Origin of the sequence: Bacillus sp. 37MA (genome assembly GCF_000372765.1) — a bacterium.
Taxonomy (GTDB): Bacteria; Bacillota; Bacilli; order Bacillales; family Domibacillaceae; genus Domibacillus; species Domibacillus aminovorans.
In genome coordinates this window covers 182956-240626 of the sequence record NZ_KB889752.1, presented here as the reverse complement: position 1 = coordinate 240626, position 57671 = coordinate 182956, and the positions used below count along the sequence as shown (strand labels likewise).

At 38.9% G+C, this 57671-nt stretch carries 53 protein-coding genes, 1 pseudogene and 1 riboswitch (2 of these 55 only partly in view); of the genes and pseudogenes, 17 read left to right on the top strand and 37 right to left on the bottom strand.

Annotated features, from left to right (window positions below; translation table 11 throughout):
- From A3M5_RS0101340 to A3M5_RS0101335, 3 genes are all read right to left on the bottom strand, one after another.
- Positions 1-127, bottom strand: partial view of a hypothetical protein gene (locus A3M5_RS0101340; protein ID WP_018391952.1) — the 5' portion only. The gene continues 107 nt to the left of window position 1, outside the view; only the first 127 of its 234 coding nucleotides appear in the window; its start codon is at positions 125-127; the stop codon falls past the left edge of the window.
- Complete coding sequence (locus A3M5_RS25925) at positions 93-176, bottom strand: S-layer homology domain-containing protein (RefSeq protein ID WP_231373256.1); 84 nt, start codon at positions 174-176, stop codon at positions 93-95. The genes A3M5_RS0101340 and A3M5_RS25925 overlap by 35 nt, the downstream gene beginning before the upstream one ends.
- A 127-nt stretch (positions 177-303) precedes the next feature.
- Positions 304-2493: an ATP-dependent helicase gene (locus A3M5_RS0101335; protein WP_018391951.1), complete on the bottom strand. Its 2190-nt coding sequence runs from the start codon at positions 2491-2493 to the stop codon at positions 304-306.
- 359 nt (positions 2494-2852) lie between these two features.
- Here A3M5_RS0101335 and A3M5_RS25920 point away from each other — a divergent pair, with 359 nt between their 5' ends.
- Positions 2853-3035, top strand: a complete 183-nt coding sequence (locus tag A3M5_RS25920; protein WP_231373211.1) for a hypothetical protein — start codon at positions 2853-2855, stop codon at positions 3033-3035.
- A 382-nt stretch (positions 3036-3417) separates the two neighbouring features.
- Here the strand turns inward: A3M5_RS25920 and A3M5_RS0101325 are convergent, their stop codons facing one another.
- Positions 3418-3789, bottom strand: coding sequence for a hypothetical protein (locus A3M5_RS0101325; protein ID WP_018391950.1), 372 nt, complete (start codon positions 3787-3789; stop codon positions 3418-3420).
- 313 nt (positions 3790-4102) lie between these two features.
- On the opposite strand from A3M5_RS0101325, the gene A3M5_RS0101320 reads away from it, so the two are divergent.
- Entirely contained in the window at positions 4103-4312 is a 210-nt protein-coding gene (locus tag A3M5_RS0101320) for a hypothetical protein (protein WP_018391949.1), read from the top strand.
- A gap of 491 nt (positions 4313-4803) precedes the next feature.
- On the opposite strand, the gene A3M5_RS0101315 is transcribed toward A3M5_RS0101320, so the two are convergent.
- Positions 4804-5067: a DUF1292 domain-containing protein gene (locus tag A3M5_RS0101315; protein WP_018391948.1), complete on the bottom strand. Its 264-nt coding sequence runs from the start codon at positions 5065-5067 to the stop codon at positions 4804-4806.
- A 576-nt stretch (positions 5068-5643) separates the two neighbouring features.
- On the opposite strand from A3M5_RS0101315, the gene A3M5_RS0101310 reads away from it, so the two are divergent.
- Positions 5644-6561, top strand: a complete 918-nt coding sequence (locus tag A3M5_RS0101310; RefSeq protein ID WP_018391947.1) for a proline dehydrogenase family protein — start codon at positions 5644-5646, stop codon at positions 6559-6561.
- Between the two features lie 47 nt (positions 6562-6608).
- Here A3M5_RS0101310 and A3M5_RS0101305 read toward each other — a convergent pair whose 3' ends face one another.
- The 4 genes from A3M5_RS0101305 to A3M5_RS0101285 all read right to left on the bottom strand — a co-directional run bounded on the left by A3M5_RS0101305 (position 6609) and on the right by A3M5_RS0101285 (position 11721).
- Positions 6609-7802, bottom strand: a complete 1194-nt coding sequence (locus A3M5_RS0101305; RefSeq protein ID WP_018391946.1) for an ornithine--oxo-acid transaminase — start codon at positions 7800-7802, stop codon at positions 6609-6611.
- A gap of 28 nt (positions 7803-7830) precedes the next feature.
- Positions 7831-9378, bottom strand: coding sequence for an L-glutamate gamma-semialdehyde dehydrogenase (gene pruA / locus A3M5_RS0101300; protein WP_018391945.1), 1548 nt, complete (start codon positions 9376-9378; stop codon positions 7831-7833).
- Between the two features lie 438 nt (positions 9379-9816).
- Positions 9817-10617, bottom strand: a complete 801-nt coding sequence (locus A3M5_RS0101295) for a hypothetical protein (protein ID WP_018391944.1) — start codon at positions 10615-10617, stop codon at positions 9817-9819.
- A 414-nt stretch (positions 10618-11031) separates the two neighbouring features.
- Positions 11032-11721, bottom strand: a complete 690-nt coding sequence (locus A3M5_RS0101285) for a TrkA C-terminal domain-containing protein (protein WP_231373255.1) — start codon at positions 11719-11721, stop codon at positions 11032-11034.
- Between the two features lie 220 nt (positions 11722-11941).
- On the opposite strand from A3M5_RS0101285, the gene A3M5_RS21960 reads away from it, so the two are divergent.
- On the top strand, positions 11942-12745 hold the full coding sequence (locus A3M5_RS21960) for an alpha/beta fold hydrolase (RefSeq protein ID WP_018391941.1): 804 nt from the start codon (positions 11942-11944) through the stop codon (positions 12743-12745).
- A 196-nt stretch (positions 12746-12941) separates the two neighbouring features.
- Here the strand turns inward: A3M5_RS21960 and A3M5_RS0101275 are convergent, their stop codons facing one another.
- The 3 genes from A3M5_RS0101275 to A3M5_RS25050 all read right to left on the bottom strand — a co-directional run bounded on the left by A3M5_RS0101275 (position 12942) and on the right by A3M5_RS25050 (position 16827).
- The gene (locus A3M5_RS0101275) at positions 12942-15305 is read right to left on the bottom strand and encodes a phosphodiester glycosidase family protein (protein ID WP_018391940.1); all 2364 of its coding nucleotides are present in this window, start codon (positions 15303-15305) and stop codon (positions 12942-12944) included.
- A 231-nt stretch (positions 15306-15536) separates the two neighbouring features.
- Positions 15537-15758, bottom strand: coding sequence for a hypothetical protein (locus A3M5_RS24185; protein ID WP_196803547.1), 222 nt, complete (start codon positions 15756-15758; stop codon positions 15537-15539).
- A 367-nt stretch (positions 15759-16125) separates the two neighbouring features.
- Complete coding sequence (locus A3M5_RS25050) at positions 16126-16827, bottom strand: hypothetical protein (RefSeq protein WP_155894648.1); 702 nt, start codon at positions 16825-16827, stop codon at positions 16126-16128.
- A gap of 224 nt (positions 16828-17051) precedes the next feature.
- Between A3M5_RS25050 and A3M5_RS0101250 the strand changes: the two genes are divergently transcribed.
- On the top strand, positions 17052-18137 hold the full coding sequence (locus A3M5_RS0101250; protein WP_018391935.1) for a CotH kinase family protein: 1086 nt from the start codon (positions 17052-17054) through the stop codon (positions 18135-18137).
- Between the two features lie 368 nt (positions 18138-18505).
- Here A3M5_RS0101250 and A3M5_RS0101245 read toward each other — a convergent pair whose 3' ends face one another.
- The 5 genes from A3M5_RS0101245 to A3M5_RS0101225 all read right to left on the bottom strand — a co-directional run bounded on the left by A3M5_RS0101245 (position 18506) and on the right by A3M5_RS0101225 (position 22555).
- Positions 18506-19237 carry an anti-sigma factor gene (locus A3M5_RS0101245; protein WP_018391934.1) on the bottom strand — a complete coding sequence of 244 codons (732 nt, stop codon included), beginning with the start codon at positions 19235-19237 and terminating at the stop codon, positions 18506-18508.
- Entirely contained in the window at positions 19238-19792 is a 555-nt protein-coding gene (locus tag A3M5_RS0101240; RefSeq protein ID WP_018391933.1) for an RNA polymerase sigma factor, read from the bottom strand. It abuts the gene before it with no gap.
- 110 nt (positions 19793-19902) lie between these two features.
- Positions 19903-20388, bottom strand: a complete 486-nt coding sequence (locus A3M5_RS0101235) for a COG4315 family predicted lipoprotein (protein ID WP_018391932.1) — start codon at positions 20386-20388, stop codon at positions 19903-19905.
- A gap of 24 nt (positions 20389-20412) precedes the next feature.
- A complete protein-coding gene (locus A3M5_RS0101230; protein WP_082193952.1) occupies positions 20413-21198 on the bottom strand; it encodes an extracellular solute-binding protein in 786 nt (261 codons plus the stop codon).
- A gap of 370 nt (positions 21199-21568) precedes the next feature.
- The gene (locus A3M5_RS0101225) at positions 21569-22555 is read right to left on the bottom strand and encodes an S-layer homology domain-containing protein (RefSeq protein WP_018391930.1); all 987 of its coding nucleotides are present in this window, start codon (positions 22553-22555) and stop codon (positions 21569-21571) included.
- A gap of 410 nt (positions 22556-22965) precedes the next feature.
- On the opposite strand from A3M5_RS0101225, the gene A3M5_RS0101220 reads away from it, so the two are divergent.
- Positions 22966-23361 (top strand): hypothetical protein, encoded by a 396-nt coding sequence (locus A3M5_RS0101220; RefSeq protein WP_018391929.1) that lies wholly within the window; start codon positions 22966-22968, stop codon positions 23359-23361.
- A 139-nt stretch (positions 23362-23500) separates the two neighbouring features.
- On the opposite strand, the gene hmpA is transcribed toward A3M5_RS0101220, so the two are convergent.
- The 6 genes from hmpA to A3M5_RS23550 form a co-directional block, all read right to left on the bottom strand.
- On the bottom strand, positions 23501-24724 hold the full coding sequence (hmpA, locus tag A3M5_RS0101215; protein ID WP_018391928.1) for an NO-inducible flavohemoprotein: 1224 nt from the start codon (positions 24722-24724) through the stop codon (positions 23501-23503).
- Between the two features lie 294 nt (positions 24725-25018).
- Positions 25019-25174 carry a DUF1540 domain-containing protein gene (locus tag A3M5_RS23970; RefSeq protein WP_018391927.1) on the bottom strand — a complete coding sequence of 52 codons (156 nt, stop codon included), beginning with the start codon at positions 25172-25174 and terminating at the stop codon, positions 25019-25021.
- 134 nt (positions 25175-25308) lie between these two features.
- Positions 25309-25803, bottom strand: coding sequence for a ferritin-like domain-containing protein (locus tag A3M5_RS0101205; protein ID WP_018391926.1), 495 nt, complete (start codon positions 25801-25803; stop codon positions 25309-25311).
- Between the two features lie 233 nt (positions 25804-26036).
- Positions 26037-28163, bottom strand: a complete 2127-nt coding sequence (locus A3M5_RS0101200) for a bifunctional diguanylate cyclase/phosphodiesterase (RefSeq protein ID WP_018391925.1) — start codon at positions 28161-28163, stop codon at positions 26037-26039.
- A 78-nt stretch (positions 28164-28241) separates the two neighbouring features.
- Positions 28242-28326, bottom strand: a riboswitch (cyclic di-GMP riboswitch).
- Positions 28327-28885: 559 nt separating this feature from the next.
- Positions 28886-29500, bottom strand: coding sequence for a DeoR family transcriptional regulator (locus tag A3M5_RS0101195; protein ID WP_018391924.1), 615 nt, complete (start codon positions 29498-29500; stop codon positions 28886-28888).
- A gap of 26 nt (positions 29501-29526) precedes the next feature.
- Complete coding sequence (locus A3M5_RS23550) at positions 29527-29844, bottom strand: ATP-binding cassette domain-containing protein (protein WP_018391923.1); 318 nt, start codon at positions 29842-29844, stop codon at positions 29527-29529.
- Positions 29845-30757: 913 nt separating this feature from the next.
- Here A3M5_RS23550 and A3M5_RS24180 point away from each other — a divergent pair.
- Positions 30758-31000: pseudogene (locus A3M5_RS24180) on the top strand (MATE family efflux transporter); the annotation flags it as partial.
- On the opposite strand, the gene A3M5_RS0101185 reads toward A3M5_RS24180, so the two are convergent.
- The 6 genes from A3M5_RS0101185 to A3M5_RS0101160 all read right to left on the bottom strand — a co-directional run bounded on the left by A3M5_RS0101185 (position 30991) and on the right by A3M5_RS0101160 (position 34980).
- Positions 30991-31767: a sulfite exporter TauE/SafE family protein gene (locus A3M5_RS0101185; RefSeq protein ID WP_018391922.1), complete on the bottom strand. Its 777-nt coding sequence runs from the start codon at positions 31765-31767 to the stop codon at positions 30991-30993. The pseudogene A3M5_RS24180 and the gene A3M5_RS0101185 overlap by 10 nt on opposite strands.
- A gap of 93 nt (positions 31768-31860) precedes the next feature.
- A complete protein-coding gene (locus A3M5_RS0101180; RefSeq protein ID WP_018391921.1) occupies positions 31861-32988 on the bottom strand; it encodes an MBL fold metallo-hydrolase in 1128 nt (375 codons plus the stop codon).
- A gap of 146 nt (positions 32989-33134) precedes the next feature.
- Positions 33135-33692: a sulfurtransferase TusA family protein gene (locus A3M5_RS0101175; protein WP_018391920.1), complete on the bottom strand. Its 558-nt coding sequence runs from the start codon at positions 33690-33692 to the stop codon at positions 33135-33137.
- Positions 33693-33859: 167 nt separating this feature from the next.
- Complete coding sequence (locus A3M5_RS0101170) at positions 33860-34342, bottom strand: DsrE/DsrF/DrsH-like family protein (protein WP_018391919.1); 483 nt, start codon at positions 34340-34342, stop codon at positions 33860-33862.
- Positions 34343-34403: 61 nt separating this feature from the next.
- Complete coding sequence (locus tag A3M5_RS0101165) at positions 34404-34631, bottom strand: sulfurtransferase TusA family protein (protein ID WP_018391918.1); 228 nt, start codon at positions 34629-34631, stop codon at positions 34404-34406.
- Positions 34632-34719: 88 nt separating this feature from the next.
- Complete coding sequence (locus A3M5_RS0101160) at positions 34720-34980, bottom strand: metal-sensitive transcriptional regulator (protein ID WP_018391917.1); 261 nt, start codon at positions 34978-34980, stop codon at positions 34720-34722.
- A 678-nt stretch (positions 34981-35658) separates the two neighbouring features.
- Between A3M5_RS0101160 and A3M5_RS0101155 the strand changes: the two genes are divergently transcribed.
- The 4 genes from A3M5_RS0101155 to speD all read left to right on the top strand — a co-directional run bounded on the left by A3M5_RS0101155 (position 35659) and on the right by speD (position 40447).
- On the top strand, positions 35659-37182 hold the full coding sequence (locus A3M5_RS0101155; protein WP_018391916.1) for a CehA/McbA family metallohydrolase domain-containing protein: 1524 nt from the start codon (positions 35659-35661) through the stop codon (positions 37180-37182).
- 82 nt (positions 37183-37264) lie between these two features.
- Positions 37265-38329, top strand: a complete 1065-nt coding sequence (locus tag A3M5_RS0101150; protein ID WP_018391915.1) for a HupE/UreJ family protein — start codon at positions 37265-37267, stop codon at positions 38327-38329.
- A 326-nt stretch (positions 38330-38655) separates the two neighbouring features.
- Positions 38656-39270, top strand: coding sequence for a spore protease YyaC (gene yyaC, locus A3M5_RS0101145; RefSeq protein ID WP_152333468.1), 615 nt, complete (start codon positions 38656-38658; stop codon positions 39268-39270).
- Between the two features lie 349 nt (positions 39271-39619).
- The gene (gene speD / locus A3M5_RS0101140; protein WP_018391913.1) at positions 39620-40447 is read left to right on the top strand and encodes an adenosylmethionine decarboxylase; all 828 of its coding nucleotides are present in this window, start codon (positions 39620-39622) and stop codon (positions 40445-40447) included.
- Between the two features lie 151 nt (positions 40448-40598).
- Here the strand turns inward: speD and A3M5_RS0101135 are convergent, their stop codons facing one another.
- Positions 40599-41582: a polysaccharide deacetylase family protein gene (locus tag A3M5_RS0101135; protein WP_018391912.1), complete on the bottom strand. Its 984-nt coding sequence runs from the start codon at positions 41580-41582 to the stop codon at positions 40599-40601.
- A gap of 220 nt (positions 41583-41802) precedes the next feature.
- Between A3M5_RS0101135 and A3M5_RS0101130 the strand changes: the two genes are divergently transcribed.
- The 4 genes from A3M5_RS0101130 to A3M5_RS24170 all read left to right on the top strand — a co-directional run bounded on the left by A3M5_RS0101130 (position 41803) and on the right by A3M5_RS24170 (position 45181).
- The gene (locus A3M5_RS0101130) at positions 41803-43161 is read left to right on the top strand and encodes an amino acid permease (RefSeq protein WP_018391911.1); all 1359 of its coding nucleotides are present in this window, start codon (positions 41803-41805) and stop codon (positions 43159-43161) included.
- 195 nt (positions 43162-43356) lie between these two features.
- A complete protein-coding gene (locus tag A3M5_RS25660; protein WP_018391910.1) occupies positions 43357-43506 on the top strand; it encodes a hypothetical protein in 150 nt (49 codons plus the stop codon).
- A gap of 408 nt (positions 43507-43914) precedes the next feature.
- On the top strand, positions 43915-44076 hold the full coding sequence (locus A3M5_RS24175; RefSeq protein WP_018391909.1) for an aspartyl-phosphate phosphatase Spo0E family protein: 162 nt from the start codon (positions 43915-43917) through the stop codon (positions 44074-44076).
- Positions 44077-45025: 949 nt separating this feature from the next.
- Positions 45026-45181 carry a DUF2639 domain-containing protein gene (locus tag A3M5_RS24170; protein WP_018391907.1) on the top strand — a complete coding sequence of 52 codons (156 nt, stop codon included), beginning with the start codon at positions 45026-45028 and terminating at the stop codon, positions 45179-45181.
- Between the two features lie 101 nt (positions 45182-45282).
- Here A3M5_RS24170 and A3M5_RS0101105 read toward each other — a convergent pair whose 3' ends face one another.
- The 4 genes from A3M5_RS0101105 to A3M5_RS0101085 all read right to left on the bottom strand — a co-directional run bounded on the left by A3M5_RS0101105 (position 45283) and on the right by A3M5_RS0101085 (position 51938).
- Positions 45283-45801: a divergent PAP2 family protein gene (locus A3M5_RS0101105; RefSeq protein ID WP_018391906.1), complete on the bottom strand. Its 519-nt coding sequence runs from the start codon at positions 45799-45801 to the stop codon at positions 45283-45285.
- Between the two features lie 392 nt (positions 45802-46193).
- Positions 46194-48290, bottom strand: a complete 2097-nt coding sequence (locus A3M5_RS0101095; RefSeq protein WP_018391904.1) for a PAS domain S-box protein — start codon at positions 48288-48290, stop codon at positions 46194-46196.
- On the bottom strand, positions 48262-49104 hold the full coding sequence (locus A3M5_RS0101090) for a CheR family methyltransferase (protein ID WP_018391903.1): 843 nt from the start codon (positions 49102-49104) through the stop codon (positions 48262-48264). Before A3M5_RS0101090 ends, A3M5_RS0101095 begins: the two co-directional genes overlap by 29 nt.
- A 38-nt stretch (positions 49105-49142) precedes the next feature.
- Positions 49143-51938 (bottom strand): response regulator, encoded by a 2796-nt coding sequence (locus tag A3M5_RS0101085; protein ID WP_026221538.1) that lies wholly within the window; start codon positions 51936-51938, stop codon positions 49143-49145.
- Between the two features lie 726 nt (positions 51939-52664).
- On the opposite strand from A3M5_RS0101085, the gene A3M5_RS24165 reads away from it, so the two are divergent.
- Both A3M5_RS24165 and A3M5_RS23545 read left to right on the top strand, forming a co-directional pair.
- The gene (locus tag A3M5_RS24165) at positions 52665-52832 is read left to right on the top strand and encodes an aspartyl-phosphate phosphatase Spo0E family protein (protein WP_081898104.1); all 168 of its coding nucleotides are present in this window, start codon (positions 52665-52667) and stop codon (positions 52830-52832) included.
- A 757-nt stretch (positions 52833-53589) separates the two neighbouring features.
- Complete coding sequence (locus tag A3M5_RS23545; RefSeq protein ID WP_018391901.1) at positions 53590-55743, top strand: ATP-binding protein; 2154 nt, start codon at positions 53590-53592, stop codon at positions 55741-55743.
- Between the two features lie 346 nt (positions 55744-56089).
- Here A3M5_RS23545 and A3M5_RS0101075 read toward each other — a convergent pair whose 3' ends face one another.
- From A3M5_RS0101075 to A3M5_RS0101065, 3 genes are all read right to left on the bottom strand, one after another.
- A complete protein-coding gene (locus A3M5_RS0101075; RefSeq protein WP_018391900.1) occupies positions 56090-56932 on the bottom strand; it encodes an STAS domain-containing protein in 843 nt (280 codons plus the stop codon).
- A 344-nt stretch (positions 56933-57276) separates the two neighbouring features.
- Positions 57277-57519 (bottom strand): hypothetical protein, encoded by a 243-nt coding sequence (locus A3M5_RS25045; RefSeq protein ID WP_155894647.1) that lies wholly within the window; start codon positions 57517-57519, stop codon positions 57277-57279.
- Positions 57520-57539: 20 nt separating this feature from the next.
- Positions 57540-57671: the 3' portion of a hypothetical protein gene (locus A3M5_RS0101065; RefSeq protein WP_155894646.1), read on the bottom strand. It continues 219 nt past the right edge of the window; only the last 132 of its 351 coding nucleotides appear in the window; its start codon lies beyond the right edge, outside the window — the gene reads right to left on this strand; its stop codon occupies positions 57540-57542.

Here is a 57671-nt window from a genome sequence, read left to right as displayed (position 1 = left end):
AAGCCATCGTCACGATGCCCTCATATGCCCGATGACTTGAACTGATATCTGTGTAGGCGATGTTTGCTGATGCTGTTTGAGAAATCGTCAATTTAATACGCACGCTGGATAATGGATGCCATTTCATTGCGTGTCATTTCTTCAGTTGGACGGAATGTTTTATCTTCAAATCCTATGAAGAAAAGAAGAATGTATTAAGTAAAGAGCAACAGAAGTTGTTTAGTGCATACAATCTAACACAAAAAGGATCGATAATCGGTATTATGCCAATTATTCCGATCCCTTACATATATCATTCCTATTTTACACTGACTCTAACAGCCCCATCTCCAAACAAGTCGCAATCAGCAGCGCTTTTTCTCTTGCCTCAAATCGAATATGGATCTTTTCTTCTTTCACGTTAATAATGGTTCCCGCCCCGAAAACCCTGTGCTTCACCATTTTCCCTACGACTAACTCCGAGCTGTTACGGATAGCATTAAGATTGTACGGAATATCAACGACTGTCCCTCGATGTTCCTCTACTTGTCCTGTATGATCCTGCTTTGGTGGGTTCATAATGTTCCTGATCGCCGCTACGAATGAAGACTCTGTCATCTTTTCCCCATCCCGCTCCCTATACACGATGAGTTCCAAGTGTTTTTTCGCTCTTGTCGTGCCAACGTAGAACAAGCGGGTCGCTTCTTCCATTAACGCAGCACTACCTTGATCATCTGAAGATGGGATCATACCATCAATCAGGTCAATCATATAGACCCGTTCAAACTCCAATCCCTTCGCACTATGAAACGTGGAGAACGTCACGGCATTCTGACCCTTCCTGGATTTTGCCGTCTTTAAAACCGATTCCAGATGCTTTAACCGACTCGCAAATTCCTCCATCGTCTCCAGTGTATCTGCGATCTCTTCCAGCGTGTTTAGGATGCCTATCAAATAGTCCTTTCGAAAACCGAAACGCTCACACATCTTTTCAAGTGCCTTCTCATAGCCTAACCGCTCTCGAATGACACGGATGGCATGCAGTGGCGGCATCCCTCGCATTTGCTCGAATGTTTCTTTGCTTGTCTTCAACGGTTTGACTTGATAATCCTGAACTTGAACATAATTAAGCAAGTTATCAAATACCGATTCATTGTTGTTGAATTCTTTCAATGCCGCCATCTGCTGTTTACTTATGTACCCATTAAACTTAAAATGGATTTTCTCCAATATCTCAGGACGTTTATCGGTAAACGTCATCCGCATGAAGTTCAGAATATCTTCAATTACCCAATGCGAGAAGAAACGATTGTCCGCATCCTTCATATAAAAGGGAATCCCCGCTCGATCAAACTCATTCATTAAAGCGATGGAAGACGAGTTATTCCGATATAATATCACCACTTCAGCAAGGTTTTTAACTTTCTGGATGTCCTGAACCAAATATTTTGCCTGTTCTACGTAATCTGCAAAACTTCTGATCTTAATCGGTTTACTCGGAGGATTCTTCGTAAACATATTCTTATCGTATCGATTCTTATTTCTTTTGATGAATGAATTGGCAACATTCACGATATCGCTGGATGACCGATAATTTTGCTCCATAAACAAGATGGCTGCATTCGGGTAAATTTCCTTAAAATTAAGCAAGTAGGATGGCTCCGCACCTCGCCAACTATAGATGGCCTGATCATCGTCGGCGACAACGCACAAATTTCCATGCTCTCGTACCAGTTTTTCGATGATGGCATGCTGCACCAATGAAGTGTCCTGACTTTCATCCGTCAACATATAATCGAACCTTTGTTGATATTTGCGAAGAAGCTCCTGATCCCGCTCCAATACCTCGTTCCCTATCGTCAGCATATCGTCAAAATCAAGCAGCAATTGACGATGGTCCGACTTCTTAAATGTCTCATACTCACGCAGTATCCGCTCGGCTTCTGGAACATCACATTGAACCCGTGACCACTTATCTTTTGGGATCATCTTATTTTTAATGAAGCTAATATAGGTAGTCAGCTCGTCCAGTTGGTCATCAGGGATGTTCTCACCTACGATCGATTTGAACAGCTTCCGCAAGATGATCTTTTTATGCAGCGGCATATGATCCGAATGGACGTCTTCTTGCTCCTCCACATCTAAGTGGCCCTCGATAATCTGAAAAGGTGTCCCTATTTTACGAAAATGGTTCCGCACCACTTCGAAGGCAAAACTATGTATTGTTGAGAAATCAACGGGCGGAAGATCGGGAAAGAAGCGCTTGAATCGCTCTTTCATGTCATTTGCCGATGCACGGCTGAACGTAACAGCCTTGACTCTTGTTGGATCTACACCCTTTTCTTCTATTAAATAGCCAATCCGCATGATAATGGTTGTGGTTTTCCCCGATCCAGGTGATGCTAATAAAAGAAGCGGCCCTTCCGTTTGACGAACAGCCTTCAACTGGACTTCATTTAATAAAACGCCTACTTCCTTCTTCTTACGGACAAAGAAATCTTCTTTTACTTTCATACCGAAATCTCCTTTCATTCGACCGATGCATTCCAAGACTACTATTATAACATCCTGTCAATCGGGGCGTTCTACAACTGCGTAAGTAGGAATGGATTATGCATACATCCCTTCAATACAATGACATTTCACGTTACAGGCATAACTGAAAAAATGAAAACGACTGTAAAAGCAAAACAACATGAAATTATCATTGATGAACCACCTATTTTGGGCAGGAATGATGAGAGGCCAGATCCGCTTTCTTATGTTTTGGCTTCTTTAGCAGAGTGCGAAAACATAGTCGCTGCTATGCATAGGAAATGAACTTTGATGTGAAGGGTCGTTTTGATGTGAAGGGTCGTTTTGATCCGTAGGGGATGCGAGAAGAAGCAGGAGCACAAGTCTTTTTTAAAAAAGTATGGCTAAAAGTAAGCGTCGCAACAAATGAATCGGCCGAGCGGCTCGCTGAACTGAAAGAAAAAACAGATGCCCGCTGCCTCATTATGACGATGATGAAAGCAGCAGGCATTGAATTAGAAACAGAATGGGTTAAAGGATAACAAGCTGATACGGAAGAGAACCTTCTAAAATATGCTTCACATTTGGATTATGTTCTAGCAAGCGTATTTGATTTTGATGGACTACTTATTTCACTCATCCTCATGCCCTCCGCTCATTTTGTTACGTTCCTTTACAAAAAAAAACCGTGTGGAAAATCTAAACGGTTTTTCATATATGGTAATGTCTAACTTTCCATGTAAGAAATAAGAATAAACCAAAGACCCAGGAGCTATAAAAGAATAAGTAGACTACATTAAGGGTTATACTAGATTCTTCTGTTAGATAAACCATTTTAATCGGTTTATCTCGTTTACCTAAATCCCAAAGGATCATTTATTACAGAAGAACTCATCTGACAAAATGAGTTATATACTGGACAACTTAATTTTCTAAGTTTTCACTGTAAAAGCCATCAGACTTGAAAGGAGAAGGATTTGATCGTGTTTTTATTTTTTCTTGTTCATCAAGCAACATTCTTTCAACCAGTTGATCAAACCATCTCTCGTCACCCGTCTGAATAGCCAAATCAATCAAACAATCCCAATCCTCTTTTTCAAGTGTTAAAGGGAGTTTTTCAACGCGATCGACGGTAAATAGTTTCGGTGTTGGTTTCAGCGAGTGCGTCACACCTTCCACATAGTTTGCCACTTTTGTGATGAACACCTCATTATGTGCCTCAGAAATGTTCTCAATAAAACCGACTACGTGATAATTATCAATCTGAGCAGTAACCCAATCCCCATTTTTCAACATGCTCGTTGCCCCTTCCTGTATTCAGTCTCAGTCAACTGACATTTCTTTATTTAGCTGTACCGATTAAAATAAGGACTGATCTACATCTATAAGTAGTCTCCTATTATTATTATCCCATTAAGTCTTTTTAAAACAATGATCAATAAGCTCCATAATTGGTAACGCTTTCATTTATAAAAATCTTTTATATTTATACTTAAAAAGCTTCATCATTATTTGGAAACTCCTTACAATAAATCCAATAAGATAAATGGGTTAATCTGTTTTTTCTTTTGTTCATTTTGGGTATACAGTAGAAAAAGGAGTGATTCATATGAATAAAACGACTTATTTTAAACTTCATAAAGACTATCTACTCGGACTCGACGAACAAACAAGACAGTACGAATTAGAACCATTTGAGACCGTCCAACTTCACATGTATAACTGGCTACAGAAGGAACGAGGACTCTCACATGATCAGGCACAAGCTATCATTGACCATTCTACCGTGAGTCGCATCTTAGAAGAAAAACGGCGGTGAGAATGGCAAAATAACGCATAATCCACCAGGAAATATTATATCATGCTAGGGATCATCATCCGGCTATGCAGCTTGGTTTATATTCTTTTTTGGCTGGGTGAATATAAATCTTCATCTGTCGATATATTTTGACTCGTCTACACGTATTTGGACAGATAAATTTAGGGTGAGGAGCCCTCATTATGACCAAACGAGAACGTCGCGCCTTCACCCTATATTTAAAACAGATCTGATACAGCCTTACCGAGACGGAAGAGCAAAAGGACACTCTTTGATCAGTATAATCTGACCCCATCCTCCCCGGACCAGATTCACCTTTATCTAAAAAAGAGTCTAACGCGTTGGCTAGACTCTTGACATTATTTTTTACGGAATCAGAAAATGAATTATTGAATAGTGATTGTTTCAAGTTTTTTATCAAAATCTTGCTTTTCTCTTTTGAACAGCTAGGCAAAAGCAGCCAAGCTTTTTAACCAGGTCCTCCTTTATATTTACTCTTCTATAGCTTCATCAAACGCAGCAAATACCTTATCAAATTCCTCGTCGTCCTCGATAACGGATAATTGCTCGTCAGCTTCAACTTTGAAAAAGAAGACTTCGATCTCTTCTTCTGACGCTTCTTGATCTTCTTCTACAGATCCGACCGCAACGTATTCGTATCCATCAAGACTTAACATGTCCAATACTTCAAATTCTTGCTCCTGATCGTTTTCATCAATCAATGTTAAGATGTCGCCAGCTTCAATTTTTTCCATATTACCTTTCCCTCCTATGTTCTTCTAAAAATAATTGGACCAAAATAGTATCCCCAGTAACTTATCTTTTAAAAGAAAAACAAAGAGTTTATCACAAAAATTGTTAGATCCAGTAACTGACGTCTGGATCGTCTACACTTATCTGGATAGAAAAAACATGAGTTTTAAACATCAAATTTTAGCATAGGAGTAGAAGCTAAACGAAAACCTTAACAAAGAGTCTCAAGCAGTCTTATAAATGATTCAACTTAAGCGTGTCTATGAATTTTGTGAGGCAGGGCTCTCCTATTCATCCACGAAACAGCTTCACCATCTAACGACAAGATAATGGATGGTGTTTTTTATTTTTTCCGAAAGAAGATAAAACAGGATCGATTAGAATGTCACCTTTTACAGCCCACTCATCGGTACCTTCCCCTGTTCGCACACTAGCCTCTGTTGAGCAAAAAAGGCCCTAAATTGTCTCATTCATGCATATACATATACAATGAGGACACGTAAGGTAATGCCGGACAACTTTTCAAAGTTGCCTGGTCTTCACTCTAAATAAAACCAACTATCATTAGGGGGATAGCGATGTTAGCAGAAGTTTCGAAAAACATATTTCTTTACGCTTCGCAAAACAAAGCCTTAAATACGGCCGCAAAGAAATGGGGCCTTAAATTTGGAGCGTCCCAAGTAGTAGCCGGAATGAACATAGAGAGTGCAATCAATCAAGTTCAAATATTAAACGAAAAAGGACTTCTCTGTACCCTCGATCATTTAGGAGAATTTGTTTCAAGCCGAGAAGATGCAATAGAGGCGACCGAATATAATGTAAAAACATTGGAAGCCATTACAAAGGCCGGCGTCAATAGTAACTTGTCGGTTAAAATGACCCAGCTTGGTTTAGATATCGATCGGGATTTCTGTGTCCAAAATATGTATCAAATTCTGGAAACAGCTAAAAAATACAATATCTTTGTCCGAATCGATATGGAAGATTACTCGCATTGCCAGATTACCTTAGACATTTTAAACGAACTACGTGAAACGTATGATAATGTCGGGACGGTCATTCAAGCTTATTTGTTTCGAGCAGAACAGGACGTGAAAAAGTTGAAGGGTATTCCTCTTCGTTTAGTGAAAGGAGCGTATAAAGAATCTTCTGAAGTCGCTTATCAGGAGAAAGAAAAAGTAGATGAAAATTATATAAGAATCATTGAAGAACATTTATTGAGCGGAAGTTACACAGCGATTGCTACTCATGATCATCATATCATTTCTAAGGTGAAAGAATTTGTGCAAAAAAATGAGATTAAGCGTGATCAATTTGAGTTTCAAATGCTGTATGGTTTTAGAACAGAGATGCAGATCAGTTTAGTTCAAGAAGGATATAAAACGCGAGTCTATATTCCTTTCGGCGATGACTGGTTTGGCTATTTCATGCGCCGGCTCGCTGAAAGACCGCAAAATATCTCATTTGCTCTTAAAGGTTTTTTTCTAAGGAAATGAAAACAAAAAAGCCTGCGGGTCTGATCGCCGGCTTTTTGTGAAGTTTTTTATGCAAATATTTTTTTGATTTTCTCAATTGCCCAATCCAGCTCTTCTTTAGAAATGATAAGCGGCGGCGTAAAGCGAATGACGGTTTCATGCGTTTCTTTGCATAAAAGACCTCCCTGTTTCAGCTTTTCACAGTATGGACGAGCAGCTTCTGTCAGCTCAACACCAATAAAAAGACCGCGTCCACGTACTTCTTTAATAACAGGATGGCTGATTTCAGACAGTTTTTCTTTGAAATAGGTGCCAAGTTCGAGTGAACGGCTGACCAGATTTTCGTCTTCAATGACTTCCATGGATGCGATTGACACCGCACATGCAAGCGGATTTCCGCCAAATGTGGAACCGTGCGATCCCGGATTAAAGACACCTAAAATGCCCTTATTGGCTACAACGCATGAGATCGGGAGTATGCCTCCGCCAAGTGCTTTGCCGAGAATAAGCATATCCGGGTTCACATCTTCCCACTCGCATGCAAACATTTTACCAGTGCGGGCAAGCCCAGACTGAATTTCATCTGCAATAAATAGCACATTATTTTCTTTGCAGAGCGTATCCGCTGCTTTCAAAAAGCCTTCGGGAGGAATGACAATACCGGCTTCGCCTTGAATCGGTTCAATCAGGAACGCCGCAGTATTCGGTGTAATAGCCGCTTTTAATGCCTCCATATCACCGTATGGAATTAATGTAATGCCCGGCAGCATCGGACCGAAGCCACGTTTGTATTCCGCTTCTGATGAAAGCGACACAGCCGTCATCGTCCGGCCGTGGAAATTGCCGACGCAGGCGATGATTTCCGCCTGATTTTCCGAAACTCCTTTTACTTCATATGCCCAGCGCCGCGCCGCTTTCACTGCTGTTTCCACTGCTTCTGCGCCTGTATTCATCGGCAATGCCATTTCTTTTTTCGTCAATGTGCAAATTTTTTCATACCATGGCCCGAGCTGATCATTGTGGAAGGCACGCGACGTTAGCGTCACGCGGTCCGCCTGATCTTTTAACGCCTGAATAATTTTTGGATGACGGTGACCTTGACTAACCGCTGAATAGGCGCTTAACATATCCATGTAGCGCTTTCCCTCCAGGTCTTTCACCCAGACACCTTCTGCTTCTGAAATCACGACTGGCAGCGGATTGTAGTTATTTGCGCCAAATTCTTCTGTCTGCTGCATCACTTTCTTTACTTTATTCCTCATTTCTTTATCGATGTTCTATCCATTCCCCTCAAAATGCCTCTGATGTTGTTTGTCCCTGCATATGAAGAAGCAAGTAATCCGGGCTTCCCGCTTTTGAATCTGTTCCCGACATATTAAATCCGCCAAATGGTTGGTATCCGACGATCGCGCCCGTACAGCCGCGGTTAATGTACAGATTGCCAACGTGGAATTCTTTGCGCGCGCGGTCGATATAATCGCGGTTATTAGAAATCAATGCACCCGTTAAGCCATAATCTGTATTGTTCGCAATGGCCATCATATGGTCAAAATCGGTCGCTTTGCATATGGCGACAACAGGCCCAAAGATTTCTTCCTGCATAAGACGATCATTTTCTTTTACATCCGCAAAAATCGTAGGCTGTATGAAATAGCCATTTTCATCATTGCCTGATCCGCCTGTCATCAAGCGGCCTTCTTCTTTGCCGATTTCAATATAGTCCATAATTTTTTTGTATGCTTTTTCATCAATGACCGGCCCCATATACGTATCGTCCCGTTCAGGGCTGCCCACAAATAATGTTTCAGTCAGTTCAACGACTTTTTCAAGCACTACATCGTACACATCCTGATGAATGACCGCACGTGAGCCCGCTGAACATTTTTGACCGGAGAAGCCAAATGCGGAATAAACAATGGATGAAGCAGCCAGATCAAGGTTGGTGTCGCGATCAACAAGAACCGTATCTTTTCCGCCCATTTCCGCGATGACCCGCTTCAGCCAAATTTGGCCTTCCTGTACTTTTGCAGCACGCTCATAAATGCGGCAACCGACAGCACGCGAGCCAGTAAACGATACAAACCGCGTTTTCGGGTGTTCCACAAGATAGTCCCCGATTTCAGCGCCCCTGCCCGGAATATAATTCAAGACGCCAGCTGGGAGACCCGCTTCTTCCATCACTTCCACAAATTTTGCGGCAACAACCGGTGCTGTCTCGGCCGGCTTTAAAAGAACAGTATTGCCGGTAACCAGCGCAGCGACAACCGTTCCCGCCATAATCGCCAGTGGAAAATTAAACGGCGAAATGACAATGCCAACGCCGAGAGGAATGTAGTTGAACACATTTTGCTCACCCGAACGGCTGTTAACCGGCGCGCCATTTTTCAGTTCAAGCATTTGCCGTGCGTAATATTCAAGAAAATCAATCGCTTCTGCCGTATCCGCATCTGCTTCTCTCCATGGCTTTCCTGCTTCTTTTACAAGCCAGCTTGAAAATTCATGCTTCCGGCGGCGGATGATCGCGGCAGAACGAAACAAAATGTTAGCGCGATACGCCGCGTCTGTTGTTTTCCATGTTTCAAATGCCGTAAGCGCCGCCTGCATTGCTTGTTCCGCCAATTGTTTGTCGGCCATGGATACAGTGCCAATTATTTCGGCTTTTTTTGCTGGATTAATAGACTGTACTTTTACGCTTGAAATGATTTTTTCACCATTAATGACAAGTGGGTATTCTTGTCCAAGTTCAGTATTCACATGAGCAAGTGCTTCTTGAAAAGCCCTTTTATTTTCTTCTTTTGTAAAATCGGTAAATGGTTCGTGAGTATAAGCTGTTACCATGCAAATCCCTCCAAATTGATTTGATCCATGTAACGACTGATAAAAATAAATAGCTGTATATAATAAGCATATTCCTACTTATCAAAGAATAGTATCTGAACTTCATAAATACAGAGCCAAAACATGATTTACTTTATGTATGATTCATTTCAGATGATGAACGAATTTTAAAGAACGACGCCAAGCACACTTGGACATTTTGCACACTAAGCGAATGACAACAACATAAAAAAAGTCGATTTCCTGTACGTTTATGAGACCTCTAATTCTTGCTCATCATAAAAACAGGCACAATCTTTGTGAAACAAAAGATTGTGCCTGTTTGGTCGTATATTCCCAATAAATTAACCGATACAATTACAACATAATTGCCATTACGTTGCATTTAGAATACTGTCCATGTAAACCCTGTTTTTTATTTGACACGAGATAGCAAGATTATTTTTTAACAAGTTTTGATGGATTGTTTATTTTGAACGATGCCGGTTCATTTAAGACAAACTCTTCTTCTACCTCTTTCCCTTTTGGCAATTTCTTTTTCACTATTTTTCCGTCAAATTCAATTCTTTCTCCCGGTTGCAGCTCCATTTTTTTCAATGTTTTACTGTGACTGCACCAAGCAAGACCAACGTCAATTGGATTTTCTTGCTCAATTTGAACTTGATCCAATACTACGACTTCATCATTTTCCTCATTGAAATGATTCCAACTGAGGGCAAACTGTTTTACTGTTGCTGTAAAGTGAACCTTCTCTACCGGCAATTCGATTTTTGTTTGTTCAGCTTTCTTTGATTTTGGATCTGAAGGCTGTGGCGCTGTATCGGACATTCCTTTCTTTGTACTTTCTGCTTTCGGCTTTTCAGTTGGCGGTGTTGAAGAAGAGGGAAGTTCTTCAGCATCTGCCTTATTTACTTTGTCTTCTTTCCCGAAATTGGATGATTGCATATCTTTTAAGTAGTCTGGGAAAATGCAGCTTAAATGGCCATCTTGAAATTCAATAACAAGCGTATTAAATGTGTTTGAAACACCAAACTCCTCATATCCTTTAATCGTGACAAGGCGTTGATAAGTTTTATCTTTGTACCAAAACTTTTTTTTCACTTCTTTTGTGGAGGAAAGCCCCCACTCCCTTACTTTTTCTGCATAATGGTTATCATTTTGAAACAGTTGGTATTCTCCTTTTGGAGAAATATAATGTGTCAAATTGGACTCTTCGATGTGAGGATATATAATCGCCATATTTATACTTCCTTTCTTTTTCGTTTATATTAAAAACTTTAACCGTCATTTATGTTTTATTCAATACAATCTATTCACCCAAAACATTGCATCAACTCCCCGCTTCCCCATATACAAAAAAAAGCCTGCAGACATCGCCTTAAAAATGAAGACTTTGTCTACAAGCTGCTGTTTACAAAAGGGACTTTTGCGAACGGAAAGATGATATATATTGATGTCTGGATTTATTTTTAATTGCGTAAAACGTATCATGAGTTTTAAACACCGAGCTTTTAGCATAGGAGTAGAAGCTAATCGAAAACCTTAGCAAAAAGTCTCACGCAACTTTATATCCATCTTCAAACAGCTGCGCGCGTCAAGATGAAAAAACCTTTGTGAAGCTTTGAAAGCTAGGAAGAACGTTTTTTTTACAGCTTAAGAGCGCTCAATTTCTTGAGGTTCCTCTTTTCCGTTTTTATTTAAAAACTTCTTTTCAATCTCTTCCTTATTCCCGTAAAGAAAAAGATCATCCCCAGCCTGAATGCTTTCATTATACATCGTGTTTCGAATGTTTATTTCACCTCGCTTAATAAAGAGCAGCTTAATATCTTCTTCTTTTTCAAACAGGTCCAATATCTCTGTTCCTACAAGATCAGAGTCTTCCTCTATAGCGACTTCTGTCACGACATCATTTTCATCCAAGTATAAGGCGTCTTTGATCGGAAGTTCAGATATGTCGAGATTTTTATGCATTTCATAATCAAATTTCCTCTGGAATTTATTTTGTAGAAAAGGGATTTTGCCAATAAGCAGGATAATAAGCAGAACAGTATTAATCACAAGTAACTCGGTTAAGCGTAAATCATTTGATAACATATTCGTAATAGCGGAGATAATCACCGCAAGGGAAAAAGCACCAAATAAAATTAAAAAGGCACTAATTTTTCTTCGAATAGGGTGATCAATAATTAATTGGGACTCATCCGTTGTAAATCCGGTTCCTGTCAGCATGGAAATGACTTGATAACGGGAAACCGGCTTCTCAAGACCCGTGAACTTAAACATAATGACCGAAGTCTCAATAACAAGTAAAATAATCAGCAGGTATAGAAGGATAAAAAGCATTTCCACTACCGTTTCCCCTTCTTTCTTCAATATATTCATCTACAAAAGAATACCCTTTTAGCTTTTAATAAAACAAAGTATGTATTGGAGATAATAGAATAAATTGTCTCCCTAAAAAAGTTTAATTTGAAGAATGCTTCGAAAAATGAAACAGGGGTATCTAAATAAAGAATGGATGAAAAAATTTTAAACTTATATAGAAATGAATGGAGATGCTCGTATGCTGCATGTGAAAATAGATGATTCTGTCTCGCTTTATTACCACGTCAAAGGAAAAGGAAAACCCATTGTCTTTATCCATCCGCCGGTTATCGGACATAAAGTTTTTAAACATCAGGAAGAGCTGGCAGATCGCTATCAAACGATTTTTTACGATCTTCGAGGTCATGGACAGAGCACAGCTGGAAATGCACGTTTATCGATTCCCCTTTTAACGGAAGATTTAAAAAAGCTGCTTGATGAAATCGGGATTAGCAAAGCTGTTGTTTGCGCTTTCTCAAATGGCGGCACGGTTGCACAAGATTTTGCTTTACAGTATCCGGAGCGGACAGAAGCATTAATTTTGTCCGGAGGGTACTCCGAAGTGAATAGTTTCTCCCTAAAAAGCACCATTAAACTTGGCATGACTTTTGCTAAACTAAATCAAATTCCGCTTATCGCTAAAGTGCTGGCAAAAACGCACAAAGTCACAAAAGAAGATGAAGAAGAATTTTTCCAGTATGCCTGCAAAGCCAATCCTCAGCGTGTCTATGAATTTTGTAAGGCAGGGCTTTCCTATTCATCCACGGAACGGCTTCACCAATTAAAAATACCCGTTCTCCTCGTCTATGGTTCAAATGAAAAAACGATGCATCATTACCGCAAGCCTTTTCAAGAGGCGTCTGCCTATGTAAAAGTGAATTACATAAAGGGTGCTTTTCATGAAGTTCCACCGCGGCATTTTAGGGAGTTTAATGAGGCGATCCACCGATTTTTGCAGCAAGCAGGCACCTCTGATCCAACGGAGGAACTGATCTTAACTTAAGCTGAACATTAACAAAAAAAAGCCGACAACCCATATGCCCTTTTGAAAAAAAGTAGATAGTATACTTTCAATCACATTCAAGCCAAAATACACAATCAGCCTCTCCCTTCACCTACAATATACGATGAAGGATCAATAAAGTAACGTTTAGGGATTAGATGATCTTTTCCTCAAAAATAAAGAAATCTCTCTGGTGTTACCAGAGAGATTGTTTGTCAAGACCGCGTTTCAGGAAAATGCTGAAGTCGGCCCGTTTGATCGGCTCGGCCGGGCGGAAGGTGCCGTCCGGGAAGCCGAGTGTGATGCCGGCTTCAGCGAGTGCATTGATCGAGCTATATGAAAATGTGCCGGATGGGTTATCCGGAAAGTAATTTTTTGTTGTTTCAGAGAGTTTCAGTGCCCGCTTTAAAACGGCGGCCATTTCTGCGCGGGTCAGTTCCGCCTGCGGGTCAAATTTTTGTCCGGTACGGCCCAGCATAATACCTGCTTCTGCAACAGCCGCAATGCTGCCGAACGATGCGTATGTTTTTGGCACGTCAGTGAATTCTGGATCTTTCACTCGATCAACCGGCAAGTCTAGCGCCCGTTGAATCATAATCGCAGCCTGCACCCGCGTTAATGTCGTCTGCGGCTTGAACGTGCCGTCCGGAAAACCACTGATAATCGCTTTATCAACGAGTGACGCAATGTCTGCTTCAGCCCGGAAGCCGACCGGTACGTCGCGGAACAGCTCTTCTTTATAAGACGTGCCGTACACCGATTTCAGCGCATCGATATACACGCCCGGGTTTGTGATGGAAATAGAAACGAGTTTCACCCAATTGCTTTGAATCGGTACAGATACGTATTTCCACCCATTCCATGTGACCGTACCGAATGAAGCAGTGTGTGCCACGCCGTTTACATCTAAAAACGTACCGGTCACCTGTGCGTAATCCGCCTGTCCATATACGCGCATGCTCACAAAGCTTGGACTATTTGCCAGTGTGATTGGCTGAGTAGCCTTGACTGTGCTGTCCACTTTCAAAGCGCGGCTGCCGTCATACGCCACATTATTGACAGATGGCACAGACCACGTATTTGTTTCAAATGAATCGAGTAAAACCGCTTTGTTTTCCGGTGCTGCTTTGACGGTGACCGGCAGTTTTGCTTCCGCTGTGCCTTTTTTCACCGAAATGTAGCCTGTCCTCGCTTTCGTTGCGGTAAATGTCGTACCGGATACGGTGCCGACGTCTGACGTGATCTGGACATTTTCAATTTTGATCGGATTGCCGTATTCGTCCATGATGGATTCAATGACAATGTCCACCGACTCGCCGATGTCCAGCTCCCCGTCAAACGATTTTTTCGCGTTAATCGTCGTCGGTACGCCTTTTGGCGCCGTGGTCATGGCCATTAAAATGGTAGACACCGGACGTTCGAATCCGAAGTCGGACGGCTTGTTTTGGATCGTCACCGCAAAATCACCTGGTTTACGTGCAAGCATCGTCGTAGAACCCCCGCCATCCATGTTCAGTGCCCGATCATAGCCGAGTGATTGGATGTACACAGCAAATTCGGATAAACTCATGCCGGCGCTGTAGCCGGACTGCCGTCCATCGACCGTAATGAACGCCACTTTGTCTCCTGTTTTGTCAATGGCAACGGCGGTACGCGGCGCCCGCTCTCTCGCCCGCGCACTATTCGGATCCATGCTAAGCGCCATTTTTCCGTCTTTGACAAGCATCGGGCCGCTGCCGATCATAAATTCAGCATTCTGCCAGTTTTCATCAATATTCGTGGATACCGAAACTGTATCACCGATTTTCATGTTGAGCAGCGCTTCTGTTTTCGTGCCATGTGCGGACAACACAAAGCCGTCCGCTGGGATTTTTGCGCCATTTATTTCTCCATACGGCCGGAAACCAACGACTTTCCCGGTTATGCTTTCGCCAAAACGCAAAGACGGATCAGCTCCTGCTCCTGACACAATCACTTCATACCCATATGGATTCGTTACTGTTGTTCCATCTGAAAAATTCGGTGTGTATACCATCATCGTATTCAGACTGCGCTGCCCATTATGACCTGCTATCGTACCTGTTTGGCCACTGTGCGTATATGTAAAAGTAGTCGTGTATTCATCAATCTGCCCTTTGCCGTTTTTGTTCATACCGAACGCAAGCGGGACATTCACAAATTGGTCTATTCCCGACTCGATTGTGCCGCCATTGACAAGATGATTGTCGATTGCCACGAAATAAAGCGGCATTGGCTGACGGTTGAAAAAGGAGCCATTAATCGCCCCTATGACTTCATTCCCTTCCTGACTTGCTTCAAGCGCCTGCTTCGATGTCTGGATTAATTGATTCAAAGGATCCGGCACGCTCGCTTTTATTTTCGTATACGGGTCGGCCGCATCAATCTCCATGACTCTGATAGATTGCTTCGTTGTTCCCTCTTCTACAATCTCCGTATAGGTCACACCATTTGAAACCGCAAACTCGTCTGTCACGGCTGCTGATGCGAGAGATGGGAAGACTAGCATTAAGACTAACAGCCAGATTTGAAACCTTTTCATGGAAGCATTCCCTCCTTTTTGAAGCTAGTATAGCATAGTTAAGGAGGGGAAAATGATAGAATCATATCGTTTAGATAAGAAAAAAGGAAAGTCCTCCGACACGCTAACGCATCGAGGGACCGATTTTAGCAGAATGCTTATTCAACAACACTAATCATGAGCCATGGTATAAAAAGTAACTGTTTCATCTAAGGCATCTTTAGTTAAGATTGAACCATCCTATTTTTTGTATTAATACGGGTAATATGGATAAGGCGGATAAGGTCGATAGTATGGGTATGGATATGGAGGATACGGAAAAAACGGGAAAAATGGGAAAAACGGGAACAAGGGTGGTCTTAGTCTTCGTCTGGGATGATAATACGGCAGCTGTACTTCTGCTGCATCCTCTAAATAATTATCTTCGCTTAATGACAAGAATTCTTCTTCTGATTGTAAACTTTGCTCATCCAAAATAAGGACCTCCCTTATATTTTTCACTTTCCCCTTTACCTTATTCAACTCCTTCGAAAGTGGTGATAAACGTATCGGATAAGTTCTGGTTTAACGCTTATTTCTCTTTTTATTAGTTCTTCCGGCTCTCGTCCCAGGCTGGTATCTATTTCTACAATTTCGTATCGTTCCAGTCCGTCAGGCATATACAAACCGCCTACTCATTTTGATGTTCGATACCTCCTCCCTCTTTCAATTTCATCATCTCCTTGTCCTTTGTATTGCACCATTTCATCCTCTTCAACCCTTTCCTATTGGACAAATGGAGATGTTGTATATTTTCCTCTTAATACACTTGTTTCGCCAAGCAAATCACTACAATATGCTCCTATGTGTTGTCTGCCGTGTCACCTTTATAAATCTTTGAATACAGTGTACTAAATTGTGAAAAGGAGGGGATTTTTTTGCCGAAAAGGAAAGGGAAAGGCCGCAAGGTAACAACTACTACAACTGGTTGTACAACGACTGATACTACTACAACTGACGCTACTACAACTGGTTGTACAACGACTGATACTACTACAACTGACACTACTACAACTGACACTACTACAACTGACGCTACTACAACTGATACTACTACAACTGGCACTACTACAACTGGCACTACTACAACTGACGCTACTACAACTGATACTACTACAACTGACGCTACTACAACTGACGCTACTACAACTGACGCTACTACAACTGACGCTACTACAACTGATACTACTACAACTGATACTACTACAACTGGTTGTACAACGACTGATACTACTACAACTGACGCTACTACAACTGGTTGTACAACAACTGGTTGTACAACGACTGATACTACTACAACTGACGCTACTACAACTGGTTGTACAACAACTGGTTGTACAACGACTGATACTACTACAACTGACGCTACTACAACTGACGCTACTACAACTGATACTACTACAACTGATACTACTACAACTGATACTACTACAACTGATACTACTACAACTGATACTACTACAACTGATTGTACGTCGACTAAAAGAGTACGTAAAAGACGCAATACTCGGAAAGGCTAAATCAATAATAGTGTGGACCAAACAAGAAATCGTCTAAACGAAAAAAACCAAGGGATACGTTCCTTGGTTTTTTTGTAGAGGTCTTTAAATGTATGTCCTTATTAAAATCACTTTGTTTATGAGCTGCGTACAATGGTGATAGTAGCTGCCAGTACAGATACAGCGTGAGTGTATCATTTTATCACCCTATAGAAAGGAAAGAGAAGATATGTCCTATCTTATTCCCTCTTACTTTTTGATCATCAAAGAAGAGGATCTAGAAGAACTGCGGAGCGATTTATGGAATGATGACCCCGTTCCTGCCTATTTAAAAGTGGAAAACGTCACCTATGATATCGATATTGCCTACCGGGGGTCTTATACGCGAAAATTTCGCAAAAGATCTTACTGGATCGGGTTCGTCAAACCAGAACATTGTTCCGGATCTCGTGAAATTCATCTCAATGCAGAGTACAAGGATCCCTCTCTTATCCGAAATAAACTTTCTTTCGACTTCTTCCAAGACCTTGGTGTTTTATCGCCACACAGCCAACATATTAATTTAATCCGAAATGACTCTTCTAAAGGTGTCTATCTGCAACTAGAATCCGTGGATGATTTATTCTTGAAAAAGAGAGGCCTTCCTTTAGGTCCTATTTATTATGCTGTCAACAATAATGCTAATTTTTCCCTAACAAGAGATGAGAAGCGCAAAGAGTCGCTTCTTTCAGGTTATAAACGAGCGTTTGGAAACCCATCAGACGATGATTTCCTCCATGAATTAATAGATAAAATCAACACCACCCACCTCTCTAAATACCCTAATGAAATTTCTCAGTATCTCAATGTTGATAAATATTTACGCTGGTTTGCTGGAGCCGTCTGCACAATGAACAATGACGGGTTCACTCATAACTATGCACTGTACCGCAATAGTGAGACAGGTTTGTTCGAAATCATTCCTTGGGATTATGATGCAACTTGGGGACGAAAAGTCGACGGTGGAGTCATGCGTTACGATTACGTACCTATAGAAGGAAAGAAAGCCAACAACCTTTGCCATCTCCTCCTGCAGGTACCAGAATTTCGCAAACTTTACCGAAACATATTGGAGGAAATTTTGGAAACTATATTTACAGTCGAACATTTGGAAACCAAAGTAATTTCTCTGCATCAAGCTCTAAGACCACATGTCCTTTCTGATCCTTATAAAAAGAAAACGATCGATATATTCGAGGGCGAACCCGAGTTTATCTTTCAATTCATTCGCGATCGCAATAGCTATTTGAAAAAGCACTTAGTGGATTTTGATTAAAAGAATTCTCTCCTATTTATTCTAAGAAAAGCCATCATTTATCACCTGATGTTAGCAAAGAAAAAGCAGAAAGCCATTTGGCTCTCTGCTCACTTTTATACGGCTATTCCTACTGTTCCAAGCAAATGTTTGTGCCATACTTAACACTTGAAACAGTTCAAGTCGTAGTTCTTGCCCTTTCTGTTGAGCGTCATCAAGTACAGTGTCCGGAATAGATAAAAGTACATTACGACGGTCATCTTCATTTAAAAAAGATCGTAAAAAAAGACATACAGACAAAAATCTGCATGTCTTTTAATGTTACCTCACTGTCCGACTAAATCCTAAAAGAGCTCCGTAAGAATGGATCTATAAACTAATCTGTTTTTTTATAACGACGACCCCATGATCTTTTTACCTCTTGGCTGGGAGCTGTATTGGTCGGGCTCCAAGGTAATACCGATTTGATCAAAATTAAAGTTTTGTGCAAGTTGATAGATTAACATTCCTTCCCCACTTTTACCCGGCTTAAAAATCCCGGCATTCTCCCGCTCACCGTTTTTTAATAGCCATACCTGGTACACTTCCGAACCTTCCAATCGTGGCAAATTATCGACTTGTACGACTAACCTTTTCGTCTTACCTTGCTGCAAAATAAACGCGTAGCCATTTGTATCCCCGTTTGTTTGCTCGGTACCTTGTAATGAGAGTGTGGATAAAATCTCAATGGGAACAGAGTTTATTTTCCCGTCTTCTCTCGGATCGTTTTGCCATTGCACAGTCATAATGATCATTCCTATAATGCCCAGCATGATTCCAGTTGCTATAGGGGTAAACTGTCTTTGAAGAAAGCGGCTCCATTCTTTTACCTTCCCTTGGATGGTCTTCCTCGCACTTTTTTTATCATTGTCGAAAACAAAATCCATCACTTCTGCCTTTAAGGATGCAGGAACTTCTTTCTCTTCAAAGTCCAATTGCAATGAATTCCAGACTTCTGTCATTTGTTCATACTCCCTTGAGCATTTCTGGCAATGCTGTATATGCTCCGTGAATTTTCTTTTTTCTTTTGCATCCAATCCATCTGCTATAAATGAAATCAGGTTTTCACAATCTCTGCTCATCTACAAATCCCTCACTTCTAAATGCTTCTTTATTTGCTTGAGAGACTGATGAAGCCTGCTCTTGATTGTTCCTACCGGCTCGTTTTCAATTTTCGCAATTTCTGTTAAAGAATAGCCTTTCCAGTATAGTAAATCAATCAACCTTTTTTGTGATATATTTAACTTGCTTTTTGCTTCAGCCACTTCATTGAAAATCAATCTCTTCTCAATTTCATTGTTCGGATCAGCGGTTTCACTTGACCGGCTCGGATCTAGTTGAGAATTGTTTTGAGTATGAAGACTATCTTTACGGATGTAATCCACACAAACATTGCGGGTAACGGTCAGAAGCCAATTGGCAAAACTTCCTTTTAATGGATCATGATTACTTTTTGTCGTCCAAAGCTTTAAAAAAACTAACTGAACAATTTCTTTTGATTTATCTTCATTGCCATTTGTAAATTTAAATACAAAGCTATAAATCAATTTAATGTAGCGCTCATAAAGTTCTTCTAGGGCAGGACGATGCTTTTTGTTTACTAATATCATTAACTCGTCATCACGTTTTTTCTTCAATCGTACCTGCACTCCTCACCATTAATATTATTCATATTGATTGATTGACTCAATCTTACATATTAAGACAGGAACTATCACCGCTGTGAAAGTTCCTGTTGCTTTTGTATTTATTTAAAGGCTGTTTCACTGTTTACAATAAACCAAACATCTTTTACGCCCTGTCCATTTACGTCGCCCTCTTTTTTGTCGTTTCCAAAGTAGTAAAGAGGGAATCCTTTGTACGTTACTTGCTCCACTCCGGTATCTTCTCTTTTAATTGTTCCAAAGTCTTCTATATCAAAATTATCTGGAACTGCCAATTTCTTTGCAGTAAATGGGGGCCAGTTTGCTAAACAATCACCCGTGCAATTGCTTTTTCCAGGCTCGTCTTTTTTAAAATAATAGAGCGTCAGTCCCTTTGAATCAGCAAAATATTCACCTATTGCTTCATTCTCCAACAATTGTACCGTTGCGGCTTTTTCCTCTTTAACAGCCGTTTCCTTTGTGGAATCCATCTTGGTTTGAGTTTCTTTTACAGTTCCTTTGTCTTCATTTCCACAGGCGGCTAAAAACACAGCTGCACAAATTGATACAATCCACATCCATTTTTTCACTTTAATCTCTCCCTATATTTTTTATTATTTCCATCCCCATTTTTGAAAAACCTGATGCGAAGATTCTGTTTTTAAGTATTCAATAAACTGTTTTGATTCTTTTTTATTGTCAGAACTGCTTGTGATACTTACAGGAGTTCCCCTATATAACTTATCTTCCTCTGGAAATTGGACTAGGTCCGTCTCGTTTTTTAGCCGGTAATGCCAAGATTCGTATGTAATCCAAGCATCGTATTTTGAATTAGCCTTCCAAAGTTCAATCGCCTCGGCACTTGTTTTCACAGAAACAGCTATGTTGCGGTCAATCCCAGAAATAAGCCCTTTTCTTCCAGCTAAGTCTTCCCATAGTCCAAGCTGGCCCGCGCCATTGACATCAATGATTTTGACGCCACTTTTCGCTAAATCCTCCAATGATTGAATGTTCTTTGGATTCCCCTTTCTGACCAAAATACCTGCCGCCCTAGGATACAGCTCTGTACGTGTTTTTTCATCAATCATACCAGGATATTTGAGCATAATGTCACGAAGCATATACTCAGAACCTCCGTAAATAATATCGGCATCCTGTTTGGCTTGATCAATCCACTTTGCTTCCGGTCCTCCTATTACATTTACGTTTATTCCTGTTTCCTTTTTAAACTGTTTCGCGAGCTCTTCCATCGGTCCCAGAGGTCCACCTGGTCCGTAAACATTCACAACCTCATTGTTATTTTGCCTGGCTTGTGCCTGTTTCCAATTCACAGCTTCCGAAAAACCCAGCAGTATCATCGTCATTAAAAGGAATCCCGTAATAAAAACCGTTTTATTCATTTCCATCTGCCTCTCCTTTCAAGTTTTTATCTGTCTCACTATAGGTAACGAGATAATTCGCAAAACGGTTTGAAACAATTTATTTTTTTTGAAACAATTTTCACAAAACAGATTCTGCGGTATCTTTTCCACCTAAAAAAGCATTCTTTTTTCGTGACCATCGCAGCTTCTTCTCTTGAATAAATAGCCCTAAACGGTGGAAACACAAAAAACCCGGAATTGGACTTTTTTAAAGTGTCCACTATTCAGGGTGCCGTTCAAACATATAAGAAATTGACTTTTTTAAGGTTAAAATCTTCTTACTGTACAAAACAATCTTCAAGACGTTAGCAAAGAAAAAGCAGAAAGCCATTTGGCTCTCTGCTCACTTTTATACGGCCGTTCCTACTGTTCCAGGCAATTGTGGATAATCAAATTTTTCGTTTGTTATATTATAGCTTGTCGTAATCGATGTTTGTTCGTAGTTAAATGGCACTTCAATGATATTCTCCAAATCGTCAATGAGCAGAACGCCTTTTTTTCCGTCCAAATCATAATTTTTATGCTGAATCGTCAATGTCTTGCGGTCCGCTGATAGTGTGGATAAAGTCGGCTCAAAATCCGTCTCCGATCCATCTTCTAATTTAACTGAAAAGTAGAAGAAATCCGCTACATCCGTCGGTTTATATTCAGCCGGGACTGCTTCTGTTAAGACAATTTGGGTAGATGTAGCCGATATTACCTTCGCACTTTCAATAGTTGGATAATAGAAGTTGTCGAACATGAACAAGATTGTATTGTATAACAAGTTTGAAAACTCACCGCGTGTAATATTAAGATGTGTTCCGTATGACGTCGGTGTCTTGCCGCTCGTAATCTCAGCGCCATAAAGGGCTTCAATATAAGGGGTAAACACACCACCTACGTCTGTGAATGGTGTTTCCGTTTCATACTCCTGCAAATCGAACCCGAGTACAAGAAACTTTGCCATGGCACCACGGCTCAATGTATCGTTAGGCTTAAATTCTGTTTTCGTCACTCCGGAAATAATGCCTATTTCTGCTAGTGCATTAACTGAACCTTTAACCCGGCTGTTTAAATCTTTAAACCCTGCATCCGGTGCGTTTTCTGTATCCACTCCGATAGCGTTGGCTAAAATAACGGCTGCATCCCCGCGCGTTAATTGCTGCTGGGTACCAAATTTTGTAGATGATATCCCCTTGATAATTTCATTTTCATATAGAAAACTGACGGCTTCATCATAATTTGCACCTACATCTGTAAATGAATGGACAGATGCTGCACTGGCAGGTGCTGAAACACTAACAGCGGCAATAGTAACAGCCGTTGCTGCTGTAAAAAATTTATATTTATTCATGGTATTGAACCCCTAACTTGAAGTATTTCAATGATTGTACCATTAAACTATTTAACCGTAAATAGCTTGTTAGATAGACTAATACAAACAGTTATGATTATCCATATTTAAATTCGTTTTTCTGCAGATTTTAATACAGAATAGCTTAAAGAAGAAGCGCATCAACATTTGCAGTCTTAATAACACAGTCAATTATAGAACTATTTATGTTTGGATTTACAGTTGCAATTGAAGTTCTAAGCTAATAACCATTTTCATTACAATTAGAGTCGTTTCCTAATATCATAATGAATAAATGGATTATTAAAAATGTAATACGGTGTTCATCTTCCGTTCATGTTCGTTTCGTAAACTGAAACGTGTAAGTAAATAGAAGTTATTTTTTCTATATAAAAATTAGGGGGATATTTATGAAGAGAGGAAACTTAGTACTTATACGATTTTCAGCATTATTTTCTGTTATAGGAGCCTTTTTAGGCGCACATATGGCTGGCTCTGGATCCTATGCGTTTCGTCCTATTCATGCGCATATTCTTGTAGTCGGGTGGTTAACATTATTTGCGTGGGGTGTTTATTATGAAATATTCACTATCACGTCAAAAAAACTAGCTGTCGGGCATACGTGGACTGCCATTATCGGCACTACCGGTTTAGTGCTAGGCATGTGGGTTTACTATTTAAAGCCGTTTGATTTCTCTGAAGGATTATCTTTAGGTCTCTATATCGGGGGAGGCGTTACTTTATTAATTAGCTTCATTCTCTTTTTCATCACCACTTTTTTTATAACTAAAAAAGAAGACAAATAACTACTTGGAAATCCTGATACGGTAAGCGAACAAAAAGAAGCTGATTTCTCCAAACTTAAAGTAAGGAAGAATTAGCTTCTGTTTTCTAGTGAGGATCGTTTGAAGATCTCATTCGACGTGTTTTTCGGACTTCGTTTCCTTAACTTTCGTCGCCTAAAATAGCGATCGGATTAAACACTTCATAATGGATGTTTTCTTCCGGTACACCCCATTGATGTAATGTTCGATTCATTGCTTCCATGAAAGGAATCGGTCCGCAGAAATAAAAAGTGGCTTCTTTTGACGGAAGGATAGACTGCAGTAAGTCCAAATCCACATATCCTGCTTTATCAAACTGACGAGAAGCTTGATCCTCCTCGGTTGGCGAATCATAGCACACAACCGATTTTACATTTTCATGATGATTCGTTAATTGCTTAACATGCTCTTTAAAAGCGTGTGTACGGCTGTTTATGGTAGCATGGATAAACGTAACTTGACGTTGGGGTTGCTTTTCCACCATTGTGTTTAACATACTAAGCAATGGTGTCACGCCAATTCCTCCGCTAATCAAGACAACCGGTACATCATTGTGATCGAGCATGAAGTCACCAGCAGGAGCGGAAAATGAAAGAACATCTCCGACTTGGATCTGTTCATGTAAATAGGTAGAGACGATTCCTGCAGGAGCATCCCCGTATGCATCTTCCCGTTTCACACTAATTCGGTAATACTCTTTTCCAGGTGAATCAGAAAGACTATAATGACGAATATGAGTATATTTTTCACCAGGGATATTTGCTTTAATTGTTAAATATTGTCCTGCTCTATAGGAAGAAATCGTTTGCCCGTCTTTCGGCTTCAAATAAAAAGATGTGACTGTGTCGCTTTCTTCTACCTTTTTATCAATTAAAAAGTCCCGGAAACCTTCCCATCCACCAAGCTGATGTTCCGTTTCATCATAGAGATTGCTTTCAATGCTAATAAAAGCGTCGGCGATGTAACCATAAGCCTGCCCCCATGCATCAATAATCTCGTCTGTCGCTGCATCACCAAGTACATCTTTCACTGCTTCAAGTAACGTTTCACCTACAATGGGGTACTGCTCGGGCACAATTCCGATGGCACGATGTTTCTCGGTAATCCTTTTGATCACTGGCATGATCGCTTCTAAGTTGGTAATATGTTCTCCTGCAGCGTAAACAGCGTAGCCCAATGCTTCCTGCTGGATTCCTCTTTTTTGATTTGTTTGGTTAAAAAGGTTATACAAATCAGGCGCTTTTGAAAATAGGAGTTCATAAAATCTTTTTCCTATTTGCTTACTATGTTCTTTCAAAACAGGTGCTGTTGATTGGACGATTTCAACGGTTTTCATATCAAGCATGTTTGTTTACCCACCTCAAGTATTGAAGTTAATTTCCCAATTTAACATCTCCAACTGAAGGTAAAATTAAACACCCATTATTTCGAAAGGCTATCTACAGTTGTTCATCGGTGCTAGAAAATTAAAAACACTTGAAACGGATTATCCTGCATTAGCAAAAATGAAAATTTTTTATTGAATTCCCGCTTTACGAAAAAAATAAAATATAATTCCATAAACATGAATGAAAATGAGACTTATTATCAATACTATAGGAAACAAAGGGTAACCAAATGAATGGTTACCCTAAAAAAATTAAACTTCCGGTACAAACGTTTTGCAATCTGTTTCTTCACTGTTAGATGCTTGTTTGCCTTTATGGTTGACGACATAAATGGAATCGGCCTCACATTTGTTTCCTGAACTCCAGTGCTTGCAGTTGTTGACTTCACAAAGAACATCCTTCGCCATCGTATCACACCTCCTTCTTTGTTAACATGAACAAATTGGAGGTCGTTGATACCTTTTATTTTTATCCATCGTATTCAAACGGAGTATATGCAGCGACAAATAAACCGACTGTAAAAGTATGTGGAAATAATTCCTTATTTTTTATTTAAAGTAAACAAATAATTATACTTCGTTGCATGCTTCAACTCATCGGTAATAATCTCAAATAACATATGTTGATATATACCTTCAGGTAAACATTGCTTGATTTTTCGATACTTTTCTACAGCCTTTAACTCCCCAAATAATGCCTTTTTTATCCCATCGATATAGTTCGTCGGTTTTTCAAACTGCTCTCCATTCACGCTTTGAACCTCTTGATCTGTAAAATAACGGTAAATCATTCTAAACATTTGATTATGTTTTTTCTCATCATCCCTTATAGAAGCAATAATCTCTTTCTCTTCTTGAGTTGGTGCAATAGAGATTAAATATTGATAAAAAAGTTCATCTTCTCGTTCACCCTGCACGGATTCTTTTATAAGCTGTAAGGCTGTTTGCAGACACTGTTGAGTATAATCCAACTCTTGAATCGTTGTCCCTTGAACTGGCATGTATCCTACATATGGATAATGGTATGATTGATACATGAGCGATTCCCCCTCATTTAAAATGAACATAGATAGTGTATTCACCGTTTTTTATTTGGGTGATTAAACTAATTATTTTCGATAGCCTAAAACCCCTTAGGATCTATCTGTTCTTACTTTGGAATTCAAATTTGATAACTGACAAAATAAAACGCTTGGCATAAGGACCCAAGCGCTCTTTATAAAAATTCACATCACTCATACTTAATATATAAATCCAGTTTTTATACGACTCAAATTGTTTCAGTAGAATATTTGAAATAGTTTTCAAATTCATGATTGGACAATGGTTTACTGAATAAAAAACCCTGCCCTTGACTGCAGCCATCCTCACTCAAGGCAATCAACTGTTCTTGGCTTTCAATCCCTTCAGCAATCACATTTAAGTTCAGTGTTTGTGCGATGTCCATGATCGCCTTGACAATCGCCTGGCTTTCCTTGTTTTGATGAATGTCCCGAATAAAAGAAGCATCAATTTTCAAAGTATCTACGGGAAGATGCTTGATGTAACTGAACGAACTGTACCCTGTTCCAAAATCATCGATAGATATATGAACGCCTAACTCTCTAATTTCTTGCAGGATGACTACTGCTTGATCGATATCTGTAAAAATACTTTCCGTAATCTCAAGCTCCAGCCACTCTGGCTCCAATCCGGTCTCATTTAAAATCCCTTTTATCTTGTCTAATAAGTTAGATTGATAAAATTGTCGGGTAGACAAATTAATCGATACTCTTAGTGGGGGATAGCCTTGATTCTGCCAATCTTTATTTTGCTTGCATCCTTGACGAAGCACCCATTCCCCGAGAGGAAGGATCAATCCTGTTTCTTCAGCTACCGGGATAAACTTGCCAGGTGATATCCTCCCCAATTCTGGATGATTCCAACGAACAAGGGCTTCCATGCCGATTAACTGTCCGCTGGTAAGATTCATTTTAGGCTGGTACTCAATGTAAAATTGCTTCTGTTGTATGGCTTTTTTCAATTCATTTTCTAATAGAATCCGTTCCAATGATCGTTCTTCCATATCTGGATGGAAGAACAAATACCCGTTCCGTCCTTGTTCTTTAACAGCATATAGAGCCATGTCTGCTCGTTTTAATAGTTCATCCACATCCTTTCCATCTGAGGGGAAGAGAGAAATACCGATACTACAAGAGAGGTTGTATACCTTTCCTCCAGACTCTATCGGTACTTGGAAACTGTCTTTGATCCTTTGAGCAATGGTTTCCACCCTCTCTGTATCCGACACATTTGTCAACAAAATGGTAAACTCATCCCCTCCTATACGAGCAACCAAGTCTGTTGAGTGAAGACACTCCTTAATCTGCTTGGCTGTTTCGATCAGAATAAGATCACCAATTTCGTGCCCATAAGAATCATTAATATGTTTAAATCGATCGACGTCAACAAACATGACGGCTAGTTGTGATCGAACAGAATTGGCTTGATTGACTTCTTTACGCAAACAATCCATAAAGAGTCTTCGATTTGGTAATTCAGTCAATGTATCATGGTAAGCTAAATGATAAATCGTTTGCTCTGTCTTTTTCCTTTCGGTTATATCCCGCATAACTAGCACTAAATTTTTCACAATTCCAAATGGGTCAAAAATAGAATTAACCTTCGCTTCCACATCAATATAATTTCCACTTTTCGCTAGGATACGGAATTCTAATTGGGAAGACCCTTTTCCTTTTGTAATCATGTCTTGAATACTGTCAATGACACTTTGACGATCCTCTTCGTGTACCCATTGAAATAAAGGACTAGACTCCATCTCTACCAAATCGTGCCCTAATAGAACCGTGTGAGATGGAGATATGTATAATAGATTCCCCTCTTCATCAATCGTTGAAATCAGATCTGACGAATTTTCAGTGATTAACCGATACTTTTCCTCACTTTTCCGTACTTCTTCTTCCATTTTTTTTCGAGGACTGATATCATTTCGTATCGAGATATATTGATACGGTTTTCCCCGATCATTTAAAAATGGCACAATGGTTGTATCTACCCAATAAAATGAACCATCTTTAGCCTTATTACGTATTTCTCCACGCCAAATATCTCCTGCTCCAATCGTGGCCCACATATTCTTGATAAAATCTCGAGAATGATAGCCTGAATTTAAAATCCGATGATCTTGTCCCAATATTTCTTCCTGTTCATATTGAGAGATTTCACAGAATTGGTCATTAGCATAAAGGATAACCCCGCGCTGATCCGTCATAGCCACAATCGATGATCGATCCAAAGCATACTTAACATCAGCCAGTTCCTTCAAAATATCGTCCATTTCTTCCTTATTCTCGTGCCTTATTGGTTCAGGCACCGTTACCGATCTTTTTTTTCCCATTTTTATCACCTATGACATTTAATTTAATAGTATTTTCAGAGAAATATACTTGATTAAATAAAAAAACCGACCTATTAAAAATAGCAGGGTCGGTTGCACTACTTGCTCCCAGTCATCCAAAGTGCCCACATACAGATGGCTGTTCATCGCTTCCATAATCAAGTTGTTTAATTTTGTTAAAAAGTAGCCCTATTGTAAAACTATACCTTGATTATAGCTATTGAAGTCCGAAAGTCAATAAATTAAGTAGTATATTATACCCAACCAATAGGCGAACATCAGCTTTACAACAGGTGGCCATACGGGTGAAGTCGTATTCTTATATTCTTACGGACCTTCAAGACCAACAGGATTAGTTGAAAATACGGATACTGCCAAAACAATGGCCAAGTTTATGGACTTTGATCTAAATCAATTAACAAAACAACTATATACGAATGCGAAAGACGCCTTAGAAAAGAAAGGATTTACAACGCGTATTGACTAACAGGTCCAAATAACCCCGTATTTGTAGCTGAAAAAGGAATCCAGAAAGTAGAGCTTCCAGCAAATAAAAACATCGTCATCCAAACAACAAAGAAATCAACTCAACAAAAAGAAGTTAATGGGACAGACTTTTACATTTCTGAAAGTGCATTAAAGCTAGTAAAATAATCTCTCTGCTCTACTCATAGGGCCATAATCAGAAAAGAACCCACGAATATCTAAGGGTTCTTTTCTTTCTATCCATGTAGATAGCGTTTATTCTTTTCGATTCTCTTTCTTTTTGGCTGGCAACAACGATCACCATTCTTTTCTTCTAGCATCACTTGAATGGCTTCTTCAAAATTGTGAATACTTCCACCAAACCCCGATTGAAATTGTTTCGCCTTTTTTACAGATTCGAAAGTAATCACCTGTGGCTGACAAGAATTAAGATGAATATCTGAATTTATTACATATGTGGCGATCTTGGCGCTGATCATTGTATCCTTTAAAAAATCATAGCAAATGATTTGGGAAACTTCTTTTCCTATTTGTTGATATCGAAGTAAACCACAATGTGCGCAGCATGTGTGCTCAATTCGTTGATTTAATTTGATGAGTTGAACAGATAATCTCGTGTTTGACTGTTTATTGCAATACGAACAAACGTAAGAGGATACATGGGTTTTTTTAGGAAGATAATAAATCCCATTCAATGATTTTAAGATCAACTGCTGTTCCACTAGTGGCTTAATGTCACTGTAAACGGTTGCTGTAGACACAGTTAACCGCTTACTAATTTCAGAAACCCGCAAAGCACCCTCTTCTTCCATCCATATTAAAATTTGTTGTTGTCGTTCTCTCGGCAGCATTTGATCCCTCCATCCCTTTTTATCGATTACATGACATTCCTAAGATCGTCATTTTCAAACAAGTTTAACAGGTGCTGTGTATACGGATGCCTTTCCACTGAAAACAATTGCTCCCTGGCGCAATCATCTACGATTTGTCCATTTTTCATGACCAACACCCGATTGCACATAAAATGAACGGCGGATAGATCATGAGAGATAAATATATACGAAAATCCCAGCTTCTCCTGCAAATCTTTCAATAAGTTCAGAATTTCCGCCTGAATGATCGTATCCAAACTAGATGTTGGCTCATCTAGCACAATGAACGTCGGTTCGATACTGATCGCTCTCGCAATAGACACCCTTTGTTTTTGTTCCGCTTAGTTCATGTGGGTATTGGTGCAGAACCGTTTCTGAAAGACCGACATGTTGTAATAGTCGTTCGGCCGTTTCACTTCGACTCAATTTGCTATCACCCAGAAACGAAAGGGTCTTATTTTTCAATTGATCAAGGGGTTCCATAAGAGAGTCCATCACTTTCAGTCGTGGATTCAAAGCAGCGGAAGGATTTTGAAACACGGCTTGATTGCGGCCTCTGATCGCCCGAAAAGCGGCGTTATTACGTTTATGGATTGGAATACCTTGAAACCAAGTTTCCCCTGCATCTGTCTATATAATAAAATCGAACACAATGATCTGTGATGGACCGTCATTCAAATAAATATCTTTATTTTGTTGCTCAGTCAAAAGATTTTACGGCGTGTCATTTCAGACGCATCTACTTTTTACTAGTGTGGAAAATCTCAAACTCTGTTCTACTTATGTTAAAAAATGTTTTATTTTTTTGTTTTCAAAAAATAGGACGCCTCTATTCTTTTAGTAGGGTTTACATTCATCTTTTAACATATGTTCCATAAATTCATTGCTGTGTCTGTCTTTTAGATGTTACTCAAATGCTTTCATTCTGTCATTATCATAAATTGAACTAACTTTTATATATTGTAAAAAACGGTGCTAATTGTTTTTTTATAACATTTAGTAACACAACAGAAAAATACGGTGCTTGATATCGTTTACTGATCGTGGTTTCATGCCTCCTTTCTTTCATTAGAATGGGGCTTTCTTATCTATCTTCCATGATCTATCATCTATGAATCTTATACGTGATGACAAATCATGCAGGAAGGTCATATTATAGACTAATGTAAAAAACAAAAGCTGTTCTCAAAGAAAAAGAATTGCTTCATATTTTTGATTCCTAAGGAGGTTAATTAATTGAATCATCGGACTTATCTTGCTTTAGCTTTCCCACTCACCATCTCAACTATGACACCCCCCTTACTAGGAGCAGTAGATACAGCAGTGGTTGGACAACTGCCTAATCCAGCTTATATCGGAGGAGTGGTTGTAGGAACTATGATTTTTAATACAATGTACTGGCTATTCGGATTTTTAAGAGTCAGTACATCTGGTTTTGCTGCTCAAGCGAACGGTGCAAACAATGATCTTCAAAGAATATCCATCCAAATTTTAATCGAGGTACCTAAGATTAATAAAGCTAACACGGCTTGTAGTATTTTCGTATTCACCTTTTGTCCAGCCTTTGCTCCTAAAGGAGAAGCTAGTAAACTAGCGACAATCATGATAGCTGCTGGGCCATAAAGAACCTGGTCGGTCGTGATTTTACCGATCGTGGCGCCAATCGAGGAAATAAAGGTAATTGCAAGTGAAGTAGCAATGGTCATTCTTGTTGGAATTTTTAAGACGACCAACATAATAGGTACGAGGACAAAAGCTCCTGCTGCACCAACGACTCCTGCTCCGATTCCAACGATGAAGGCCAACCCCGCCGCTACCCATTTATTAAACGTAACCTGATCAAGTGGGATATCATCGATCCCTTTTTTCGGGAAAAACATCAAAATAGCCGCAATTATGGCCAATATTCCATACACAAGATTGATGTCCCCTTCTGACATCATGCCAGAACTATAACCGCCGATGAAGCTTCCAATTAAAATACTTGCTCCCATATAGATAATCAGGGTTTTGTTCAAATAACCTCCTTTTCGGTATGCCCACACCCCTGCGATGGCGGCGAAAAAAACTTGAATGGCACTAATTCCAGATACCTCATGGGCACTGAACGCCGCCATTCCAAGTATCGGGGGAATATACAAAAGCATCGGATATTTAATGATCGAACCGCCGATCCCGACCATACCTGAAATAAAGGAACCGATAAAACCAATCAAGAAAATAGTGATGATAATATGAAGAGCCATACGTTCCTCCTCCTTTCAAAAAAAGAGAAAGGGTATCTAACTGATACCCTTTTCCTGATCAGCCTTTAGCCATTTTATTTTACTTCCATGCTTTTATCGAATGGCACAACGGTTTGGTCCAATTTCCATTTCACGTTGTTTTTCTTCATCCGGCTCGACTTTACCCATGTTCGTTTCGCGGATTTCCTGATAAGCATTTGGTTGTGGCGGCAGGTGACCGGTTACCATCTCTCTGAACGCCGCTTCATCTTCTATATTCAATCCGTGATTTTTTTCAAACAGCGTTCCTAACTTTTCCGATACACTGCCGTCATCATTCAGCTCTTCCATGATCATAAAGTGAGCTGGTAAAACGATAAGATCATCTGATAATTCTTTGTAACGTGTGTAGAGTGTTTCTCTCAAATCTCTAACCCAGTCCTCTGCCAGTCCAGCTAAGTCAGGTCTTCCGATTGAATCAATAAACAGAATGTCACCTGACAGTAAATAGGAGTCATCTACGATAAAGGAAGTAGACCCAATCGTATGTCCTGGGGAATACAATGGATGAATCTTGATCGTCGTATTACCAATCGTTACATCTTGGCCTTCTTCCAGTGGCTGATAATCAAATGTTACGTCCTGCGCATCCTTTGGCGGGAGCCAGTAAGTGGCATTTGTTGTTTCTGCGATCTTTCTGCCGCCTGAAATGTGATCAGCGTGAAGATGCGTATCAAAAACATGGGTGATTTTAGCGCCAATTTCTTGAACGAAATCTATATATACATCGCTCATACGCGTCGAATCAATAAGAGCTGCTTCCCCATTTGATACGATCATATAAGAGAGACAACCTTTGCCAATACGAACAAACTGATACAGCTCTCCGCCATCTTTTAAATCACCGACTTTAACGGGCTCTAAATGTTCACCCCAGACTTTCATCCCCCCTTTAAGATAAGAAACAGTTCGGCCTGCCTCTGACAGCATATCGGCTACCATGATAGATGAGCCTTCTTTAGCACACACAACCAACACTTCCTTATCTGCAGGAACTTGATCCAACATTTCTTCGACTCCATCCAGCAGATCAAAATAAGGGATGTTTAAGGATTGAATATTTTCTCCTTCTATTTTCCAATCTTGGAAGGCCTCTTCGTTCCGAACATCTAAAATAAAGAATGGCTCTTTATTAATGACTTTTTTTGTGACTTCTTTTGCTGTCAATGAATTTACTGGCACACCTATTACCTCCTGGGGTATAATTTCGTTCAAAATTTTTTCATTTTTGAGCTTAAAATGTTAAACGCCTTATATGCATTAAACAATCCACCATTTACATGTAATAATCGCTTCTTTTATACTCGTGCTTTTCCTCCTTCACTTATTTATTCCGTTTTCCCTGTCCAATCTCGCATTCCAGGCAATACATTGATTAATTTTTTAAATCCTTGTTTCGCCATGGTTCGTGCGGCTAATTCGCTTCTTCTTCCAGAATGGCAGATGACATAAATTTCATCTTCTTTATTTAACTCGTCGGAACGTTGTTCTACCTCACCGAGTGGAATATGAATGACACCCCCAATATGCCTCTCTTCATATTCATCCCGTTCACGAACATCCAAGATCGTCATTTTTTCATCGCTTTCTACTTTTTCTTTAAAGCTCTTTAATGATATTTCAGGAATAACAGTCGTTTCTGATGCTGTATTTCCGCCCGCTTTACGTAAGAAGTGACGGAGAATATCTCCTTCTGTTTCTGTTCCTAAATACTCGTGTCCTGAACTTTTCGCCCATGCTTGCAAGTCGGCTGTTGAGCCTTTATCAGTCGCCTGTATTTCTAATACTTGGCCCGACTCTAATTTATTTATCGTTTTTTTAGTTTTAATAATGGGCATTGGGCACGCAAGCCCTTTTGCGTCTAATACATGATTTGGTTCAATCATTGTGTTTCCTCCTTATCAACAACACCCTATGGGGTATTTAAAATAGTAAAAAAATAATACAGTTGAACCTTGCTACTCATTCATACCGTCCATCCTGTTAATGATTTTATATCCGGGGTCTTTAAAAAGATTTACTGCTATTATTCATTTGCTTTTTGCTGCCTTGCTTAGATAAATAAATTTACATTTCCATCTTCAGCGTCTGCTAAATAGGCGGCTACACCTGCATATTCAATTCTATCCAGCAATTCTTTCTGCTGCAAACCAAGCAAATCCATTGTCATTGTGCAGGCAATTAACTTCACATCCTGTTCCTGCGCCATCTCAATCAATTGAGGAAGCGTCATAGCATTGTGTTTTTTTATTACATGCTTGATCATTTTTGGTCCCATTCCAGCAAAGTTCATATTTGATAAACCCATTTTGTCCGCACCTCGCGGCATCATTTTCGTAAACATCTTTTCAAGGAATCCTTTTTTCAAGGTCAATAGCTCATCTTTACGTAATGCATTCAATCCCCAAAATGTATGAAAAATAGTTACCTCGTGATCATAAGCGGCTGCGCCATTTGCGATGATATACGCCGCCATTGCCTTGTCATAATCACCGCTGAATAAAATAATCGTTGTTTTTTTCTTCTGTTCGGTCATGATGAAGCCCCCTTATCTCCTTTTACTTATACTCGTATGGGTATATATTTAAGTAAAAAAATTAGCCTTTTTGAATGTAAAATGTGAATACATCTTCTTCTTCTTTTGAATTTAGAAGCGTGTGCCCCATTGATTTTGCCCAAGCTGTTAAATCACTTTTTGCACCTTTATCTGTTGTTTGAACTTCTAAAATTTGTCCTGCTTCCAGCTGGTTCATGGCTTTCTTCGTTTTCACGATGGGCATTGGACATGCAAGCCCTTTTGCATCTAGTATTTGATCTACGTTCATTTGTTTTCCCTCCGCTCCCTTTAATATACCCAAAAGGGTATATTAAAGGATTGACAATCATTCGTCAACCCTTAGATTTTTTCTTTTTTTATCTGCTTTTAACAAGTAAGTCTACGGCTTCTTTCACAAGATTATCTGTATCTCTTCCTGCTTCAATATTCTCTCTAAGACACTGTTCCAAGTTCTTGCTGACAATGACCCCCATTGCCCGATCAATCGCACTTCGTGTAGCGGATAATTGAGTCACAACATCACGGCAGTCCTTTTCTTCCTCAATCATTTTCAATACCCCTCTGATTTGCCCTTCAATTCGTTTTAAACGGTTTTCAATTTTTTTATCGTATGTCATAACAAATATCTCCTTTTTGTTTTGTATTCGATTGGCGGTTTTTAAGTGAATAACATACTGACTAAGGAAGAAATAATGAATCAACTCCTTTTAACATGACTGCTTCTGTAAATCCACAATATACCCCACTAGGTATAATGTCAAGTTTTTTAATTCTTGATCCAGCTCCATTTTTTCTTTTTTATCATTGAGTGAATTTTATATCTTCACCTCCAAAAATTAATTAGTTAAGTTCGTGAAAAGATAACTATAAGGGGAAACTGTTACTTTGCTATTACAAGCAAGTACATATACATTAAAGTAATATAAATATTGGAATCCGTTTCATATAACGGGAAACCATAAAAATAGTTCTTTTCTAATAGGAGAAAACAGATTCCTTAACGCTATCGTCTGCAATACCACAGCTCCAACTTGAATGAAAACAGCCCCTTTATTCGTGTTTGTAATACGTTACATCCAGCATCGATTCAATACTTACTAAACCATTGCCATAAGTGAAGGCTTTCTACTACATACACTTCCAATAAATAGTTTATATCCTGCAAATATCCTTATTTATGTTAAAACTAAATAATTTGAAAATTATTGAAAATATACAATTTATTAATCTCCTAAAAACATTTGTAGACTAACATCGGAGTTGGTTAAAAAATGATATAAAGGGAGGAACAACGTATGAAATCTAATTTCAAAAAGAAGTCAATTCCGCTCATTGCAACGACACTTTTAGCCACTACTGCACTGACTGCACAGACTGTTTATCAGAAAGACCAGAATCAAACAGAAGCAAAACAGCCTTCTAAAGAAGAATCAAAAAAGACTTCTGCAACATGGCTTGCAGGTGATCACCACATCCATAGTGAATGGAGTGTTGGCTGGGATAACACGACAAACCCACCTACTGCTATTAAAGGCGGAGATGCCATTTATCCAACCGTTAAAAACGCGGAAAACGCGGAAAAGTACGGACTTGATTGGATGGTAACAACCGATCACGGTGGACCTAACCATTCAAAGGTGAACTTGGAGCAAGCTTATCCAGAGTTGTTAAAATCCCGTGAAGCTTATCCGGACCTTCTTCAATTTTATGGAATGGAGTTTGACACACCAGCTGCCGACCACAGTTCTTTAATCATACCTAAAAGTGACGATGAATCTGAAAAACTATACGACATTGAAAGTAAGTTTAATAAGCGTGAGCCTTATCCAAATGATTCAAGCCGGGATACCGAATCCAACATGATTGCCGCACTCAATTACATGAAAGATTTAGATGAAGCTCCCCTTCTTTTCGCGAACCATCCTTCACGTTCAGCAAGTGATGTAAGTAAATGGGGACAAGATACACCACAAGAATTCCGTAACTGGAATGATACAGCACCTAATGTTTCCGTAGGTATGGAAGGAGCTCCTGGCCATCAGGCCGGCGCGATTAATCCCGATGGCTCGCTAGATCCAAATGGTGCCCGTGGTGCATATGGTAATTCTCCTACGATGGGCGGCTTTGATCAAATGACTGCGAGAGTCGGCGGCCTCTGGGATTCCATGTTAGGTGAAGGAAGACATTGGTGGGTTACTTCTACCTCTGATTCTCATGTGAACTGGAGAGATGGCGGCAGTGATTTCTGGCCGGGCGAATATTCGAAAACATACGTTAAATCAGAAAAAAATTACAGTGATGTGTTGGACGGCCTTCGAAATGGAAATGTATTTGCGACAACCGGTGACCTCATCTCAGAACTAGACATTACAGCACAAGCTGCTGGTAAGAAAGCGAAAGGGAATGGACATACAGCATCTACCGGAGAAACTCTTACTTTAAAGAACAAAAATGCAAATGACGTCACTGTGACCATTCGTCTTCGTGACCCAAATGCTAAAAATGCGAATGGCGATAATCCAAATGTAAAGCGTGTAGATCTGATTGTAGGCGAAGTGACAGGTAAAGTGGAAGACCGCACAACGGATGTCAATCCCACAACAAAAGTCGTTAAACGCTTTGATGCAAAAGATTGGAAGCAAGATGGAGAATATATCACAATGACTTATACACTAGAAGATGTGGAGAAAGATATGTATTTCCGTGTTAGAGGAACGAGCACCGATCAATTAGAACCGCAGGTAGACCCGCGTGGTGAAAATCCATGGACGGATCTCTGGTTTTACTCTAATCCAACCTTCATTAAGTCTAATAAGTAAAGTGAGATTTTAGATGCATACAAGACGAGGAGGAATGAAGCTCCTCGTCTTTCTATTACTTTTAGTAAGGAGACAACGAACAATGGATTTAAATAAAACGATAAAGCACTGGCTTCCGATTTTTCTTCTTTTATTTACATGTAGTTTTGTCCTTTCTTCTCCTGCATTTGCTCACACGAATAACAGTGAGGGTTATTCAAGCATTGAAGTAAAAGAAGAGACACTTACATACGAGCTTAAGGTTGATCTTACTGAATTTGGACATGCCATGAATAAAGATTTGGATCCATCACAGGCAATCGATACAACAGCTGTGCAGCAGTACATTAACTCTCACATAAAACTTTTCGCAGATGGTGCACGGATTGAGGGCCGTGTAAGCAAAACAGATATAGCAACGATAAATGAACGGCCGTTTGCCGTTGTCGATTTAACATACAAACTAGATCAGAAACCGGAAAAGTTAGTTCTCGAATATAATATGTTTCTTGATGATTCTGATCCAAGCCACGCTAATTTTGCAACCATTAAAATGGATGGTGAACAACGAGAACAAGTACTCACTTTTGAGAAGAGAGAACTGGAAATAGGAGAAGGTACTGCTCTTCAAACGAGTAAACAGTTCTTATCGCTTGGACTCGAACATATTTTCACAGGATACGACCATATTTTATTTGTGATCAGTCTGCTTATTGGGGCAAAAACAGTACGCCATATTTTTTCTTTAATTACAGCTTTCACGATAGCTCACAGTATCACACTAGCTCTTGCCACATTGCAAATTGTACAGTTTCCGAGCAAGTGGGTCGAAATGGCGATCGCATTAAGCATCATTTATGTGGCTCTCGTTAATATCTTTGATCGAGATTCAAAACAGCAGCCCTGGATTGCTTTTAGCTTTGGGCTGATACATGGTTTTGGCTTTGCAGGGATATTATCTGAAATGCGGTTGGACGTAAATCACATGGCGACTACCCTTCTATCCTTCAATATCGGCATAGAACTCGGACAGCTCCTAATCGTGTTAATAGCGTACCCGATTATCCTTTTTATTAAGAAGATACGAGCCTTTAAATGGGTAATTCCCGGAACTTCAATGGGGATATTGGCTTTTGGACTTTTATGGTTTTTTCAAAGAGTGTTCTAGTTCATCATAATATGGAAATTGATTAAACTATTAATTTGTAAAAATTTCCTCATGCATGTACTCTTTCCAATCCTTGTAGCCGAGATTTACTCGGCTTTTTTGCGTAAAATCCCCTTCAATCACCGTAAAAATGAATTTTACTTTCCCATTAAAGTGAGATGAGGCCAAACATTTGGCTGTTTCGCGTAAAACAGCTATCCCGCACGGTCAACTGCCTCTAAAATTTCGGATAAGGATGCATGAAATTGTGAAAAATATAAATGCTTTCATTTTTTAGGGTAAAGGAATACTACGGTTCATTCTTAATAAAGTGAAGGAAAGATCAAATGATTTTAAATCAGCAGACTTTCTGCAAAAAAAAGAAAAGGTGGTTTCTAAATATGAGGCAATTTGCAGATGAAAGGTTGTTTGTTTACCATATGAAAAACGAATTAAAGCGTATTATCGCTGATAAACAAGAAGTAATCTTCGTTTGCATTGGTTCAGACCGCTCTTCAGGTGACAGCTATGGCCCGTTTGTTGGATCAAAACTAAAAGAAAACAGTTTCATCAGAAAATATACTCATGTCTCGGTGTATGGCTGTTTGGATCACCCTGTTCACGCTAAAAACTTAGCAGAGACGGTTCAACGAATTCAGCAAAATCACAGAGATACAACCGTTATTGCCATCGATGCCTGCCTTGGCTCATCCAACTATATAGGAACCATTCAACTCAAAAAAGGACCAATGAAACCAGGATCAGGGGTTCAAAAAGACCTTCCACCTATCGGAGATTACAGCATTTCAGGGATCGTCAATGCGGGAGGGTTTCTTCCTCTGCAAGTCCTTCAGTGTACACGCCTTTCACTCGTTTACAAAATGGCCAATAAAACCGCTGATTTTATTGTGAGAGCCCTTTTTGAATTGGAATACGAAAAAAAGAAAATACAAGCCGTGTAACCCCTTCCTGTAATAACCAAAAGAAAAGCGAACGCAATTGTATTGCTTGCTTTTCTTTTGTGTTTTATCTCTGACCACTCCCCCGGCTGAAGCCATAGGGTTCTTTTTCTCAAACATCCCACTTACATTCTTTCATAGAAAGAGGCAGACTTACTCCCATCCCCCCTCTAAAGACGATGGTCTTTCTTGTTTGAAAAATCTGTATAATAGCCTCGAAAAAGAAAAATTGTTTCTTTACATAACAGCTGGGTAACATAGTAAGATGTGATGTAAGATGTAATAAAGCCTTTGCTCGGAAATCATGAAATAGTGAAGAGATTAATTATTTAAGAATTAGGGAGGTCAAATGATGGGAACAACGCCTGACAAACGTATTCAATTACACGATTTTAACAACCTGACGAAAACGCTTAGTTTTAATATGTATGATGTATGCTGGACCAAGTCAAAAGAAGAACGCGAAGCTTACATCGAGTATATAGATGAGCAGTACAATGCAGACAGATTAACCGATATTTTAAAAAGTGTTACCGATATTATTGGCGCGCACGTATTGAATATCGCCAAGCAAGATTATGTACCTCAAGGAGCTAGTGTTACCTTATTAATTTCAGAAGGACCCGTTGTAGAAGCGCCAACGGAAGCGTTCGAGGAGTCACCTGGTCCTCTTCCAGAATCTGTTGTATTGGCACTAGATAAGAGTCATATTACGGTTCATACGTATCCAGAATACCATCCTAATGAAGGCATCAGCACATTTAGAGCGGATATTGATGTGTCTACTTGTGGAGAAATTTCACCACTTAAAGCATTAAATTATCTGATTCATTCGTTTGATACGGATATTATGACGATGGATTATCGCGTTCGTGGCTTTACGAGGGATATTAATGGAAATAAGTTATTTATTGACCACGACATTAGTTCCATCCAAAACTACATACCAGAAGAGATAAAACATCTGTATGACATGATTGATGTAAATATTTATCAAGAAAATATTTTCCACACCAAATGTAAATTGCGTAAATTTGACTTAGACAATTATTTATTTGGGCATACAAAAAAAGATTTACGTGATGATGAAATAAAAGACATCACAAAAAAACTGCATCACGAAATGGATGAAATATTTTATGGGAAAAATATAACTCCTGGCTCAATAGGGGAACATTAATATAATTTTTTGTCCAAAACCAAAATAAGCACACTCTTATGTGTGCTTATTTTGGTTTGCTTTATTAAAGTACTCGCCCTTTATGAAATTCTGAAGGTTTCATATGACACGGTGAAACTTATTTGAATTGATTATACAATACGACTGCGTTTTAATTGACTGCTTGAGTATCAATACGTTTTTCACTCATCAGATCGCTGACTGTCCCAAGTTGGTACCCTTTTGCTTGAATCTCCGTTATCATCGTATTCAGCCCCTCCGCAACAGGCTTTGTTGGATGCATCAGAACCATTGAGCCATTCTCCACTTTTGACACAACTCGACTAACCATTTCCGATGTCGACGGTTTTTTCCAATCAACTGTATCGACCGTCCATAAAATCATTTTCATGCCAAGTTGGTCCGCGACATTTACCGTTACTTGATTAAAACTTCCGCTTGGCGGGGCAAACCACTTCGGCTTTATACCAAGGGTTCCTTCAATGACATTATTCGTCTTTTTCAATTCATCCATTGTTTCTTCCTGAGAGCGTTGGTTGAGATCGGGATGACTATAAGCGTGGTTGCCAATTTCGTGGCCCTCTTCATAAATCATCTTAGCCAGATCGGGATTCTTTTTTACCCAACTGCCATCAAAGAAAAAAGTTGCCTTCGCTTGATGATCATTTAACGTTTTAAGAATTTTTGGAATGTACTCATTGCCCCAGGCGACATTGATTAACAGAGCTACCATCGGTTTTTCCAGATTGCCTCTATAGATCGGTTCGGGTCCTAAATCTTCCAAATGGACATTTGGCGAAACTTCCTTATAAACGATTTTGTTTACGTCAAAATCACCGCTTGCTTTCATTTTTTTATAACTCGCTTTACGATTTACTTCCAATCCGTTGTACCCAGGTATCGCCTTCCATACGCTGTCGACTTTTGCGTCAATCGGCTCCATTTTATATTTTTCACTGTACGCTTGAATTTTTTTATGAAGGTCATCTTTATGAACCTCTGCAGAAGTGGTCATGACGTTTTCACTATCAGGCTTTACATGCATGTCTCGGGTATTATCAATAAGTAAAGCGCCCAACGTCAATAATAACGCACCCGCAAGGAATATAAGGGACATACCATATTTTCTGTTCATCTTCTTTCCCTCCACACAATATTTTCATCTACTGATGGTAGTAGGTTTCCCATTCGCTGGAGGACTATGCTGTATAAAAATAACCCCGATTCTTTTCATCAAACGGTTTAGAATACTATCACAATCACCGCATAACCATACGGATAAGAGGCAGTGTACGAAATCCACTTATTTTTAATCTTCTATGTTTAGTGATGTATAAAAATATAAGGAGGTCTTTATGCAAAAAAACGAAAATCCAATAGAATTACAACGTGGACTAGAACAAAGGCATATTACATTAATGTCTTTAGGAGCTGCGATCGGAGTTGGTTTATTTCTAGGGTCTGCTACAGCGATCAAGTTAGCAGGACCAGCCATTTTGCTTTCCTATGCGATCGGCGGAATCGCGATCTTTTTTATTATGCGTGCACTTGGAGAAATGGCGATCCAGAACCCGGTAGCGGGGTCTTTTAGTCAATATGCACACGATTATTTAGGGCCTCTTGCCGGATATATAACTGGATGGAATTATTGGTTTATGTGGATCATTACCTGTATGGCCGAAATCACTGCAGTCGGGATCTATATGGAGTACTGGTTTCCTGATGTTGCACGCTGGATATGGGCGCTTTCTGCATTGGTGATTGTAACTGCCGTAAATTTTATGGCGGTAAAAATGTATGGCGAGTTTGAGTTTTGGTTTACGCTTGTTAAAATCGTCACGATTTTATTCATGATTGCTATTGGGCTTGGCATGATTACATTCGGCATTGGAAATGGAGGCATCGCTACAGGTATTCATAATTTATGGATTCATGGCGGATTTTTCGCAAACGGTTACTTAGGTGTTTTCATGTCCTTGTCAATGGTCATGTTTGCTTACGCAGGTGTAGAAATGATCGGGATTACAGCAGGTGAAGCCAAAAACCCCACAAAATCATTATCTAAAGCGATTGACACTGTTTTTTGGCGCATTCTCGTTTTCTATATCGGAGCATTGTTTGTGATCATGTCGATTTATCCTTGGACCGAACTTGGCACGGGAAGCCCTTTTGTCATGACATTCAACAAAGTTGGAATTCCTGGTGCTGCCGGAATCTTAAATTTTGTCGTGCTCACTGCCGCCCTCTCTTCTTGTAATAGCGGTATTTTTAGTACAGGCCGTATGCTTTTTAATTTGGCTCAACAAGGTGAAGCACCGGCTAAATATAAGAAGTTATCAAAAATTGGAATACCAAGTGCTGCTGTGCTCGCTTCTGCAGGAGCTTTATTAATCGGAGTAGCCCTTAACTATTTAGTACCCGGGAAAGTATTTATGTTGATGACCAGTATCGCTACGTTTGGTGCTGTTTGGACATGGTCAATTATTTTACTCACCCAAATTCGTTATCGTAAGAGTTTATCCAAAGAGAGTCAAAAACAGCTCTATTATAAAATGCCTTTCTTCCCCTATAGTTCTTATTTGACTCTCGCTTTTTTAGGTTTTGTCATTGTGATGATGGGCTTTTTTCCCGGTACACGTATCGCGCTTCTATTTGGCCCTTTATGGTATGGTAATTTAATTGCCTTTTACTATTGGAAAAAGTCTTCATCCTAACATAATAGGTAAACGAATATCTTGTTGACAAATATAAAAAGCTTATTCACTAAGCATTGAGAATAAGCTTTTTTCATGTTTATATACGTTTTATTTCCCGACTTTTTTAAATTTCCATAAAAAAATCTTCCAATTTCCATTCTTTTGTTACATAATATATTATTATGATAAATTACCTGAAATGGAGTGTTTTTGTTGAACGAATTGGCAATTATCATTTCCTATGAACTAGGCCGATTGTTAGATGATTATTATAAATGTAAAGATTTGATTATTAAACAGCAAATTCAAAGTGATATCCAGCTTTTAAGTGAGGCTATGGTTATTTGTGATCAATCATCCTAACACCGTGCTTTCCTCACCTCCCTATTCCACATAGTGTGCCTCTATGGGTATCAGTCTTCTTCCTAATGCCGATCTTCAGTTCGCTCAAACATTCGAAAATGGGTATGATCCCATAACGTCGTTCAGCACGGGGGCTCAAAAAATACTCTTATGTCCTATCTCTTTTATCTCGAATCAATCCGCCTTGCTGATTATCCTTCACCACATACGTTTGAATTGGTTACACTGTTATTACATAAAACATTCCCATATATACTCTTTCCAACCCTTTTAACCGGGCGATTACCTAGATTTTTTGATTTTTCTTTTAGACTTTAATATTTTAACTATTTAAAAAAATTGTTTCTTTTTTAAAAGCAATAAACTATAATTTTGCTATTATAGATAAATTTATAGGGGGATTTCACGATGCAACTTAAAGATAATTTCGATGAATTAACTTTGCGTATTGATGACCTTCGTAAGCTAATGGTTTCTGCTGGTGTAACCAATGGTCTTAATAGTAATGCAACCCTAAAATATAGCGAAGAACTGGACAAGTTAATTATTCAAGTCCAATTGCAAAATTGATTTTTTAGCTTTTTATGTATATAATTTTCTTGATCTGACATACTGTTATTGTTCGACGATTACCCGTCACACCCCAAATTCTAATAGTCATTTTTCAGTTATTATAGCCGGGGTACCTGGCTATTTTTTTAATCTAATCTACAGGCTTTAATAATCTCCAACATCTGCGCTTCTATGTACCAACTCTGGTCAGACACGGCTAAAATCCAATCAAACCTATCGCCAATGTTCATCATGCCATCCCTCTCTTAAAATAATCTAATACATCAGCGAGATGACAACAATCCCTGACTACGATAAAAAGCGATCTTGAATCTCTGTGATTAAATAATTCCTCCTTTTGTTCATTCACCGGTTGCCTACGCATTGATCTACTCAAAAACAAACAAGCGCTGCATATAACCATTTAAAAGGATCATTCCATTGAGCTGTTGACTAGAATTGATATCCTTTATGTCTTTTTCATCTTTTGTCCCAGCCTTAAAAAAATTTTAAATCCTCATAATCAATTTTTCAATCATCTTGTTCGCTCCATCTCTTTTCAACTTATCTCGTATCTTTTCCCTTTCTTTTTTCCTTTAAAACCAGGAAATAACTTTATTTGTATTTTTTTGAAGACAAAGAAAATCTTTTTGGTAGTTTGTTGCCCCTCTCATGTGGATGGTAATATGAAAACAAGAATTCAAAGGATACGATCGAATAGAAGATATTTTATATGGAGAATGGTCAGAGACAGACGGATTTTATATTAAAACGTACCCGTAAAGTAGCTGTTATTTAATAGATAGAAATGCAGCCAAAAGATCCCCATTGAAAGTTGAGAGCGGGATCTTTCTTTCGTCTGCTCACAAGGAATACCTTCAATTCTTTTGTCAAATAACAATGGGTAATCGTAGGAACCTCTCGCAATTATACATGCATATTATGTAAATAGACAGGGGGAATCATGATGGCACATGTAGGGTCCAAAGGATGGTACGTAAAAAAACTAAAAGAAGAGTTTAACGTGTCAAGAATTGATGGTAAAAAATTAGAAACCTATAGATCGCATGTTTTGCATAACCATTACTATCACTTAGTAGATGATGCAACGGATACGAAGTGAATAACCTTTCTTTTTTTAACGTGCAAAAACCCCATTTTTAAAAATGGGGCCGGCTGTCGACAAATTCGGCAGTCTTTTTCATTTTAAAACATCCTCAATATTTAGGTTAGCACGATCTGCCCGTTACATTCCAGCGGTTCGATTTTAGCTGGCTGGCCATCCTCCATTTTCGCCGAAACAAGCCCAAGCACAACGCCAAGCAACGCACCTGCTCCTACTTCCACCGGCTGATGCCCGAGCAGTTCCTTTAGCTTTTTCCCATGCTCCACATACTCAAAACTTGGAAACTCACCAGAAAATTTCGCCAGATTATCTTCAAGATCATTCACAAGCTTTGCAATTTCGCCTGTATGACGCCGAATTCCTTGTGCATCATACATCACAATCACGCCAAACACTGTCGCAAGCGATGTCTCCGTATGCCGCCAGCCTTTATTTGACGCCACATAAGACGCCAGCGCTGCCACACCTGCAGAGTGCGAACTCGGCATGCCACCCGTTGTGAAAGCCTGCTTCATGTCCCACTCCCCGGTTAGCTTTTTATGCGTCAAAATTTTCATCCCTTGCGCAATACCGATTGCCGACAGCGCCGTCAAAATTCCCCGATTCATCTTTTCCATAAGCAACTCCTCCACTTCACGGACCAGTCCAATCCAATCCGGGACATCTATCTTCTCTCTTTTGATACCCACAATTTCATTTTTATATGCGGAAATCTCCCATTATTCTGTTGTCCTCATCCATTTAACCGCTTTTTCCTGAACATCAATTTGGGCGGCGTTGTTCCAATCGTTTCTCCATCTACCATCAGGTTCTTTTATAATAATGTCAATTAGAACCTCAGTCTACGAAAATGTCCAAAAAAAAGGAATCAGAGTTGTTCAGCTCTGGTTCCTTCCTTGAATATGGATTGTTTACGCTTTCAAAAATTGTTGAAAAGGGCACTCCTTTACCTCCTTGTCTCCTCCGCTCGGTTGCCTTTTAAATCATTACCCATAACTGGATTCCTACTTCACAATTTTATATTTTCTATTTCGTTAAACCGTATAAAAAAGACCGTTCCTTGCTCACTTGTTTTTAAATCGATGACGGCATTATGGCGTTCAGCAATGCTGTAACAGATCGCTAATCCAAGTCCCGTCCCCGTCTCTTTCGTCGTAAAAAAAGGCGTTCCAATTGCTTCAAGAATTTCTGGTTTTATTCCACAGCCTTGATCTTGTATTTCTAAAACAACTGTTTCATTTTCTGTATATGTTTTTACGATTAACTGTCCCCCTGCAGCCATTGCTTCTAAACCATTTAAAGATAGATTCAAGATCAACTGACTGATTTCCTTTTCATCTAGAAACGTTTTAGGGCATTCACCTAATTGAAGCGCGATCGACTTGTTCGATAACAAAGCCTCCGCCTGTATTAATGGATACAGTCCTTCAATAATAGGGTTAAGATACTGAAGCGTTTTATAGCTTACCTTATTTTTCGCTAAATTAAGGAATTCCGTAATGATTGAATTGGCTCTATTCAATTCTCCTAGCATTAAATCAACATACTCTATATTGAAAGGTTCAGGATCACTTTTCGACAATTGTAAAAAGCCTTTGACGGTCGTCATCGGGTTTCTAATTTCATGAGCAATACCTGCAGCCATTTCCCCAATTAAATTTAAACGGTCTAAGCGAGCCATCTCACTCTCCAACCGGGCGTTTTCTGTGACGTCTGTGATAACACTCAGGACACAACTTTCCCCGTGAATGTCAAAAATCTCAGTCGATAACAAGCCCTCATGAACGTCTCCAAATTTGGTTTCATATTGAATCTTTGCATTGCGAATACGCTCTGTCGTTTCTAAGCTATAACTCTCTTTTTTCGCTTGATTCGGATTTGCCCTAATACGTAAGACCGATGTGTTTTGATTCACAACCTCTTCATAGCGATAACCGGTATAGCTCAACCAACTTGGATTCACATTTATATATCTTCCATCTTTTAATGATCGTATCTCGATCAAACAAGGGCTTGATTCAAAAATTTTATAAAAATGTTCCTTTGATAAACGAAGATCTTCTTCTACTTTTTTTCTTTCTTCAATTTCTTTTCGAAGTTTTTCATTGGCTAACGAAAGTTTCTGCGTTCTTTCTTCTACTAGTTTTTCCAGAAGGCTATACTGTTGTTTTTTCTCCTGCTCCAGATTTTTCCGAATCGTAATGTCACGAACCGAACAGACAAAAATATACTCGTCCTCGATGATCGCTTCACCAATTTGAATATCAACGGGGAAAAACCCTCCGTTTTTATGTTTGGCAACGGCTTCAAAGAGCTGACCTGTACTTTCTCTTATCGAATCCATTTGCAGTGGGGTAGATTCAGAATTACCGTACTTTACTTCAGGGAGAAGGTTCCCGATATGCTGCCCCCGCACTTCCTCAATTGAATAGCCAAACATATCTTTAACGGCCGGATTGACGGATAACGTATAGCCTTGATCATCAAACGTAATAATGGTTTCCAGTAAGGTTTCACCAATAACCCTTGCCAGCGCTTCATTCTTTCGTAAATCAAATGTAGTGCTTTCTAGTTTTTTATTCACTTCCTTCAGCTCAAACTGACGCTGTAATTCACTTTGCCGCTTCGTTTTTTCATGATTTTGATAAATCTTAACAAACTCTTGAACTTTCAATTTTAACGTTTCAGGATGAAATGGCTTAAATATATAGTCAACTGCACCGAGGCTATACCCCTGTAAAACATGCTCCGTCGTTTGATTAATCGCCGTAATAAAAATAATTGAGATATATTTAGATTTTTCCCTAGCCTTAATGAGCTTAGCTGTTTCAAACCCATTTAATCCGGGCATTTGCACGTCTAATAAAATAACAGCGAAATCCTGTTTAAGCACGCATTTTAATGCTTCTTCACCCGAACTTGCACTAACTAAGTTATAATCAGATGGGTTCAGCACGGCTTCCAACGCCAACAAATTTCCCGGATGATCGTCAACCATTAAAATATTAATCTTCGGGTCTTTTTCTTCAAAATCCTTTTCTTCAACAGCGACTGGCCCGACTTGATCTGACAAAGAATTATTTGATCTTTCTGTATAGTTTTTCAAACGTATCAACTTCCTCATAATAATTTGCAATGCTTGTAAATTTAATCCCTTCTTTACTACCTAGACCAAGAAATCCAGATAAGCTTAGACTTTCATGAAGTAGTTTGTATACATGGTTTTGGAGCTCTTTATTAAAATAAATCATCACATTCCTACAAATAATCACATGAAATTCATTAAATGAGCGGTCTGTCGTCAAATTATGCTGTGCATAGACTACATTTTTCGTTAAAAACGAATGAAATGTAGCATTATCATGTTTCACTGTATAATACTCTGAGAAAGCCCTTGTTCCCCCTGCCGCAAGATAATTTTTAGTATATATTTGCATTCGATTAATAGGAAACTCCCCATCTTTTGCAATCTTTAATACATTTTCATTCATATCTGTTGCGTAAATTCTCGTTTTTTCATATAATCCTTCTTCGTGCAAAAGGATGGCCATCGAATAGACCTCTTCTCCAGTAGAGCACCCTACATGCCAAATACGAATGTAAGGATACTCTCTCAGAATAGGGACTATTTTTGTTCGAAATGATAAAAAAAAGCTTGGATCGCGAAACATTTCTGTTACATTAATCGAAAAATCATTAAACAATTTTTTCATCACAAAGGGATCATGGAGAATCCTCTCCTGTAGACCTGAAATGCTGGAAATTTTCTCTGCGCGAATCCGATTCCAAATTCTGCGTTGTAAAAAGGGCAGCGCATAGTTTCTAAAATCAAATCCGTAGTATCGGTAAATCCCTTCAAGTAATAAGTCGATCTCAATTTCTTCTAACTTATTTTGGAACTGATCTCCGTTATTATTCAACTTGTACCCTCACTCCATAAATTATACTAAACTCCCACCTATCTGTATAACCATACCCGTATGATTGAAAACAGCTGATCTAAATTTACTGGTTTACTAATATAATCGGATGCCCCTGCCTCAATACATTCCTTTCGATCATTTTTCATTGCTTTAGCTGTAAGAGCAATGATCGGAAGACTTTGAAATTCAGGTAATTGACGGATCACTCGAATCGTCTCAAATCCATCCATTTCAGGCATCATAATATCCATAATAACGAGATCGATGTCTGGGTTTCCTTGCAAAACAGTAATCCCATCTCTTCCGTTTTCTGCAAACATTACTTCAACTTGATAGCTTTCAAGCGCTGTTGTTAAAGCAAACACGTTACGCATATCGTCATCCACTACGAGTATTTTCTTACCTTCTAGCAATGCTTTTCTTCCATTTACCTGTTTCCAAGAATCCTCCGCCTGAAATGGATACTCAGCCGAAACAACAGGTACGGTGCTTGAATTTTCGAGATGCGTTGTGGCTGCCTCTGCTTCAGAATGGGCTATTTCCTTCCTTGCTATGTTTTGATCTTCCACCTTTACGATGTTTTGATAATGAGGCAAATATAACGTAAAGGTGCTTCCATAGCCTTCTGTGCTTTCGACTTTAATGAAACCGCCTAATAAATGAGCGAGTTCTCTGCTAATGGAAAGCCCTAATCCCGTTCCACCATATTTTCGGCTGATTGTCCCATCCGCTTGTTTAAATGCGTCGAAAATGATGTCCTGATTTTCTGCTGCAATCCCAATTCCTGTATCTTTAACGGAAAAGACAAACTCTATATTTGAATGCGTGAAAGCATCCTCTTTCTCTTTTGAAAACATCCCTTTTTCCGCTTTTTCTATTGTTAATGTGACAGCACCATGTTCGGTAAACTTAAAGGCATTGGATAATAAATTTTTCAATATTTGCTGTAGTCGCTGTTTATCTGTATGAATAACCTCTGGCAAATCAGAAGCGAGCTGAACATGCAATTGAATATTTTTCTTACGAGCGACAGGAGTAAATTGCGCCTCCACAAATTCTTTCACGTTAGTCAGTTCCACATCTTTAGACATGACTTCTGTTTTTCCTGCTTCAATTTTCACGATGTCTAAAATATCATTGATTAAATGCAATAAATCATTTCCTGATGAGTAGATAGTTTTCGCGTAACTCACCTGTTTATCCGTCAGATTTCCATCGACATTATCCGTGAGCATTTGAGCGAGAATTAACAAGCTATTAAGTGGCGTTCGCAGCTCGTGGGACATATTAGCCAAGAATTCCGATTTATATTGCGAACTGAGCGTTAACTGCTGTGCCTTTTCTTCCAAAATATCTTTTACTTTTTCGACTTCTTTTGTCTTCTGTTCGGAGTGTTCATACTGCTCTTCCAGTTGTTCATTAACGGTTCTTAACTCCTCTTGCTGAGATTGAAGTTCTTCCGATTGACTCTGCAATTCTTCCGTTAAAGCCTGTGATTCTTGAAGCAGCTTTTCTACTTGCATATGTCTTAAAATACTTTTTATGTTCGTACCGAGATTGCTCATGACCTCTTGCAGCAGCATTTCCTCTAGGTCATTAAACGGTTCAAATGAAGCTAATTCAATCACAGCCAATACCTCTCCTTGAAATTCTGCTGGAAGAACGAGTACATTAGACGGTCGGGCTGAACCTAAGCCAGAAGTAATCTTTATATAGTCTTCTGGAACTTGATTGAGTGAAATGATGCGATTCTCTAGTGCACACTGTCCAACGATTCCTTCTCCTAAATGAAAGCTGCTAGCACCAACCTCTTGTTGATTTTCATAATTATCTGCATAGGCAGCAAGCTTCTGGAAGCTCCCGTTGTATCTCATATCCTCCTTTATATAGATGACGCCATACGCTCCTCTCACCATAGGAGTGACCTTTGTGATGAAGATGTGGGATAACGTCTCTAAATCATCTATTCCAGGATACATGGTCGCAATTTCAGCAATTTTCGTTTTTAACCAGCTTTGTTTCTCTGCCGCATCTTTTAATTCTTTCTCCTGTTTTGTATGCGTTTCAAGAGCTTCCGCCATTTCATTGAATGAAATAGCAATTTTTCCAATCTCATCTTTTGTTTTAAGGTGTATACGAGGTAATTTATTCAAGCTATTAAAATTAACTTCCGACATGACCGAATTGATCTTATTCAATCTGCCCGTCACATTCCACAAAATAAAAAGTAACATTGCTAATCCAAGCAAATAAGAGACAGACACATAGGCTGTAGTTACTTTAGTAACTTGATTATACGTCTCGTTTAATCCGTTTGAATTTTCGGCGGCTATATTATTTTCCCTATTTTTTAGCTGAAAGGCAACTTCATTCATATTGTCCATACTTTCTCGAGCCTTATACCAGTACAGTTGAGTTGCTTCCTCATTTTTTCCTTCTTGTATGAGTGTAGACATTTCTTTATCTACTTCAGCATACGTTCTCATCGTTGCCTTTAAATTCTCCACTATTTCTTGTGATTCTTCGCTTTTCTCCAACTTTTCTAGGGATTTGATCGCTAGGTTCACATCTTGAAGGTGTTTATCCCTATCTACCTCAATTGTACCTTGAAGGTCTTCAGGTGGATTCGCGGCTAGATCTCTTGAGTCTTTGCTGTAATCATTCAATCCATCTTGAATGATGTTCGCATACATAAGTACCTCATTGCTTTTAGTGAAATTTTCCAACTCTTGATTAAAGTTAGTTATCCTTGTCCCGATAAAAACATGAAGAAGAGCATCGATTCCATAAATAATGCTAAAAGCTATAAATAGTTTCTTTTTGAATGTCATATCAGTTTCCTTTTCTCTTCTATTATTTTTATGATCAACTATCATTTATTTTTCACTTTGTCATGGATGAAGAGCGGCATCGATTTATGGATGAAATGAAACGAATCGTTCTCATTGTTCCAAACACAGACTGGTTTTTCAGCTCCGGTACTTTTCCGTCATTTTTCTCTTTTACTTGTTCAGACAGAAGGAAATGGACAGCCTATGCGCTTCGACATATCACTCAAAGTACGTGTCTGCTCTTTCGTCCGAAGAAGTTTGATTTGAACCGTGATCGTCTGTGCCATGTCATCACCTCACCAGAATTGAGAATATTCTTTCTTTTTTAATAAATGAATTGTACCATCTTTACATAGAATTGTCGCGAACTAGTGTTCCTAAATTAAAAAAAAAGACTTAAGTACGTGAAGCGACTTTCACCATCTCATCACAGATAATAATGGAATTGTTATTCAATTCCATTATATCCATTTTCAGAGTCACTTTACTAGGATTAATTTCTATCTTAGTTAGTTTCACCCAAGCCTCTCTCGATCTGTTAAAATAGAGTTTCAAGCACTCTTTTAACAGTCGGGTGGAGTTTTGACCTTTTTCTTTCATTCCACAGATATTGGTGTAACATTTATAGATCTTTTGTCGAACCTATTTTCATTAACGAAAAGATATTTTATGCTTAACCCTGTCGTATGTTAAGAATACATAAAAAAACACAGGGGAGATTTCATTTTGATTAATCATGAGCACTTGGATGAATTGAACATTCAAATTAATGAGTTACGTAATTTATTGATTTCTACTGGAACGTCCAATGGTCTTGGATGTAGTGAAACTCTTAAATATAGTGAAGAGTTAGACAAACTTATTATTCAAGTACAACTTCATAACAGATGTTGAATGCCTCCATTTTAAGATGAAACTGTGTGTCTAGAGAAATCTCGTTTTTTTGTATGTATTTCTTTGAAATGGTTAAACCTTTATTGTGTAAGGGTTTTTCATAAGTACGATCCTCCAATCCTTGCAGCCGAGTTTTTGTCGTTTTTGTATAAAATTCCTTGGATTGGTAATACTGTTATTGTACGAAGTGTTTTGCTATGTTATTTTCACGTTTTTGAAGCCGGGGTTTCCTCGGCTTCAATCAATCCCTGAATAAAGTGAAACTTCATGATAAAAAGGAATTAGATTAGGTATTTACATTTTTAAAGATGCAGAAAATATTGAGTATTTTAACTAAACTCGTTCTAAATGACAAGTAAAGATTCAATTTGAAAAGGCGGGAATCTGTTCGTTTTTTAAATCAGAAATTCTTTCTTTGGAAACAAAAAGCTATTTTAGGCAGCTTGAGACCGGTATGAATTGGGCTCAAGCTGCCTCATTTATTTTAAAAACGCTGGTGGTTATAGAAAGGCAGCTATTGTTTTACACACCATCCTGTACTTTTTATGAGATCAAGTGAAAGCTGGATTGCCTTTCTCTTTTCCTTTTAAACAAATGTAACTTTTCCATACTAAATTAGGAAAATTTTAAAAAGAGTATGAAAATCATGTAGATGTTTTGATACAAAATACTTTATTATAAATAAAAAGATTAAGATTAAGCATATTTACTTAAAGATCCTGATCATTAAATTTGCTGTATAAAAGGAGAATAACCGATGCTTTTTCACAAGAATAGAATAGGAATCGCTGTATTTATAGTGATTCTTTACTCATTAACATATTATGCATGGCTTCTTTACTTTTGGGATGATAAAGAACTAAAATATTTCGGAGGTGGCATTTTTTCGTTAATTGCTCCTTTAATATCCGCTCTCTTTATCTATATGAATATTCAAAGGCTTAGAAGAGAGTTAAAAAAGTATTGGATCCTATTAATAACGAGCTGTTTTAGTGTTCTTGTAGCACAATTAATATGGAGATACGATCTTCAGACAGAATCTGTCTACATCTTTCCCGGATGGGCGGATTTGTTTTGGATTATAAATATATTGTTGTATTTATCCGCCTTGCTTTATAAAGTGTACACAGACAAAGAAAAATACCGCATATGGCAGCTATGGTTTGAAGCATGCATCGTTGTCACTGTTTTGTTCACGGTCAGCTGGGTGTACTTGCTTAAACCGATTTTGTTTGATTCACAATTCTCTTTGTTTTATATGATTGTTTCTTTCAGCTTCTCTATCAGTTATTTATGCACCTTGATGGGAATCATTTTCGTTTATTTATCTTACCAGAAACTTTTTCCTCTTAAAGTATTTACACTGCAATTAAGCGGCATGATGCTATATGTTATTGTTGACTCTATTTGGCTTTATCAATCAACTTTTAATAGACTAGAACCGTTTACTTTAATAGAACCGTTATGGAGTATGGCTGTATTAATAATAGGACTATCCAGTTTTTTTGAAAAAGGAGCAGAGAAAAAGAACGAAAAAAAGTGGATTAAAAAAAAGAGCGTTTTCAAAGTAAGTCGAATTATTATCCCTTATACGAGTGTTATTATTTTGATTGTAGTCGCTTTCCTTCAAAAAAATGAATTAATGACTATATTTATTGGTGTCATCGTTTTATTGGCCTTTATTATGATCAGACATGTAATTATTCTCTATGAAAATGATAAAATAGTAAAAAATATTAAACAATTGAATGAAACATTAGAAGACAAAGTGAAGGAAAGGACGGCTCAATTATCTATAAAAAATGAAGAGCTGTCTTATGTAAATACACATTTGGAAGAGATCGTAGGTAACCGAACGCGTCAGTTAGAAAAAACAAAAAAGAAGCTAATAGAAAGTGAGCAACGGTATCGCTCTCTTTTTGAAAACCATCCGCATACGATTGTTTTATTTGATGTAGACGGGGAAAGTTTACATGTAAATCACTCCATAAAAAATCGTACAAATGAGTTGGAAGAACAGTCGCTTACTCAGTTGAAAAAATCGTATTCAGCCTACTATTTTGAAAAAGCACTTCAAGGGATATCTCAAAGTTTTGAAACGACGATTGATATGAGAGAGTACTCCACTATTGACTATACGGTCACGTATGTTCCGGTTTTGGCTGCCGAAAAAGTGATTGGTGTTTTTGGCATTTATGAGGATATCACAGAAAGAAAAAGAACAGAAGAGCTCCTGCGAAAATCCGAGAAACTAGAGATTGTCAGCCATCTCGCAGCCAGCATGTCTCACGAGGTAAGGAATCCACTAACGACAGCGAGGGGATTTATGCAGCTTTTATCTGAAGATGCATCGATGCAAAATGGAAAACAATACTTGGAGATCGCTATACAAGAGATCGATCGGGCGACAGAAGTCATCAATCATTACTTGACGTTTGCTAAACCAGCACCTGTTACGGTAGAGAAAGTAGACGTCCTCGAGGAAATTCAGTCTACAATCCAAATCATCACCCCTTTGTCTAATATGAATGCTGTTCAAATTAACTTCACTTTTAACAAACAGGATGATTATTTCATTCTAGGTGAAAGAAGTAAATTGCAACAAGGTTTAATTAACATACTAAAAAATGGAATAGAAGCCATGCCGAATGGCGGGACATTGCAGCTGAATCTACTCTCAAATGATTCCAATGTCCAAATTGACATACAGGATACAGGTATAGGCATGACGCCACAGCAGTTAAATCGCCTTGGCGAGCCTTATTTTTCAACAAAGGGACACGAAAAAGGAACCGGACTTGGAATGATGGTCGCCTTTAGCATTGTAAAAGGCATGAATGGACAGATCAGAGTGACAAGTGAAGTAGATAAAGGAACATGCTTCTCCATCCAGTTCCCTGTCTATCAGTAAGAGGAAGTAACTGTATCCTCTTTTCGTGATACCCTTGCCACTGAGCATAATAAGGTATGTTTTATTACTAGTCCCATCGATAAATCACCTCCTAAGTTGACGATAATGATGTTGTTTCTTTTATCTGTCTACTAGGAGGGTATCATGAGTACTTCATCCGCGCTCACTTTCCTCAATTTTACTGGTCATTAGCGATACATGCAGCCAAAATACTGTAACACGATCCTTTAAATCCCCTTTTAAAACTGTGCTTAATCAAAGCCCATAGTGTGCAATCAGATAAATATATAAAAGCCCCAGCCGCAAATGCGCAACCAGAGCAAATTCTCTCATACATTATATGCAATTAAATTGTTACTGATATGTCCTTTAAGACCCTTTCCAAAGTAGAAGTCACTTGTACTTTATCAAAAGAGAGACCTAGCTGAATGACGGTTTGGGCGATCTCAGGCCGAATTCCAGAGAGAGTGGCTTTTACACCAATTAAACCTAAAGCATCATACAAGTGGAAAAGTTGTTGAGCCACCATCGTATCGATTGCGACCACTCCAGATAAATCGATAAAAAGACGATCTAAGTTTTTTCGAGCGCATTGTTTCAGCGTTTTTTCAAGTATAAATTTAGCCCGCACAGGATCAATATCCCCAACAAGTGGAAGCAGCCCTGTATTTTTATTAAGTACGATGATTGGAGAACTTAACTCGTTAATAAGTTCTTGCTGGTTTTGTAATCTCTTCAAGGCAGATTTATGATACTCTTCCATAAACCAAACAGTTACTCTATCCATTGTATCGATAATTCTTTTATGCCACGCATCTATCACTTTTTGAGAATATTCTCCTTCATGCAAAGACACAAATTCTTTTATTAAGTCGAGATAAAGATCGCGAATTCTATAATATTCCCTCAAGATTAAGTGTGTAGGCGTTGTTAAGTGACTTTCGTCTTGAGTGATCTTCCATATCCAATCCTCAAATTGCTTTAAACAAGTTGGTTCTTCTTTAAGAAACACTTGAAAAAATTGCATATGGAATTCTTTATTTTGCTCTTTTAGGATCTGGATCTCTTCCGGATTTGAAGAAGCATAAATCCCTGTCGAATTAACTTTGTCTAGTTTTTTATACCAATCCTCTGTTAATTGCTCTACTCTATTCACTAGAAATTTATAAACTTCTTCGCATGTTTGCATGTAGCTTCTGCCCCCTGATCTTTCTGAGAATATTTAACTTCTTTACCATCATTTTAACGTAACAAAGGGCTTGGTGAATAGGACTTTTCGCTTATTTCTTTCCATCTCTGACGCTCGATGAGATTGCCGTGTGTATTAACTATAATGAATGGTCGACCGGACGTGTACACAATGACAATGAATGGAGACAATAAAGACATTCTCCAAATGAGTTTGTTGGACGGGCCGGGTGGAATCTTGTTATTGACAATTTGCTCAAAAAGAAAACGAACCACCTTGATTATGAAGAATTATTACAGGAAATTAAATCTGATTTGAAAGAGGCCCCCGCTTTTAAACAAGAATCAATGAACCGCTGCCTGTGCGAAATCGGTATTCATTTTCCGGAATACATGGAAACGTGCATCGACATTGGCGAACGGATCGGACGATTGGATGACAAACTGGTGCCCAAAGGCTGCACTTCCACCTTTGCGCCTGAATGGATTGCTGCGGGTTTGAAGCGGATGAAAAAATAAAAAATGTACAAAAAAGGCTGCCCTTGTCATCACGGGCAGCCCTTTTTTGCCTGATTGATTCTTCTTCATTTTTCCCTTTCATCCAATGGTTAATATTCAAAATGAGTCCGGATTGTGTTCACCGGATCCACTGCGATGAATGTCCCTTTTTTGCCAGTGAGGTCAGTAGTCAAGGTCAAGGTTCGTCGGTCAGGTGAATATTCATAATATTCAATAGCAAG

Coding starts and splice junctions, on each gene's coding strand:
- A3M5_RS25045 (WP_155894647.1), bottom strand. CDS start 57,519: ATGAAGAAGAATCAATCAGGCAAAAAAGGGCTGCCCGTGATGACAAGG.
- A3M5_RS0101155 (WP_018391916.1), top strand. CDS start 35,659: ATGAAATCTAATTTCAAAAAGAAGTCAATTCCGCTCATTGCAACGACA.
- A3M5_RS0101170 (WP_018391919.1), bottom strand. CDS start 34,342: ATGACCGAACAGAAGAAAAAAACAACGATTATTTTATTCAGCGGTGAT.
- A3M5_RS0101315 (WP_018391948.1), bottom strand. CDS start 5,067: ATGGAAAAAATTGAAGCTGGCGACATCTTAACATTGATTGATGAAAAC.
- A3M5_RS0101185 (WP_018391922.1), bottom strand. CDS start 31,767: ATGGCTCTTCATATTATCATCACTATTTTCTTGATTGGTTTTATCGGT.
- speD (WP_018391913.1), top strand. CDS start 39,620: ATGGGAACAACGCCTGACAAACGTATTCAATTACACGATTTTAACAAC.
- A3M5_RS0101295 (WP_018391944.1), bottom strand. CDS start 10,617: ATGGCGATTATATATCCTCACATCGAAGAGTCCAATTTGACACATTAT.
- A3M5_RS0101075 (WP_018391900.1), bottom strand. CDS start 56,932: ATGCAAACATGCGAAGAAGTTTATAAATTTCTAGTGAATAGAGTAGAG.
- A3M5_RS0101105 (WP_018391906.1), bottom strand. CDS start 45,801: ATGGAAAAGATGAATCGGGGAATTTTGACGGCGCTGTCGGCAATCGGT.
- pruA (WP_018391945.1), bottom strand. CDS start 9,378: ATGGTAACAGCTTATACTCACGAACCATTTACCGATTTTACAAAAGAA.
- hmpA (WP_018391928.1), bottom strand. CDS start 24,724: ATGCTTGATATGAAAACCGTTGAAATCGTCCAATCAACAGCACCTGTT.
- A3M5_RS0101085 (WP_026221538.1), bottom strand. CDS start 51,938: ATGACATTCAAAAAGAAACTATTTATAGCTTTTAGCATTATTTATGGA.
- A3M5_RS0101225 (WP_018391930.1), bottom strand. CDS start 22,555: ATGAATAAATATAAATTTTTTACAGCAGCAACGGCTGTTACTATTGCC.
- A3M5_RS0101335 (WP_018391951.1), bottom strand. CDS start 2,493: ATGAAAGTAAAAGAAGATTTCTTTGTCCGTAAGAAGAAGGAAGTAGGC.
- A3M5_RS24175 (WP_018391909.1), top strand. CDS start 43,915: ATGCAACTTAAAGATAATTTCGATGAATTAACTTTGCGTATTGATGAC.
- A3M5_RS23970 (WP_018391927.1), bottom strand. CDS start 25,174: ATGGCGAAGGATGTTCTTTGTGAAGTCAACAACTGCAAGCACTGGAGT.
- A3M5_RS0101320 (WP_018391949.1), top strand. CDS start 4,103: ATGAATAAAACGACTTATTTTAAACTTCATAAAGACTATCTACTCGGA.
- A3M5_RS0101275 (WP_018391940.1), bottom strand. CDS start 15,305: ATGAAAAGGTTTCAAATCTGGCTGTTAGTCTTAATGCTAGTCTTCCCA.
- A3M5_RS0101250 (WP_018391935.1), top strand. CDS start 17,052: ATGTCCTATCTTATTCCCTCTTACTTTTTGATCATCAAAGAAGAGGAT.
- A3M5_RS23545 (WP_018391901.1), top strand. CDS start 53,590: ATGCTTTTTCACAAGAATAGAATAGGAATCGCTGTATTTATAGTGATT.
- A3M5_RS0101205 (WP_018391926.1), bottom strand. CDS start 25,803: ATGTATCAATCATACCATTATCCATATGTAGGATACATGCCAGTTCAA.
- A3M5_RS0101160 (WP_018391917.1), bottom strand. CDS start 34,980: ATGACATACGATAAAAAAATTGAAAACCGTTTAAAACGAATTGAAGGG.
- A3M5_RS0101175 (WP_018391920.1), bottom strand. CDS start 33,692: ATGATTGAACCAAATCATGTATTAGACGCAAAAGGGCTTGCGTGCCCA.
- A3M5_RS24170 (WP_018391907.1), top strand. CDS start 45,026: ATGGCACATGTAGGGTCCAAAGGATGGTACGTAAAAAAACTAAAAGAA.
- A3M5_RS0101285 (WP_231373255.1), bottom strand. CDS start 11,721: ATGCTTTTTATCCTTCTATACCTGCTGATTATTTTACTTGTTATTGAG.
- A3M5_RS0101200 (WP_018391925.1), bottom strand. CDS start 28,163: ATGGGAAAAAAAAGATCGGTAACGGTGCCTGAACCAATAAGGCACGAG.
- A3M5_RS0101305 (WP_018391946.1), bottom strand. CDS start 7,802: ATGAGGAATAAAGTAAAGAAAGTGATGCAGCAGACAGAAGAATTTGGC.
- A3M5_RS0101310 (WP_018391947.1), top strand. CDS start 5,644: ATGTTAGCAGAAGTTTCGAAAAACATATTTCTTTACGCTTCGCAAAAC.
- A3M5_RS0101230 (WP_082193952.1), bottom strand. CDS start 21,198: ATGAATAAAACGGTTTTTATTACGGGATTCCTTTTAATGACGATGATA.
- A3M5_RS0101150 (WP_018391915.1), top strand. CDS start 37,265: ATGGATTTAAATAAAACGATAAAGCACTGGCTTCCGATTTTTCTTCTT.
- yyaC (WP_152333468.1), top strand. CDS start 38,656: ATGATTTTAAATCAGCAGACTTTCTGCAAAAAAAAGAAAAGGTGGTTT.
- A3M5_RS0101130 (WP_018391911.1), top strand. CDS start 41,803: ATGCAAAAAAACGAAAATCCAATAGAATTACAACGTGGACTAGAACAA.
- A3M5_RS0101325 (WP_018391950.1), bottom strand. CDS start 3,789: ATGTTGAAAAATGGGGATTGGGTTACTGCTCAGATTGATAATTATCAC.
- A3M5_RS0101195 (WP_018391924.1), bottom strand. CDS start 29,500: ATGCTGCCGAGAGAACGACAACAACAAATTTTAATATGGATGGAAGAA.
- A3M5_RS0101245 (WP_018391934.1), bottom strand. CDS start 19,237: ATGAGCAGAGATTGTGAAAACCTGATTTCATTTATAGCAGATGGATTG.
- A3M5_RS0101220 (WP_018391929.1), top strand. CDS start 22,966: ATGAAGAGAGGAAACTTAGTACTTATACGATTTTCAGCATTATTTTCT.
- A3M5_RS0101165 (WP_018391918.1), bottom strand. CDS start 34,631: ATGAACGTAGATCAAATACTAGATGCAAAAGGGCTTGCATGTCCAATG.
- A3M5_RS25920 (WP_231373211.1), top strand. CDS start 2,853: ATGCGAGAAGAAGCAGGAGCACAAGTCTTTTTTAAAAAAGTATGGCTA.
- A3M5_RS21960 (WP_018391941.1), top strand. CDS start 11,942: ATGCTGCATGTGAAAATAGATGATTCTGTCTCGCTTTATTACCACGTC.
- A3M5_RS0101135 (WP_018391912.1), bottom strand. CDS start 41,582: ATGAACAGAAAATATGGTATGTCCCTTATATTCCTTGCGGGTGCGTTA.